This is a genomic window from Isoptericola halotolerans (assembly GCF_003003075.1).
GTDB classification, from domain to species: domain Bacteria; phylum Actinomycetota; class Actinomycetes; order Actinomycetales; family Cellulomonadaceae; genus Isoptericola; species Isoptericola halotolerans_A.
In genome coordinates, this window is sequence record NZ_PVTX01000003.1 from 1 (window position 1) to 57465 (window position 57465).

Sequence of the window (57465 nt, forward strand, 5' to 3'; positions counted from 1 at the left end):
CTCACCTGGGACCAGGGCTGCGAGATGGCCACGCACAAGCAGTTCACGATCGCCACGAACGTGCCGGTCTACTTCTGCGACCCCCACTCACCCTGGCAGCGCGGGTCGAACGAGAACACCAACGGCCTGTTGCGCCAGTACTTCCCCAAGGGCATCGACCTCAAGGCCTACGGGCCCGAAGACCTTGAGCACGTCGCCCACGAGCTCAACGGCCGACCACGCAAGACGCTCGACTGGGATACCCCAGCCGAGCGTCTGCGTGATCTACTGACGGCCACATAGACCATCAGGTGTTGCGAGGACCCCTAGAAACCGCCACTGCGCGACGGGGCCTCGGTCGGTACGAGGTGGCGTCAGCCCACGCGGATGAACGTGGGGTTCGACTGCCAGATGCTGCGGAACTGGATCGTCTTGCCCGGACGCGGGGCGTCGATCTGCGTGTTGCCGCCGGCGTAGATGGCGATGTGGCCCGGGGACCAGATGAGGTCGCCCGGCTGCGCGGCGGACCGCGAGACGACGGTGCCCGAGTAGCGCTGGTCCGACGAGCTGCGCGGCAGCGAGACGCCGGCCTGCGCGAACACGTACTGCGTGAAGCCCGAGCAGTCGAAGCCGGACGGCGAGGTCCCACCGGAGACGTACGGGACGCCCACGTAGCGGGAGGCGATCGAGATGATCGTCGAGCCGTTGGCCGAGGCCGGGGCGGCCGACGTGGACGAGGACGAGGACGAGGAGGACGACGTCTCGCTGCTGGTGCTGGTGTCGACGGCGGTGCGCTCGGCCGAACGGGACGGCGCGACCTCGCGGACGGGCTCCGGCTCGGGCTCGGGGGCCGCCTTGATCTCGGCCGCCTCGGCGATCTTGGCCGTGACCTTCTCGACGGTGATCTTGGCGTCGGCGTCGACGGTGACCACGGGGGCCGCCTCGAGCGCCGTGCGCGCCTGGTCGGTCAGCGCGCCGAGGTCGACGGTGCTGAGCTTGTTGGCCGCGTCGTGGTCGACCGGGGCAGCCTGGGCAGCGGTGGCGCCACCGATGGTCGACACGAGCAGACCACCAGCGGTGGCCACGACGGCGGCCCGGCGGCCGGCAGCCGCGGACGGCGCGGCCAGCATGGGACGGCGTGCGGCACGGTGCTTGGCACGCGTGGTGCGAGCAGTCACGTTCAACCTCTCCTGTCGCCTACGAGGTCAGCTGTCGGGTTCGGGTGGGAGAAATCACCCGGCCCCCCAGGACTCTCGTCCTGGGCGACTTCACCCCAAGGACACCGTGTCGGTGCCCGAAAGTGGGTCCCCCGCTCCTGCCGGCGGTCATCCGTGGAAACCGAGGCGGCGGCAGGGTTAGGCGTCCGTCCCGGTACTCACCGGAGGATTCTCCCGCGAGCGTGTCCGACCGTACCCGAACCGGCGAGGGATGTCACGTTCCGATCACGGCATCGCGCGCGCCGCCCGGGAGCGCCCCGCAGAGCGCCCGCGAAGGCGCTCAGCGCGCCGCGACGAACAGGTGCTTGGCCAGGTCCTCGGGCAGCTCGAGCCCCTCGTCGGCACCCGACGCCTGCACGGCGTAGTAGTCGCCCAGCGACCGCGCCTCGATCCGCGCACCGGGGACGATCCCGACCTTGGCCAGCCGGGCGAGGAACTCGTCGTCGACCTGGACGGGCTCGGCGATGCGCTGCAGCACGATCGCCACCTCCTCGGAGCCACCGCGCAGGAACGCCGGCAGGGACTGCACACCCTCGAGGAACGGCACGTCCTCGTACTGCTCGCCCAGCTCCGACAGCCCGGGGATCGGGTTGCCGTAGGGGTCGTGGTGCGGGTGGTCGAGGAGCGTGACGAGGCGCCTCTCGACGAGGTCGCTCATCACGTGCTCCCAGCGGCACGCCTCGTTGTGGACGTGCTCCCAGTCCAGCTTGATGACGTCGGTGAGCAGCCGCTCGGCCAGCCGGTGCTTGCGCATGACCCGCGTCGCCTTCGACCGGCCGTCGTCGGTGAGCTCGAGGTGACGGTCGCCCGTGACGACCACGAGCCCGTCGCGCTCCATCCGCGCGATGGTCTGCGAGACCGTCGGTCCCGAGTGCCCGAGGCGCTCCGCGATCCGCGCGCGGAGCGGCGTGATGCCCTCCTCGCCCAGCTCGTAGATCGTCTTCAGGTACATCTCGGTGGTGTCGATCAGGTCGGTCACGTCCACTCCCGTCTTGAGGCCCGGGCCTAGTCTATTCGCACACGTCACCGATCCGACCTCCGCCCCCGTGCGGCCGGACACACCACGCGATCCACGGAGCCCCCATGACCCTGCAGATCCCCTCGTCGCTGCTGCCGTCGGACGGCCGGTTCGGCTCCGGCCCCTCGAAGGTCCGCACCGCGCAGGTCATGGCCCTCGGGACGGCCGGGGACCCGACCCGGCCGCTGCTGGGCACCTCGCACCGCCAGGCGGGGGTCAAGGACGTGGTCCGGCGCGTGCGCACGGGGCTCGCCGACCTCTTCGACCTCCCCGACGGTTACGAGGTGGTGCTCGGCAACGGTGGTTCGACGGCGTTCTGGGAGGTCGCGACGGCGTCCCTCGTCCGCGAGCGGGCCCAGCACGCGACGTTCGGCGAGTTCGGGGCGAAGTTCGCCGCGGCGACACGTCGTGCACCGTTCCTGGCGGACCCGGAGGTCGTCGAGGCCGCACCCGGGAGCGTCGCGTACCTGTCGCCGTCGGACGCCGTGGACGTCTATGCCACGCCGCACAACGAGACGTCCACGGGGGCGATGGCGCCGGTGCGCCGGCCTGCCGGCCGCGACCAGCTCCTCCTGACGGACGCGACGTCGGGCGCGGGCGCCCTGCCCGTCGACGTCCGCGAGACGGACGTGTACTACTTCGGCCCGCAGAAGGTCTTCGGGGCCGACGGCGGCCTGTGGCTCGCGCTGTGCAGCCCGGCCGCGCTCGAGCGCGCCGCGGAGGTGGAGTCGTCCGGGGGCGACCGGTGGGTGCCGGAGTTCCTGTCGTTGACGACGGCGCTGGAGAACTCGCGGCAGGACCAGACGCTGAACACCCCGGCGATCGGCACGCTGGTGATGCTCGCCGACCAGGTGGAGTGGATCCTCGGGCAGGGCGGGCTGGAGTGGTCGAGCGGGCGCTGCGCGGGGTCGGCGGCGACCCTCTACGGCTGGGCGGAGTCGCGCGAGTGGGCGACGCCGTTCGTCGCGGACCCGGCGGAACGGTCCACCGTGGTGGGGACGATCGACCTGGACCCCGCGATCGACGCGAGCGCCGTCGTCGGCCACCTGCGGGAGAACGGGGTGCTCGACGTGTTCCCCTACCGCAAGCTCGGACGCAACCAGATCCGGGTCGGGATGTTCCCCGCGGTCGAGCCCGCGGACGTGGCCGCTCTCACGGCGTGCGTAGATTACCTGGTCAACACCCTCGACTGACGCAGGACCGCCGATTTTTCACCCGCTCGCTGCTACGATTTCACCCGCTCCCTGCTAGCCTCCCCGGACAAACGTCACAAAACCGACGCCTGTCAGAGCAAAGGGGCTGCCATGCCGGAGATGGACCACTTCACGTACGGGATGCTCACGCCGTTGGCGGGCTACATCGCCTCCTTCATCGGCTGCCTGACGGGGCTGTCGGCCACATCCCGGGCGCGCGCCGCCACGGGCGCCGTCGCGAAGAGCATCTGGCTCGCCATCGGGGCCGTGTCGATCGGTGGCACCGGCGTGTGGGTCATGCACTTCATCGCCATGCTCGGGTTCACCGTGGACGGCATGCCGATCAGGTACGACGTGCCGTTGACCATCGTGTCCGCCCTGCTGGCGATGCTGGTCGTGGCGGTCGGCCTGTTCGTCGTCGGGTTCCTCGGCGACCGGCTCGTCTTCCTGCTCGGCGGCGGCCTGATCGTCGGCCTCGGCGTCGCGAGCATGCACTACATGGGCATGGCGGCGATGGTGATGAGCGGCGAGACCCACTACGACACCCTGCTGGTCGGGGTCTCGCTCGTGATCGCCGTCGTCGCCGGCACGGCTGCGCTGTGGCTGTGCGTCCACGTCAAGGGCTGGCTCCTGTCGACCGCGGCCGCGCTGGTGATGGCCGCGGCGGTGGCCGGCATGCACTACACGGGCATGGCCGCCATGCACATGACGGGCCCGATGGGCGAGGCGCCCGGGGGCACCTCGGCGATGGAGCTGCTCGGGCCGCTCATCGCGGGCGTGTTCCTCACGACGGTCGCGCTGATCTTCGTGGTCCTCATGTGGCCCACGGAGGACGAGATGCGCGAGCGCCAGGAGCTTGCCGAGCGCCTGCCGCTCCCCCAGGCCTGACCGGCGACCACCCGGCACCACGCCCGCCGGCACCCCGGCGCCCCGGCGCCGGGGGCCGACGCCGGCTCAGGCGGCGCGGGCGTGCTCCTGGTCCGCGGCGGGCGCATCGAGGTACACGACCTCGAGGTGCGGTCGGCGCAGCAGCCGGTAGCGCACCCTGAGCCGCCAGTTGCGCACGGCCCACACCGTGGCGCCGAGCGCGACGACGAGCGTGGCGATCGACCCGATGAGGATCGACCAGCGGGGCCCGAACACCTCGCCGACCCATCCGACGATCGGCGACCCGATCGGCGTCGCGCCGAGGAACACCATCATGTAGAGCGACATGACGCGCCCGCGCATCGCCGGGTCCGTCGAGGTCTGGATGGTGGAGTTGGCCGCCGTCATCATGGTCAGCGACGCGAGCCCGACGGGGATGCAGGCCACCACGAACGACGGGAACGTCGGCATGAGGGCCATCACCGCCGTCGCGACGGCGAACGCGAACGCCGCACCGATGACGAGCCGCACGCGCGGGCGGTCGCGCCGGGCCGCGAGCAGCGCACCCGTCAGCGACCCGATCGCCAGCACGGAGCCGAGCAGCCCGAACTCACCGGCGCCGCGCTCGAACTCGACACGCGCCATCATGGCCGAGGTGAGCTGGAAGTTGAGGCCGAACGTGGACACGACGGCCATCACCACCATGATCACCACGATGTCGCTGCGCCCGCGCACGTAGCGCAGACCCTCGCGGATCTGGCCCTTGCCGCGCGGGGCGGGCTCGCGGGCCCAGGTCGCCTCCGGTCGCATGAGCGCGACGGCGGCGATCGTGGCGGCGAAGGTGAGCCCGTTGATGACGAACACCCAGCCGGACCCGACGGCAGCGATCAGCAGCCCGGCCACGCCCGGCCCCACGAGCCGCGCCGCGTTGAAGGAGGCGGAGTTCAGCCCGACGGCGTTCGCGAGACGCTCGGGCGGCACCAGCTCGGCGACGAAGGTCTGCCGCACGGGGTTGTCGAACGCGGTGACGACGCCGAGCCCGAGCGCGAACGCGTACACCTGCCAGAGCTGGGCGTGCCCGGACAGGACGAGCACGCCGAGGCCGAGCGCGAGCACGCCCATCGCACCCTGGGTGACCATCAGGAGCCGACGGCGGGGCAACCGGTCGGCGAGCAGGCCCGCCCACGGCCCGAGCAGCAGCATCGGCAGGAACTGCAGGGCGGTGGTGATGCCGAGCGCGACGCCGGAGTCGTCGGTGAGGTCGGTGAGGACCAACCAGTCCTGGGCGACGCGCTGCATCCAGGTGCCGACGTTGGCGACCAGGGCGGCGCCGAACCAAAGGCGGTAGTTGGGGTAGCGCAGGGAGGAGAAGGTCGCGCTCATCCGGCCGCCACCCGCACGAGGATCTCGGTGGCGGCGGCGAGAGTGGCGCGCTCGTCGGCATCGAGCTCTTCCAGCCGGCAGGTGAGCCAGGCGTCCCGGCGACGGCGGGTCTCGGCGATCTCGTGGCGTCCGGCGTCGGTCAGGCGGACCACGACCTGGCGCTTGTCGGTGGGGTGGTCGATCTTGGCGACGAGGCCGAGCTCGGCGAGCGCCGTCACGGCCCGGGTCATGGCGGGCGGCCGGACGCGCTCGTGCTCGGCCAGGGCGCCGGGGCTCATCTCGCCGTGCCGGTCGAGGACGGCGAGAACGCCGAACTGCCCCTCGGGCAGGTCGGCCTCCCCACGCTGCGTGCGCAGGCGGCGGGCAGCGCGGGTGAGAGCGACGCGCAGGTCGCTGCTGAGCCGGGCGGGATCGTCGTTCACTGTTCTTACCTTAGGTCATTACCTGGCGACATCTTCTGTGAGATCCACCACGGCCAGAGGCCGGAAGAGGTGTCTGACCTCGGCCGGGGCCTACTACTGTGTGCGCCGTGCGCACCGAACTCACACTCGCAGACACCCTGAACACCCTCGGACTCCTCGGCGGCTCGACGCTGCCCCGCTTCGTCACCGACGTCGGCGGCCAGGGGGACGTCCTCGAAGTCGTCGCCGACGCCCGCTCCGTCAAGGGCCTTCCCGGTCCGCTCAAGCTGGCGACGAAGCTCGTCCCGGCCGTCCGCTCCAAGCTCCGCGTCGAGCAGTTCGACGGCGGCGTCGCCGTCCTCAGCGTCGATGCGTCGGCCGGCGGGCTGCCCGCCCACAAGATGCTCGGTCTGGCGAAGAACCGGATCGAGTCCGTCCTGGAGTCCAAGGGGCTCCCGGCCGGCTCCGTGGAGATCCGTCCCGACGCCCGCATCGCGCTGGACGTCCAGCGGCTGCTGGCCGCCCGCCACCCCGGCACGGTCGTCACGGGCATGACCTTCACCGACGGCCAGGTCGCCCTCGACACGGCCGCCTGACCCGCACCACCCCGCTCACGCGTTGTGGGCGCGATTTCTGGGTCCGAAACTCCGCCATAGCGGACAGAACGGACCAGAAATCGCGCCCACAACGTTTCGCACGGCCGCGGCGACCGGCGCTACTTCACCGTCGCGGGGAGGAGCTCCAGCTCCTCGCCGTGCTTCGCCAGGAACTCCTGCGCCTCGCCCTTCGAGATCGCCTTCGTCAGCTTGCCGAAGGGCTCCTCGTCCAGCACCACGATCGACTGCCCGTCGGCGGAGCGGCCGGTGCCCTCGTACGGCGCGGTCATGAACACCACGTCGTTCGTGGAGATCTCCCGCGCCTCGTCGAAGATCTCCCGCATCCGCGTGATCGACAGGGCGTCGTCGGTGGCGACGGAGTGGCTCACCTCGTCGAAGAACCGGGTCATCATCACCGGGTCGCGGCGGTTGTTGTTGATCTTGCCCAGGATGGCGCGCATCCAGTTCTGCTGGCGCTGCACCCGCCCGAAGTCGCCGTTGGACAGCCCGTAGCGCTGGCGGGTGTACGACAGCGCCTCCTCGCCGCTCATCATGTGCTTGCCGGCCTCGAAGAACACGTCGTCACCGTCGCCGATGTCCTCCGGCACGGTGATCTGCACGCCCTCCAGGGCGTCCGTCAGCCCGACGAACTGCTCGAACCCGGTCACCACGAAGTGGTGGATGCGCACGTCGGTGAGCTTCTCGACCGTGTCGATCATGAGGCTCGGCCCGCCGTAGGCGTAGGCGGCGTTGATCTTGGCGTGGCCGTGCCCGGGGATCTCCACCCACGAGTCACGCGGGATCGAGACCACCACGGCGGACGACCGGTCGGCCGGCAGGTGGACGAGCATGATGGCGTCGGGCCGCTGACCGGACTCGGTCAGGCTGGCGAGGCCGTCGGCCGACCCGCGCGAGTCCGACCCGAGCACGAGGAAGTTGATGTCGGTGAGCTCGGTGCCCTCCTCCGACGGCGCCGGCTCGGGGCGGTCCGTGAGCTCGGCGAAGGGGTCGCCCAGCTTCTCGACGTTCGCGTCCAGCCGCTGCTGGAACCACCAGATCCCCCCGAAGGCCGCACCGGCCAGGACCGCCACCAGCGTCACCACGACGACGAGCGCGCGAGCGGTGTTGCTCAGGCGGCGGGTGCCGCGGGCGTGACGGCGCGGCGGGGGCTCGTCGGGCATCCCGGGCACGAGCGGGCCGGACGAAGAGGGAGGAGTCACGGGGGAATCCTAGGTGCTCGGACCTGCTGATTCTCGTTCCGATGCGAAGGAGATGTGCCGAACTGGTGCCGATTGCCCCTAACATCTATGGGAGCGCGCCCGCCGGCGGCTTGCCGGACGGCGCGCCCACGATCCACTCGGGGGGCACGGGACATGCGCACGACGTCGGCCGCGCGACGACGGTTGCTGCTGGTCACCCACCACTACTACCCCGAGCGCGGTGCCCCCCAGCGCCGGTGGGACGCCCTGACGCCCCGGCTGATCGACGCCGGCGTGGACGTCTCGGTGCTCGCCCCGCCCCCGCACTATCCGGCAGGACGGCTCTTCGAGGACCGTGCGGAGTACCAGCCCGGGCGCCTGAGCCGCGGCCGCCACGGCGAGCGGATCGTGCGGACCACGTTCCGCGAGCACTCCTCGCGGCTGCGGTCCCGGTCGCTCGACCAGGCGGTCGTGGCGTGGAGCTCGATCTGCCTGGGTCTGCGCATCTTCCGTCATCCGAGCCTGCGGCCCGACGTCGTGGTGGGCACCGTGCCCGGCATCCCGTCCATGTTCGCCGCGTGGGTGCTGGCACGGGCGACGCGGGCCAAGTTCGTCGTCGAGATGCGCGACGCCTGGCCCGACCTCATCGAGCCGGCCGGACTCTTCCGCGCGGGCCGGACGACGAAGGCCCGGGTCCTGGGCCTCGCCCGCACGTTCGTGCACCGCGCCGTCAGCCGGCTGCAGGCGCGCGCCGACTCGGTGGTGACCACCACGGAGACGTTCGCCGAGGTGCTCCAGGGCCGCGGCGTCGACGACGTCGCGGTGGTGCGCAACGGCACCTCCTACACACCGGACGCGGCAGACCTGGCGTCCTCCGGCCTGGCGGTCCCCACGAGCCCCGCGGACCCGACAGGCCCCGCGCCCGACGGCGGCCCCCACCTCCTGCGGGACCGCCCGCTCCGCGTGGCGTACGCCGGGACGGTGGGCCGCGCGCAGGACCTCGGGACCGTGGTGCGGGCCGCGGCCGAGATGCGTCGCCGCGGCCGCGCGGTCGACGTGCGGATCGTGGGACCGGGCGCGGAGGTGGAGTCCCTGCAGCGGCTGGCCGCGGAACTCGGCGCACCGGTCACGTTCGGAGGACCGGTACCTGCCGAGGAGGTCCACGCCCTGTACCGGTGGGCGGACACCGTGCTGGTGTCGCTGCGTGACTGGCAGCCGCTGGAGTGGACCGTCCCGTCCAAGCTGTACGAGGTGATGGCCTCCGGCCGCCTCGTCACGGCCTGCGTCGCGGGCGAGGCCGCGGAGATCGTCGCCTCGACCGGCGCCGGCACGGTGGTGCTGCCGGGCGACGCCGCGATGCTCGCGGACGTCTGGAGCGGCTGGGTGCGCGACGGCGCCCTCCCCGAGGTGTCGCCCGCTGCGGCGGCGTGGGTCGCGGCGAACGCGGACGACGACGAGCTGGGCCGGCGGTACGTCCAGCTCGTCGACCACCTGATGGAGCCCGAGCAGCACGCCGCGAGCGCCGGGCACCTGGCCGCCGCGGCGGACGGCACGGGTTGTCCCACGTGCGAGATCAAGGCGGTGCCCGAGCCGCCCGAGCGGGCCGCGCCCTCGATCGGCGCCGTGCGCCCGTCCGGGGAGTCGGTCGCGTGACGCGGGTGTCCGAGCTCGCGCACAACGTCCGGTTCACCGCCTCCTACGTGGTCCACGCCCTGGCCACCGACCCCGCGTGGCTGGTGCTGCAGGCGTCGCGTCGGCTGCCCGCTCGGGTGAGTGCCGTCGTCGTCCCCGGGGTGGAGCGCCTGGTCGGGGACGGCACCGGCGGTGCGGCGGGGCGCCTGCGGGCGGCCTGGGCGGCCGGCGACGTGACGACGGTGCGCGATGCCGCGCCCCGGGGGCGCACGGGCCGCCGCGTGCGGGCGGCCCTGCTGGGGCAGGTCGCCACGCTGGAGCCCACGGGCACGGACCGGCCCACGAGCCCGGACCGCTCCGCGCGCCGCGCCGCGCCGAGCGCGCCCGTCGCGGTGCACCACCACCTGACCAACTCCCTGCCGCACACCCAGAGCGGGTACACGCTGCGCTCGCACGCGATCCTCACCGCGCAGCGGGCGGCGGGCCACCGCGTCACGGCGACCACCCGGGTGGGCTATCCCCTGACGATCGGCGCGCTCGGGGCGCGCCGCACCGACGTCGTCGACGGCGTGGGGTACGCGCGGCTGGTCCCCCGCTCGCTGCCGGCGGACCACGCCCGGCGGGCCGAGGACGGCACCGCGCTGCTGGCGGCCGAGCTGGAGCGGCACCGTCCCGACGTCGTGCACGCCACGACCCCGTGGACCACGGGTGCGGCCGCCCGGGCCGCCGCCGAGCGCGCCGGGCTGCCCTGGGTCTACGAGGTGCGGGGCCTGCCCGAGGAGACGTGGGCGGCCTCGCACGCCACCGCCGCGGCGCGCGAGGCCGCGACGCGCTCGGAGCGGTACGCGCTGGTGCGCGCCAAGGAGACGGAGCTCGCCCTGGCGGCCGACCACGTGGTGACGCTCAGCGCGACGATGCGCGACGAGCTCGTCGGGCGCGGCGTGCCCGCCGGCCGCATCACCGTGGTGCCGAACGCCGTCGACTCCGCGCTGCTCGACGCCACGGCCCCGACACCCGCCGAGGCCCGCGCCGCGCTGGGCCTGCGCACGGCGCCCCAGGTGGTCGGCACCGTCAGCTCGCTGGTCGGGTACGAGGGTCTCGACACGATCCTGCGCACGGTCGCCACCCTGCGCGACGGCGGCACGGACGTCTCGGCGCTGGTGGTCGGCGACGGCGTCGCCCGGCCCGGGCTGCTGCGGCTCGCCGCCGAGCTGGGGATCGCCGAGCACGTGCACCTGCCCGGCCGGGTCCCCCGCGACGTGGCCCGCACCTACCTCGCGGCGCTCGACGTCGTGCTGGTGCCCCGCCGCCCGGACCGGGTCACCGGGCTGGTGACGCCCCTGAAGCCGGTCGAGGCGATGGCCACGGGCCGGCCGGTGGTGGCGAGCGACCTGCCCGCGCTGCGCGAGGTGTGCTCCCCGCTCGACGGCGGCGCCCCGGCGGCGCTGCTCGTGCCGGCGGACGACCAGGTGGCCTGGGTCGACGCCGTCGGCGGCCTGCTGGGCGACGCCGCCCGGCAGGAGGCCCTCGTCGCGGCCGGCCGGGACGTGGCGGCCGAGCGGACCTGGTCGCGGCTCGTGGCACGTTACGACGACGCCTACGCGGCGGCGACCGGCACGCCCCTGACCGACGAGAACCGGAAGGACCGACGATGACCCGGACCCGACCCCGCGGGGCGCGCGTCGCTGCGCTCGTGGCCGCGGCCGCGCTGGCGCTGGGCGCCTGCTCGCCGAGCGCCGAGCCCGCTCCCGAGGCCGCGTCGACGCAGACCACGACGGAGGCGGTGGAACCGGCGGAGAAGTCGGCCGCGCCGTCCCCGTCGGCGTCGCCGGAGGTGGAGGACCCGCTCGGCGAGGGCACCCGCAACATGCTGCTCATCGGCACGGACTCGCGCGACGCCTCCTCGATGGGCGGCAACGCGGACATCATCATGCTCGCGCACGTGCCGGCGGACCGGGAGCAGCTCTACCTGGTCTCGTTCACGCGGGACATGCACGTGCCGATCCCGGGGATCGGCGAGGGGAAGATCAACTCGGCGTTCTCACGCGGGGGGACCCAGACGCTGGTCGACACGGTCTCGGAGCTGGTGGGCGGCCTCGAGATCGACTACACGATGCAGACGAACTTCAACGGGTTCATCAACCTCACGCGGGCCCTCGAGGGGTTCGAGGTGGACAACAAGCACCACTCGACGGTGACGGTGAACTCCACCGGGCGGGTCGTGGACTTCCCCGAGGGCCGCGTCACGCTGGAGAACACCGACGGGCTCATCTACGTGCGCGAGCGCAAACGGCTGCCCCTGGGCGACCTGGACCGCACCGAGCGCCAGCGCGCCGCGGTGATCGGGATGATGGACCGCATCGCGGAGCGCAGCGACGACCCGGCGTTCGTCGCCGAGCTGATCGCCCTGCTGTTCAACAACGTCAAGGTCACCGGCGACCTGGCCGTGGAGGACTTCGTGGACCTGGCGCCGATGGCCTCCGAGCTCGAGCGGGACGACGTGGTGAGCCTCATGTCGCCGATCACCGGGTTCGGCACCGTGGGCGGGGCGTCGGTGAACCTGGTGGACGAGGCGCAGACGGCGGACCTCGGCGAGGCGCTGCGCACGGACACGATGGACGAGTACGTCGAGGAGTACGGCACCGACTACGCGCCCTGAGCGCGCCCGCCCGTCGTCCCACACGAAGCGTTGTGGGTGCACGTTGGCACTCAAAATGCCCGATATGGGCGTTTATGCCTGTGCCCTCGAGCACCCACAACGCCCGGGTGTGGCGGGCGGGGTCAGGCGGCGGGGCGGGTACCCCACGCGACGAGCGCCGGTCCGCGCTGCGGCAGCGCCCGCTGGACCACGCGGAACGGCCACGTCGCCGCCGCGGTCGCCACGCCCTGGAGCGCCGACGACGGCTGGAACAGCCGCCCGGAGCGCGCGGTGCGCTCAGCCGTCGTCGTCCGGTCGTCCAGCCGACGGCGGGCCACCTGGTTGCGTACCGCCTCGAGTGCGTAGCCGAGCGGCGCGCCGTAGAGCCGCCCACCGACGTCGGCGAGCCCGGCCCCGGCGAGCAGCGCGCGCATCTGGGCGGGCTCGTAGCGCCGGTGGTGGCCGACGGCGGCGTCCATGGGGCCGTAGCGCGCCCGCCAGGCGGGGGTCGAGACGAGCACCAGGCCGCCCGGGCGCAGCAGCTCGACCCAGGAGGCGAGCGCGCCGGCGTCGTCCTCGAGGTGTTCGAGCACCTCGAACGCGCACACGACGTCGTACCCGCGGTCGGTGGGGCCCGGCCCGGCCGCGGAGCGGTCCAGCTCGTCGACCGATCCGTGCACGACCCGGCCTGGCAGGCCGGCGTCGGTCAGCCGTGCGGCGGCGACGTCCGCGCTGGCGCCGTCGAGCTCGACGCCGGTGTAGTCGTGCCCGGCGGCGGCGAGCCGGACGCCCACGGCGCCCTGCCCGCAGCCGACCTCGAGGACGCGGCGGGGCGCGGGCGGGAACTCACGCCGGACGACGTCCCAGCGCAGGGAGCCGAACAGGGTCAGGGGTGGGGCGGTGGTCACGCGTCCTCCGAGTGTCCGTGGTGCGGGTGCGGGTGCCGAGCATCAAGGTTCTGCCCGTTTTGACGAGCCATTCCGGGCTGAACCTCGACACTCGGCGCCCCGGGGGGCAGTGCCCCGGGCTGCGGCGGCCCGGGGGGCCGGCGCCCGTGGGCCACGATGCCCGTCCCGTGGCGGGGAAAGGCCCGCTGCAGCAGGCAGAACGGCCAGACCACCGCCGCGACCAGAGCACCCACGGCCCACGAGGTGGGCTGCAGGACCCGGCCGCTGCCCGCAGTCTGCCCGGCCAGGTCCACAGTGGCGCGCTCCCCCGCCCGACGGCGCGCCATCCGGTTGCGCACGGCCTCCAGCAGGTAGCCGATCGGGGCGTCGTAGAGGCGCACCTCGACATCGGTGAGCCCGGCGTCGACCAGGAGCTCGTGCAGCCGCTCCGGCTCGTAGCGGCGGTAGTGCCCGGCGAGGACGTCCCAGGGTCCGAACCGGTCCGGCCAGGCCGGCGTGGACAGCAGCAGCGTGCCGCCGGGCCGCACCCGGGCGACCCACGCGGCGAGCGCCGCGGCGTCGTCGTCGACGTGCTCGATCACCTCGAACGCGCACACGACGTCGAACCGCTCGTCCGCGTCGAGCACGGTGGTGTCCCCGTGCAGCACGCGGGCCCGGGGGGCGGCCTCGCGCAGGCACTCGACCGCCAGGGCCCAGGTGGTCTCGTCGAGCTCGACGGCGGTGTAGTCGTGCCGCTCGGCGATGCGGGCACCGACGGCGCCCCGGCCGCAGCCGACCTCGAGCACGGTCGCCCGCCGCCGCGGCAGCGCCCGGCGCACGACGTCCCAGCGCAGCCGTCCGCGCGGGGCGAGCGGCGGGAAGGGCGCGCGCCGCACGAGGACACCGACACCGGCGAACGCGAGGTCGGCCAGGGTCACCAGGACGCGGCTGACGAGGACGACGAGGAGCAGCTCGGCGTGGGGGACGGTGCCGGCCATGACCGCGAGCAGGACGAGCTCGCGCGCGCCGGCGCCGGCGGGGACCACCACGAGCAGGAACCCGACCACCCAGGCCAGCGCGTAGCCGCCGACGGCGAGGGCGAGAGTCCGCACGCCCGTCGCCATGCCGAGCCCGGTGGCGAGCAGCCACACCTGCACACCGGCGAGCACCCAGCCGAGCACCGCCCACGCGGCGGCGGCACCGAGGCCGGTCCACGAGAGCGGGCGGTCGAGGGGTGCCCGGCGGGCGAGCCGCAGGGCGACGCCGAGCAGCCGGTTGAGCACGGGCGGCAGCAGCAGGACGACGACGGCGGGCAGCAGCCAGAGGGTCCAGGCCCACGGCCCGAGGGCGTCGGCGGCGAGGAAGGGCAGCGCGACGACGCCGACCACCGCCCCGGAGACCACCCCGACGCCGGTCGCGACGGCGGTGGCGGTCATCGTGCGGCGGCGCGGCACCCCGTGGTCGGCACCGACCTCGGCGGCGGCGACGATGTTCCACACCCCGCCGGGCACGTACTTGCCGAGCTGGCTGATGCCGAACACGGAGACGGCGGAGCGCGCGTCGAGCCGCGAGCCGAGGTCGGCGAGCACGGCCCGCCAGGACAGCAGCGTGGCGCCCACGAAGAGCACGGAGAGCACGAGCGCCGCGCCCAGGCGTGCCGCGGACAGCGCGCGGGCGGCGTCCACCAGGTCGGCGCGCACGGCGACCACGGCGTAGACCGCCAGGCCGAGCGCCAGCACGAGGAACCCCCACCGCACCCAGCGTGAGCGCAGCACCGCGAGCAGCCGGGCGGTGCTCACGGCCGCACCCCGCGGGCGGTGAGCGCCGCGTCCAGGGGGCCGACGACGGCGCCCGGCCGGACGGCGTCGCGCGCGGCGGCCGCTCGGGCCCGGGCGGCGGCGAGCCGGTCGCGGTCGGTGAGCGCCAGGAGGCGGTCGGCGAGCGCGGCCGGGTCGGCGGGCGGCACGAGCTCGAGGTGCTCACCGAGCTGCCGGCGTTGCGGTGCGGTGTCGGAGGTGACGACGACGCAGCCGGCGGCGAGTCCCTGGAAGACCTTGTTGGGCACCACGCGCAGGCCTTTGGGGGTGTCGGAGAAGATGCCGAGGCAGACGTCGTGGCCGGCCACGAGGGCGGGCAGCGCCTCGGGCTCCACCCAGTCGAGCCAGCGGACCCCCGCGACGCCGTCGAGCACGGCGCGTGCGGCGGCGTAGTCCTGGCCGTGCCCCACCAGGGTGGCCTCGATCGGCCGGCCGGTCGCGGCGGCCCGGGGCAGGGCGTCGGCGAGCGCCTCGGCCATCACCGTGGCGCCCTGCAGCGGCGTGAAGAGGCCGTAGAACACGACGCGTAAGGGGCCCTGCCCGGCCGGGGTGCCGCCGTCGGGTACGGGGTGCGCGCGGAACCAGGCGTCCGGGGCGCCGACGGGGACGACGACGCCGCGGCTCGGGTCGGGCAGCATGGCGCGGTGCTCGTCGGTGTCGAGGACGACGACGTCGGCGCAGGCCAGCGCGAGCCGGTCCAGGCCCCGCAGCAGGGTCACGCGCAGGCCGGCGGCGCCGCGGTCCGTGGCGGTGTCGGCCGCGAAGACGAGATGGTCGAGCACCACGGTGGTGCGCGGGTGCAGCAGGCGGGCAAGGACCACGTCGAAGTGGCCGAGGTAGCCGACCAGCAGCGCGTCGGGGGCGCCGTGGGCGCGGCGGTGGGCGACGTCGTCGCGCACGAGCAGCGCCCAGCAGGCGAGCAGCCGCAGGAGCAGGAGCGGCAGGCGCCACGGCTGGCGGAGCATGCGGACCCGTTCGGCGGTGCTGAACCCCAGGGGGTGGTTGAGCTCAGCCACGGTGTGCCTGTGGGCGCGCAGCCCGGCGACGAGGATCCCGGCGCGCGGGTGGCGGGCGGCGTCGTAGGTGCCGAACGCGACGATCACTCGCTCCGCCCCCCGTCAGACGACTGGCCGGCACGCACCCGGCGGTAGGTGATGTTCGGACTGCGAGGACCTCCTCCCACGGCCTCGACGTCCCCCGCCTCCCGGAGTCGGCGAAGCCAGCGGGTCACGATCCCCGACGACAGCCCTGTGCGCTCCGTGATCTGGGCTCGAGACAGCTGTTCGGCACCGATGGCACGCAGGATCTCGGCACTTCTGTCGGCGCGCTGGCGCGGAGCATGTGAGGGCAGCGAGTGTCTTGCTGGTTGATCGACGAGGCTGCCGAGCGTCACGGTGAAGGTGGAGATCCGGTCGATCAGCTCCGGAGGGCGCATCCCGGCGTTCCGCAGGGCGGTGCGCATGTCACGGATGCCGGACCCTCGGTTCTCGCACACCGTGCCGAGGCCAGGCATCTCCACGTCTTCGAGGATCTTCATCAGTCGCGCGTTCCGTGCTGAGGACACGAGATCGTCCCCGCCAAGACGGTCGAGCCGGACCGGGCCGAACAGACCACCGGGATTTCTGACGACGATCCGGTCGGGGTACATCTCGACCTGCACCTGGGTCCCCCGGCTGGCGGGTGAGAGGTCACGGTGGGCAAGCGCGTTCGTGATCGCCTCGCGAAGCGCGATCTCCGGGTACTCCCACACATCGGTCCGGCCGGCCCCGGTGACGACTGCCCGCCGCGCCATGTTGGAACGGATCGCCGCCAGAGCGTCGCGCACCATCAGCGGGACAGGCCCTTCGACATGGGCGTTGTCCAGGAACCGGATGCCGTCGGCACCCGGGCCGTCCACCGAGGGGTACCGGACGAACGTGAGGGAGAGCTGGGGGAAGTGCTGCTGCGGGTAGGTCCCCAGCGCGAGCAGTCCAGCGAGCGTGGGACGGAGCCCGGTCTCCGTCGGGCCGACCACACCCGTTCGTCGCAGGACGGTCTCGTCGCTCGTGTCACCGAAGATGCGCGGTCGGTCCCGGCGGATCCTTGCGACGTACGCCCCGACGAGCTCGGGATCCAGGTCGTCGAGATCGGCCGACACGACCGGCTGCTCATCGTCGACCGGTTGGCCGCGCGCGGCCAGCATCAGCTGGACCTCGTAGCTCGTCAGGTGCTGATCACCGTCGCTCACCCGGACGAAGCTCCCTCGATTCATCCCCGCGCCCTTGTAGTACGACGGGCGCTGTGCGGCGTCCAGCTCCGGGATCTCGGCGACGACGAGCTGCTGGCCCTCGAACGTGTGGGTCGCGACGAGGGGGCGGACCGGGGGTTCCATCTCCTGCGCACACAGCGAGGCGAGATCGGCGCGGATCTTTGCTGGTTCGTCGACCCCGGTCGCCTCGAAACCGCCCTTCTCGTCCAGGCCCAGGACGAGCACCCCACCGTGGGCGTTCTGGAAGGCCGACACCGTCTCCCGAACGCTCTTCGGCAGTGCGGTGCGCGCAGCCTTCGCCTCGACGTCGGCGGTGTCGTCACCGACGGCGCGAAGTCGCGCGACGATGCCCTCGAGCTCATCGCCGGTCACGACACCGACCTGACCCGCATCATCGTCAACATCGTCATCAACATCTTCATTAGCATAGTCGTTAACTTCGTCGTTGTGGCGCCAACGATGATGCTGTCTCAGCGGCCGTCATCGCCCCGCCCGTACTGCAACGTCTTGAGCCGCTCGAGCGAGTCCTCGAGCAGCGTGCGGTTGGTGCGCAGCAGGTCGGCGAGGACCAGCAGGGCCAGGCAGAGCAGCGTGCCGACGAGCATCGCGCCGGCGAACACCAGCGACTGCACGTGCCCCTCGCCCTCACCCTGGGCGAAGAACACGAGGAACCGCACGGCGGGGATCGCGGACGCCAGGAAGAACAGCCCCGCGAGGGTAAGGAACACCAGGTGCGGGCGGAACATGATCCAGCTGCGCACGATGGCGCGCGCCGAGCGCCCCATGTGCTGCCAGATGTTGCGGAACAGCCGCGACTCGCGCGTCTTGGGGTTGGTGGTCACCGGCACGGAGACGATGCGCAGGCCCTTGTTGCCCGCCTGGATGATGGTCTCCATCGTGTAGCTGAACTGGGTGACCACGTTGAGCCGCAGCAGCGCGTGGCGCGAGTAGGCGCGGAACCCGCTCGCGGCGTCGGGCAGCCGGGCTCTGGCGGCGGCGCTGACCACGCGGCTGCCGACGCGCTGCATGCGCTTCTTGAACGGGGAGAAGTGCTCGATGGTGGCGGTCTGGCGGTCCCCGACCACCACGTCGGCGTCACCGGTGACGATCGGCGCGACGAGGTCGGCGATGCGCTCGGACGGGTACTGGTTGTCGCCGTCGGTGTTGACCACCACGTCGGCGCCGTGGGCGAGCGCGTGGTCGACGCCGTCCCGGAACGAGCGCGCCAGCCCCATGGTGCGGTTGTGGCGGATCACGTGCTCGACGCCGAGGTTCCGGGCGACCTCCGCGGTGCCGTCCGTGGAGCCGTCGTCGATCACCAGGACCTCGACCTGGTCGAACCCGGGCACCTCGCGCGGGATGGTGGCCAGCACGAGCGGCAGGGTCGTGGCCTCGTCGAGGCACGGGATCTGGACGACGAGCTTCATCGAGGCCCTTCGGTGGGAACGACGGCGGCGCTGGCGGTCGGCGCGGAGGCGCTGACCTGCGCGAGTCTAGCCACGGGAGGCCGCACCGGGCGGGACCCAGCCGGGCCTGTTCTGCGACGCCGTCGACCCCTGGCTACCCGTCACACGTTCCCGCGCCAGTTGGAACGCGCGGCGCACCCGCTCGACGCCGTCGTCGGCGCCGGGAACGGACGCCACGATGTCGGGCCGGCCGCGGAGCGCACCTAGCGCATGCCCCAGGTAGTCAAGGTCGCGCTTCGTCGCGTTCCGCACCCCGTCCGCGGCGCGAGCGATGACAGCAAGAGTCGCGAAGTCGATCAGGTGGCGGTCCCGGCCCACGTCCAGTGCCACGGTGCTGGCCGCCGCCTTGGCGACCAGGGCGCCGAGCATGCTCGGCCGGTTGACGACCCCCTGGTGGTCGCCCGCACGCATCTCGACGGCCTCGCTGCGGTCGAGCGCCTGTTGGGCGGCCGGGGTCTCGAGCGTCGTCGCGTTGGTGATCCCGGTGCGGCTCGCAGCGCGGGCGCCGACATGCCGCGGGATCATCACGTCGATGGTCGCATCACCCGCCTTCCACCGGTGCTGGTGCCCTTGCGGCGAGGTGCCGGTGGGCCGGAAGCCCCGCTGGTACAGCTGTGCGGTGAAGTCGCGCAGGACCTGGCCGTTGGCGCGGACGTCCAGCACGGCGTCCAGGTCGTCGGTCGCTCGCGTCGGGAAAGCCCCTCGTTCGGCACAGTGCAGCAGCACCATCTGACCGCCGACGATCGTCCAGTCGTCCGGCATGGCCATCTGGAGGTCGAAGAGCAGTCCCCATGCGCGTTCGAGCTCAGCGCTGGACCGGGGCAGCACGATCACGGGAGAGCACCTCCTCCATGAGCTGTTGCGCCACGGCGTACTCCCGACCTGGACCGTGCTCGACGAGGTCGGCGACGGTGGCGAGCAACGGCAGGGGCGGTTCAGGCATCAGCGGGGCCTCGTGAAGGACGACGTTGCCCGGTCGCGAGCCTGCCTCGACGAGCTCGTGATCGGCCATCACCTCGTCGAGCTCGTCAGCGTGCACATATCCCTCGAAGAAGCCCGGTGCCGAGATCTTGGCGCGCGGATCGCTGACCCCTGACGGCACGAGACGGCGGTCGTCGAGCGGCAGCTGCACGGCGGTGCGCAGCTCGAGACGTTCAGCTCGCCGGGAGAGCCATGACGCGGCGAGCCGCGCGGACTCCGGGTCGTCAGCCAGGCGCGAGAGCTGCTTGCGCAGGCGGTGACGGTCATGAGCGTCGAGCCATCCGGGCGAGCGGCCCGCCGAGAGCTCGAGCAGCCCCCAGGCGGTCCGTCGAGCCATGGGGCGAGTCACCGGCGGGACCCGACGTACCGAACGAGGCTCCACGAGCCACTGGTTGCCGACCTTCCGCGCCGAGATCGCTCCCGACGCGGCCAGCTGGCGCACCCGCACGGGACTGACACCCATGAGGTCCGCGGCCTGCGCCACGCTGATCTCCGACATGACACAAGCCTATCGCCATCGAAAGACTAGTTTCCATAGTTGAGCAAGAGAAGCCCAGCCGACGTCGCGGAAAGTCAGGCATCAGGCCGTGATGCGTGAGGTTTCACGACGTCGCCCCGACCCGCGCCCGCCGCAGCCGGCCACCGCGCCGCGGCCACCACCGCGCTCACCATCCCGACACCCGCGACGACCAGCACGAGCGCGATCACCGGCCCGGTCAGCGGGCTCCACGCCGCCCAGCGCTCCCACGCGGCACCCACCGGCTCCCCCGGCCCGCGGTACATGGCCACGAACGCCCACACCAGGCCCGAGACCGCCGCCAGCACGGCCAGCACGGTGACGACCGGAACGGCCACGGCCACCGCCCGCTCCCGACGGCGGCACACCTGCCACACGGCCACGGCCAGCAGCGCCGCGAGCGCCGTCAGCCCGCCGAACACGTACCGGCCCTGCAGGGCGACGAGCACTCCCGTCTCCGACCAGCTCCGGACCGCGTTGACGATCACCGCGCCGGCCAGCCCGACGGGCAGCAGCGCGATCACCAGCGAGCCGCGGCGCGCCCCGGGCACGACGACGGCGATCAGCGTGGCGCCGATCAGCAGCGCCGAGCCGGCCGCCACCAGGTCACCGGGCAGCCGCACCTCCAGCCAGGACAGGTTGCCGAAGAACGCCTGGGCGGTGCGGCCGACCGCGTCGGAGAGCACGTCCTCGCGGGGCACCGGCGTCATCCCCGAGTAGTCGCGCGGCAGCCCGACCGGCTGCACGGCCCCGTAGACGATCCAGTTGCGCGCCCACCACCAGCCGCCGACGACGAAGGCGAGCGCCAGGGCGGCGAGCCCGCGCACGCTCCGGGCCGCCGTCGTCGGCCCCGCTCGTGGGCTGCGCGGGCCGGGGGCGAGCAGGTAGGCGAGCGCCACCGTGGGGATGGCGAACGCGAGCATCACCTTGGTGAGCAGGCCGATGCCCAGGGCGAGGCCGATGGCCGCGGCGACGCGCCAGCGCAGGTCCCCGGTGACCACGCGGGCGGCGAGGTAGGTGACCACGGCGCCGGTGAGCACCACGAGGGCGTCGTTGTTCGCCGAGCCGAGGATGTGCCCCACCTGCGGGATCAGCATCGGGAACGGCGCGGCGACCAGGCCCGCCGCGCGGGAGCCGGTGAGACGGCGCGCGGTGGCGGCGGCGAGCGGGACGGTGGCGGCGAACAGGGCGACGTCGAGCAGCCGCAGGGTCAGCAGCGCCACGTCCCAGCGGGCGTCGGCCGTGCCGGTGGCGTGCAGCACCGCCGCGCCCAGGGCGTAGTAGGCGGGCGGGTGCTGCGTCATCTGGTCCACGGTGGCGCTGGTGCCCGGGGCGGGCAGGGCGTTGTCCGTGCTGATGCGCACGCGCTCGTCCGCGGGCACGGGTGTGAGCTCGACGAACTGCGTCGCGTGCTCCCGGTACCGCCAGCGGCCGGGCAGGTCTGCGGGGTAGGCGGCCTCGGCGACGGCCTGGTCCGTGACGGGCGCGAAGTGCGCTGCCCCCGGCTCGGGCCAGCCGCCGCCGTAGGCGATCCGGACCACGCTGTTGAGGTGGTTCTGCTCGTCCGGCGAGCGGAACCCGGGGGTCAGCACGGCCCAGGCCACGGCCCACAGGGCCACGGCGATCGTCAGGACGGCGAGGGTGCGGCGGTAGGCACGCTCGCACGGCGGCGTGTCACGCGTCACAGGGACAGTGTGCCAGTGACGGGCGTGCGCAGCCGCCAGGGCCCCCGGATGCGACGAGACGGCCTCCGGGCCACGGTCGGAAGAACAGCAGCACCACGAGGGAGGAGAGCTCAGATGACGGACTTCGCGGGACCTGAGGGACCGATCCGGCACGTGACGGAGGGCATGCGCGTCGTGGACGTCGAGGGCGAGACGGTCGGCAAGGTCGAGGCCGTGCGCATGGGCGACGCCGGCGCCACCACCTCGAGCGGCCAGGGCATGGACTCCGGCGCAGACGACCCGCTGTCCCTGCTGGCTGACGCCTTCGGCGCGGGCACCCAGCTCGACGAGCACACACAGGAGCGCCTGCTGCGGATCGGGTTCCTCCGCGTCGACGCCAAGGGCGTGTTCACCGGCGACCGGTACGTCGAGGCCGACCAGATCGCCGACGTCGTCGACGACGAGGTCCGCCTGTCCGTGCCGAAGGACCGGCTGGCGGGCTGAGTCTCGTCATCGCCGCACCGCGGTGCGGGCAGCCGCTCGGGCGGCGGCGATCGTCGCGGCTCGCGGCGGGTGCGCTGCCGCCGCCGCGGCGTCGGCGAGGAGTTGGCGCTGCACGGGCGAGGGGCCCGGCGTGCGCCGCGGGGGCGGCGCCGTCTTCCTCCGCCAGGAGGGGAAGGGCCGCCGTCCTGTCAGGTTGGGAGCGCCGCCCGGCCGGGATGCCCGACGGCGGGTGCGAGCGTCCTTGGCGCGTCGCGCGGCAGGCAGCAGGGCCACCAACGCGCGCTTGGTGACCGCGAGGAGCGACGCGACCCCGCGCAGCCCCTGCCGTGCACCGCGGCGGACCATCACGACGAGGCCGGCGTCCTGCAGCCACGTGCGTGCCCGGATGATGGTGCGGACGGACAGCCCGGCCCGCTCGGCCGCTTGGGCGTCGGTGACCTCGGCGATGCCGGAGCGGGCGTCGGCGATCCGGGCGAGCGCCAGGAGGTAGGAGCGCACGCTCTGCGGGGCGTCGCGCAGGTCGCCCCAGCCCGCGGCGGCGAGGGCGTCGATGAGGCGCCACAGGGGCGCACGGGAGTTGAGTCGCACCGGCGGCGGGGGTGCCGGGGGCGCGCTGATATCGTCGGCGCTAGCCATCTGGAGAGCTCCACTCTCTCTAGGTGGTCAGGCCTCGTCTGGTGTTGGTAGCACCTGGCGGGGCCGTTTTCGGTTGTGGTGGCCGTCACCGTAGCGCACGGCTGCTTTGGCGTGGCAAGTCGACGAGTCGTACGTCAAGGACGCGTTCTTCTGTTTGGGCGCGCTGCTCGTCGACACTGACGCCGCTTGCTCCATCGAGAAGGGCCTGGACGAGCTGGTCACGACGTACGCGTCGCAGTCCGGCCTCTCGAGCGAAGCAGAACTTCACGGGTACGAGCTCTTCCATGGGAAGGGCGACTGGGCAAAGCTCGCGATGCGGCAACAGATCAACGTGTACGACCGCGCGCTCCGGATCATCGGCGGATCAGGAGCCAAGATCCTGTTCCGAGGCATGGACGTCAAGGCTCAGATCGCACGCTACGTAGATCCGTTCCCGCCCCACGACATCACTCTCGGGCACCTGCTGGAGAGCATCAACGAAGCCTGCCGGGCGGACAACGAGTACGCGGTCGTGGTCGCCGACGAGGTCCACGCTCAGGACCGTCATCGGACGAATTTCCGGGACTACCGGCGAACAGGAACACCCGGATATCAGAGCAGCACTCTGCCGAATGTGATCGACACGATCCACTTCGGCCCTTCCGCCCACAGTCGCCTGCTCCAGGCGATCGATCTAGCAACCTTCGTCTACCGGCGCCGCTGCACTGTCCGGGAGACGAACCCGAAGGCCCGTTTCGCGTTGGACCGAATGTGGGGGCACATCGAAGCCGCAGTCCGGGTTCAGTGGGTCTGGCGGCCGTAGCCAGAAGCACGAAGACCCCGCACGTGGCGGGGTCTAAGGCGGTGCGGGAGGCCTTTCGGCGTCCTGCGTCATTCAGGTTACACCGACGGGCCCACCGCTACTACCCCAGCGACACCGACACTCGGATCACGTTGCACCCCGTTGCCCGGCGATGATCGCCGAGCTGGTCGGCGACGAGACGTGACATCATCCCGTCTATGCGCGGCATCATCCTGGCCGGCGGTTCCGGCACACGGTTGCACCCGATCACGCTCGGTGTGAGCAAGCAGCTCGTGCCGGTCTTCGACAAGCCGATGATCTACTACCCGCTGTCGACGCTGATGCTGGCGGGCCTGCGCGACATCCTGGTAATCACCACGCCGCACGACGCGGAGCAGTTCCGGCGCCTGCTCGGTGACGGCTCCCAGTTCGGCATCTCGATCGAGTACGCGGTCCAGGTCGAGCCGAACGGGCTGGCGCAGGCGTTCGTGCTGGGCGAGGAATTCATCGGGGACGACTCGGCCGCGCTCGTGCTGGGCGACAACATCTTCTACGGCCAGGGCCTGGGTGACCAGCTCCAACGCTTCTCGGACGTGGACGGCGGTTCGATCTTCGCCTACCGGGTGGCGGAGCCCTCGGCGTACGGCGTGGTCGAGTTCGACGACGCCGGGCACGCCATCTCGCTCGAGGAGAAGCCTCTCGTGCCGAAGTCCAACTACGCGGTGCCCGGCCTCTACTTCTACGACAACGACGTCGTCGAGATCGCCAAGAACATCCGGCCCTCGGCCCGCGGCGAGTACGAGATCACCGACGTCAACCGTGCCTACCTGGCCGAGGGCAAGCTGCACGTCGAGGTGCTGCCCCGCGGGACGGCGTGGCTGGACACCGGCACGTTCGACTCGCTCCTCGAGGCGGGTGACTTCGTGCGGACCATCGAGCAGCGGCAGGGCCTGAAGATCGGCTCGCCGGAGGAGGTCGCCTGGCGGCGGGGCTTCCTGTCCGACGACGACCTCCGCGTGCGCGCCGAGAAGCTCGTGAAGTCCGGCTACGGCAGCTACCTGCTCGGCCTGCTCGACGACTGACCTACGCGAGCACCTCGGACGCCGCAACGCCCCACCGCTCGGCCCAGTCCCCGATCGGCTCCACGCCGGCCGCACGCAGGGCGTCGTGCCCCAGCACCGAGTAGGCAGGCCGCGGAGCGGGGCGCGGGAACGCGTCGCTCGTCGTCGGCTCGACCGGCGTCGACAGTCCCGCCGAGGCGACGACCCGCTGCGCGAACTCGTACCAGGACGTCTGGCCGGTCGAGGTCCCGTGATAGATCCCGGCCGGCGCCCCGGCGGCCACGAGCCGGACGACGAGCTCGGCGAGGTCGCGCGTCCACGTGGGTTGGCCCACCTGGTCGTCGACGACGGCGAGCTGGTCGCGCTCGGCCGCGAGCCGGGCCATGGTCTTCGGGAAGCAGCCACCGTGCGCCCCGTAGAGCCACGCCGTCCGGACGATCAGGTGGTCGGCCGCCTCGGCACGTGCTGCCCACTCCCCTGCCGCCTTGGTGCGTCCGTAGGCGGACCGCGGGGCGACGGGCGACTTCTCGGCGTACGGCTCGGTGGCGCCGCCGTCGAAGACGTAGTCCGTGGAGACATGCACCAGCCTTGCTCCCGCCAGGCGCGCCGCCCGCGCGACGTGGGCCGCTCCCGTCGCATTGACGGCGAACGCTTCTGCCTCGCAGGTCTCGGCGCCGTCCACGTCGGTCCAGGCGGCAGCGTTGACGACGACGTCGGCATCGGCCAGCGCTCGACGCGCGGCCTCGGGGTCCGTCACGTCGAGATCGGCGTGCCGCAGACCGACCACGTCGACGCTGGCCCTCTCGAGCACGGCGATCAGATCGCGGCCCAGCATCCCGCCGGCGCCGACGACCATCCAGCGCTGCGACTGCGAGACGGAAGGCACGCGTAGCATCCTAGGGGCCACGGAGTATCGACGCCGGGAGGTCTACCAGTGCAGTTGCGAGAGCTCGCCGTCCCTGGCGCGCTGGAGATCACGCCGCAGCAGTTCGGCGACCCGCGTGGGGTGTTCCTCGAGTGGTTCAAGGCGGGACCGTTCGCCGAGGCCGTCGGCCACCCGCTCGACCTGCAGCAGGCCAACTGCTCCGTCTCGGCCGCCGGGGTGCTCCGCGGAATCCACTTCGCCGACGTCCCGCCAGGACAGGCCAAGTACGTCACGTGCGCCAAGGGTGCGGTGCTGGACGTCGTGGTCGACGTCCGCGTGGGCTCTCCCACCTTCGGCCGTTGGGACTCGGTGCTGCTCGACGACACCGACCGGCGGGCGATCTATCTCCCCGAGGGCCTCGGGCATGCGTTCATGGCTCTGGAGGACGACTCGACGGTGCTGTACCTGTGCTCGTCGGGCTACGCGCCCGAGCGGGAGCACGGCATCCACCCGCTGGACGCGACCGTGGGCATCGAGTGGCCGACGACGGCGCGTGACGGGTCAGCGCTGACGCCGCAGCTCTCGGACAAGGACACCGCGGCGCCGAGCCTGGACGAGGCCGAACAGCAGGGCCTGCTGCCGTCGTTCGACGCGGTGAACGACTACCTGGCGACCCTGCGGGCCTGAGATCTCACTGGCCGGTCCGGGCGTACTTCGCCTCGACCGCGGCCTTGACGGGCCGCCACCACGCCTCGTGCGAGCGGTACCAGTCGACCGTCGCCTCCAGACCGGCGCGGAAGTCGGTGTAGCGCGGGGTCCAGCCGAGCTCGTCGCGCAGCTTGCTGGCATCGATCGCGTAGCGCATGTCGTGCCCCGGACGGTCGTTGACGTGCTCGAAGTCGTCGGGATCGCGGCCGAACACCTCGAGGAGCGTGCGCACCACCTGGAGGTTGTTCGTCTCACCGTCCGCGCCGATGAGGTAGGTCTCCCCGACCTTCCCGCGGTCGAGGATGGCCCAGACCGCGGCGTTGTGGTCCTCGACGTGGATCCAGTCGCGCACGTTGAGACCGGCCCCATACAGCTTGGGGCGCACGCCGTCGATCAGGTTGGTGATCTGGCGCGGGATGAACTTCTCGACGTGCTGGTAGGGCCCGTAGTTGTTCGAGCAGTTGGAGATGGTGGCCTGCACCCCGAACGAGCGCACCCAGGCCCGGACCAGCAGGTCGGAGCCCGCCTTCGTGGACGAGTACGGGCTCGACGGGTTGTAGGGCGTCTCGGGGGTGAACCTTGACGGATCGTCCAGCTCCAGGTCGCCGTAGACCTCGTCGGTGGAGATGTGGTGGAACCGCACGCCGTGCTTCCGGACGGCCTCCAGGAGCGTGTACGTCCCGACGAGGTTTGTCTGGACGAACGGCGACGGGTCGTCGAGCGAGTTGTCGTTGTGAGATTCCGCGGCGAAGTGCACGACGGCGTCCGACTCGGCCACGAGGCGGTCCACGAGGTCGGCGTCGGCCACGGAGCCCTCGGCGAAGCTGATGGCGCGGGCGACGGACGCGAGAGAAGAACGGTCGCCGGCGTAAGTGAGGGCGTCCAGCACCGTGACCTGCACGTCCGGGTGCTCACGCACCGTCTGGTGGACGAAGTTGGCGCCGATGAATCCGGCGCCGCCGGTGATGAGTACGCGCATGAGACCCGACTTCCATCGACACGAGGTGGCACCAGGCTACCGACCCGGATGCGGGCCCGGGAGCCGCTTCCTTGCCCGATATGCGACACGAAGCGGACCGAAAGCATGCCGAGGCATCTAAGATGCTCGCGATGAGCAACCCGGTTCCCGCGCAACATCCGACGTCGAGCGCGACGTCGGCCGACGTGGCGGACCTGTACACCGAGATCTTCCGCCAGCAGGCGACCTCGCTCGAGGTGGTGTCCACGGGGCGCCTCAAGCAGGTCGGTGCGCGGCCACCGATCCGACAGTACATCGGCCAGTTGTGGAGCCGGCGGCACTTCCTCTGGGCCGAGGCCCGCGCCAAGGTCACCAGCGGCACGCGCGAGACGGTGCTGGGCCAGGCGTGGATGATCATCAACCCGATCCTCAACGGGTTGGCGTACTACCTGATCTTCGGGCTGATCCTGGACACGAGCCGTGGTATCGACAACTTTCTCGGATACCTGGTGATCGGCGTCTTTCTCTTCCAGTTCACCACGCAGTGCGTGACGGGCGGCGCGAAGTCGATCCAGAGCGGACGCAACCTGATCCGCGCTTTCACTTTCCCCCGCGCGTCCCTGCCCATCTCCGTCGTGCTGCGAGGCTTGCTCAATCTGGCACCCACGATCGCAGCGATGCTGCTCCTGATCGTGCTCCTGCCCGAGGACGAGACGTGGACCACTGCCGCGCTGCTGTTCCCGCTGGTGCTCGCCCTCCAGACCTTGCTCGCCACGGGAATCACGCTGTTCTTTGCGCGGCTCACCACCGTGCTCCCCGACCTCTCGCAGCTCATCAGCGTGGGGATGCGTCTCTGGCTGTACGCCTCGGCGGTCTTCTTCTCGATCGACCGCTTCGAGCAGTACCCGTGGATCACCGGTCTCATGGAGGCCAACCCGATGTACATGGTGCTGGACGCCGCACGCGACTGCCTGCTGTACGCCACCGTTCCCGACGTGGCGACCTGGGTCGGGCTGGCGTCGTGGTCCGTCGGTGCTCTGGTGGTCGGGTTCCTCTTCTTCTGGCAGGGGGAGGAGTCCTATGGCCGAGCTTGATCAGGTCGACCCGTTCGCGCACGCGACCGTCGCGGTCCAGGACGTCCATGTGCGGTATCGGGTGCCCTCGACCGACGCCGCCGAACGCCGGCGACACACCAACCCGATCTCGCGCGCTGCACGCGCCGTGCTGGGAAACGATCCGAAGGTCCTCGTCCGGGCGCTGTCCGGCATCTCCTTCGTCGCCCGCTCCGGGGAGCAGATCGGCCTGGTAGGGCAGAACGGCTCCGGCAAGAGCACCCTGCTGCGCATCATCGCGGGACTCGAGAACCCCGCGAAGGGCAAGGTGCTCGCGGAGAGTACGCCCGTCCTCATCGGGGTCAACGCCGCACTCGTGCCCGACCTGTCGGGCGAGGAGAACATCCGACTGGGCTGCCTCGCCATGGGTCTGTCGCCTGAACAGGCGGAGGCCGCGATACCCGAGGTCAAGGAGCTGGCGGGGCTCGGCAAGTCCATCTTCCTCCCGATGAAGACCTACTCGTCCGGCATGGGAGCGCGGCTACGCTTCGCGATCGCTACCGCCGCCAACCCCCACATCCTGCTGATCGACGAGGCCCTCGCGACCGGCGACGCCGCGTTCAGGGAGCGCAGCGAAGCCCGCATGCAGGGACTCCGAGACGGTGCCGGCACCGTCTTCCTCGTGAGCCATGCGGCTCAGACCATCGAAGAGACCTGCACACGGGCCATCTGGTTGAACCACGGCCGCCTCGTCCTCGACGGCCCTGCGGAGGACGTCGCCCTGCGCTACCGCAAGTGGGCGTGGGCCGTGGCCAAGGACAAGCCGGACGAGGCCCGAACCATCATCGAGCGCGCCTTCGCCGAGCGCGAGCAGACCTACGTGCACGTCGAGGAGCCCAAGGCGCCCCGGCAGTACAACGCCCGGCACGTGCGACCGCAGAGTGCCGCCAGGCGCCAGGACAAAGGAAAGAGCTAAGACAGTGGAGTCGACGCGCCCGCGCATCATGACCGTCTACGGCACACGGCCCGAGGCGATCAAGGTAGCGCCCGTCATCAAGGCCCTGGAGGAGAGCGACTCACTTGACTCGGTCACCGTCGTGACCGGACAGCACCGCGAGATGCTCGACCAGGTGAACGAGCTGTTCGGCATCGAACCGGACCACGACCTCGACATCTTCCAGCACGGAGCGTCCCTCTCGACGATCGTCGCGCGCGTTCTTGAGCGTCTTGACCCGGTGCTGGAGAGCGAGAAGCCCGCTGCTGTGGTGGTCCAGGGCGACACCTCGACGTCCACGGCAGCTGCCCTCGCTGCCTTCCACCGCGGGATCCCGGTGGTGCACGTCGAGGCCGGCCTCCGCTCCGGCAACATCAACTCGCCCTTCCCGGAGGAGGCCAACCGCAAGATCACCTCGCAGATCGCGGCTCTCCACCTCGCGCCGACATCCACCAGCAAGGAGAACCTGGTGCGTGAGGGCGTCGCCGCGGACGACATCGTGGTGACCGGCAACACCGTCATCGACGCACTGCTGATGACCGTCGAGAAGAAGGCACCGTTCACCGACACGAACCTGGAAGACCTGGCCGACTCCGGCTGCAGGATCCTCCTCGTTACCACCCACCGCCGTGAGAACTGGGGCGGTGCGATGGAAGGTGTCGGGCGTGCGCTCGCCCGCCTGGCTCGGACGTTCCCGGATGTCGAGATCGTCCTGCCGGCCCATCGCAACCCGGTGGTCCGGCGGGCGGTCTTGCCTCACCTGGACGGCCTGTCCAACGTCACCGTGACGGAACCCCTCGCCTACGGTGAGTTCACGCGCATGCTCTCTCTCGCCACCGTGGTCCTCACCGACTCCGGCGGTGTGCAGGAAGAGGCGCCCAGCCTCGGCAAACCGGTGCTCGTTATGCGCGAGAACACGGAGCGACCGGAAGCCGTCGATGCGGGCACCGTCAAGCTCATCGGCACCGACGAGGAGCGCATCGTCGACGAGGTGACCACCTTGCTCTCGGACGCCGCCGCCTACGAGGCAATGGCGCAGGCCGTCAACCCTTACGGCGACGGCCGGAGCGCCGCGCGCTCAGAAACGTCGATCGGCCACCTGCTGGGGTCCGGCGAGCGCGCAGAAGACTGGGAAATGGAGTTCGCCCGATGAGCAAGCACCGCGTCTTCATCTACGGTTCGTGCGTTTCGCGTGACACCTTCGAGCACTTCGATCCTGAGCAGTTTGAACTGGTCCAGTATGTGGCTCGGCAGTCAGCCCTCAGTGCCTATACCCGGCCAGTCACGATGATCCAGCCACCGACGCTGGATTCACCTTTCAAACAACGCATGGTTTCCGGCGACTACGCCTCCAATCTGCAGTCACTGATTCCCGAGGCGGCTGCACAGACAGACCTAGTGCTGGTTGACCTGACCGACGAACGGCTTGGGGCCTATGTGCTGCCAGACGGATCCGTAGTGACACGTTCAACGGAGCTTATCGAGTCCGGGGCAGAGGCACGCCTGCCTGCGGGGACCCAGCATCTCCCATTCGGGAGCGATCAACACTTTCAGTACTGGTCCCAGGGCATGGATACGGTCGGGGAGCTTTTCCGGCAACACATGCCTCGCGCCGCAGTTGTCCTGCTCGACGTGCCCTGGGCAGAGTTCAGCGAAGGCGGCCATCCAACCCCAAGCAGTTTTGGAGTTTCGGCAAGCACCGCCAATCCGATCTTAAGAGCCTACATCCAGGCGGCCTCTCAGGCGCTTGGCGCGGAGGTCATCTCCCTATCTCAGGACGACGTCCTCTCGAATCCTACCCACCCGTGGGGCGACGCCCCATTCCACTACACCGAAGACGTCTATATGCGAATCGTCTGGGCGATCGCGGGCGCCGAAGGGCGGAGAATCTGGGAACAGTCCGATACCACTAGTGCAGGAGGCGAGGCCTCCTCTGCAGAACTCATGACAGGTGTCGCCAAGCCGCAGAATTCGGCCAACGCAGCGCCATCCGATCATGGCATGCCGAACCTTGTGATTGCCGGTACGCAGCAGGCTGGCGCCGAATGGATCGCCCGGCAACTAGACACCCATCCCGACTTCTTTGTCGCCAAAGGCAAGGGCAAGTCCTACTTCAACAAGCCCAACCGCCTCAAGAGCGAAAAGGAGGAGGCAGCATACCGGGGCTCATTTCAGGCCGGACAGCAGGCGGCATGGCGCGTCGACTGCACATCGGACTATTTTTGGCATTCAGAAGGAAGCCCGTTCGGACCCAAAAAACCCAATACGCCACAGAATATCAACCGGCAATGCCCGCCGGACACGAGAGTTCTCCTCGTTCTCAGAGAACCAGTGGCGCGCGCAATAGCGGCGTACTGGCACTATTTCTCGGTAGGAAAGTTGGACCCAAATAGGGGGATACTTCGCGCCTCGCCGAACTTCGGCCTTGTCGATCTCGGCTTCTACCGGCGCCACTTCGAACATTGGGCTTCGATACTGGGCGAGGATCGAATCGACGTGATCCTGTACGACGATCTTGCTAACGGGCCGCAATCGTGCATTTCGAGCATTCTGAACAGGCTTGGGGCCTCGCCACATGGGCAGCCCGACTCCGGTTCCGAATCCGCTCCACTCATACCGCAAAAGCCCTGGCTCGAGGCATTCAAGGAGCGTTCGCCCATTAGCCCTCAAGAAATCATCGCCCTCCACGAACTATATCGTCGCGATGTGGAGTTTGTTCAGAGGCTCATGGGTCGCGATCTGCCCGAATGGTCTGATCTCGATTCACTGATACGCGAAGCTCAATAGTCCATGGCATACTCGAGCCGAGTAGCGTGCTTCACGGCGCGGTCAATACCGCAGGTCAACGCCCGAGTGCCAACCGACAAGTAGACGACTGAGAGCGGGTCGTGCTCGCCACCGAAGAGCACGTCAAAGGCCACGGGATCCGGAAGATTTACCAGCGTATGACGCACGCCTGCGTAATCCCGGCACACACACCAGGGCCGCACGCTGACAGCCGCAGCCATCGACTCCCTCACCCGTGTCGTCCCTATAGCCCTCGGCGAGCTCCCCAACCTCGGCCACATCGTGAGAGCCTCGCTGCTGTCGCGCTGGCCTACTTCGATCTCCCGGCACAGGCAACGTGCGATCAATCAGCGGTTCGAACGCCTGCGCGGCTCGACCCCTCGGCTCACCACGTAGTGACCCCACATGGCGCCCGTTCATTATTGCTCGACTGGTCATTCGACAGGGTGTGGGATCGACTGAAGGAAAGTCTCCGGTGCACCTCGCGAAAGAGCGCGGCGACACGACTAGCTGATACCAAGCTTGTGCGCCCACTCCTCCACATACGCGTCTGCCGTGACCGAGAAAAAGTGCTGCATGACGCGCGACTCTGCCATCTCTCGAAGATCACGTCCTGACCATGGGACTGTACGCGCGAACTCGTCGTATACACTCCGAAGTTCACCACCGTCTTGAGTAGCCGTGGACATCTGACCAACCTCGACCCGAGAACCGAGAAAGGACGTCAGTGCATTGCTCTTGCTGGCGTTGTCAAGATCGGACCGGAGTACGATCAACTCGGAGCGGCCGTGAGTGAACGTCGCCGATCCATCGAACTCCCCTTGGAAAACGTCGATGCCGAACTGGCTACCAATCTCATGATCGAACCAAGACAGAGGCGCGCGGAAATCCACGTTACGCCATATTCGCGACGTGAGAGAACTGTCACGACACAGTGCCCGCAACTCATCCGGGCCGTCCCCCAGGCGCCTCAAACGGGCGAAACCGACCGAGAGATTTCGGGCCACCACATCACGTACCAAGCTGATGATCTTCACCGGCCTATCCGGCTCGGCCTCGAGAATTTCTCGCACCATCAATCCGTCCTGGACATGTCGCGCTGACTGACCGTCCGGCCGGCGCAACGCATTCAACGAGTCGCGCGCGATGTGGTGAATATGGAATGCCTTGGCATCCGATAACTCGGCCAATGCCCGGTGAGTCGCAGACGAACCAACCCTACCCATAGTCAGTACCAGCACAATCATGCAAGTACTCTACCTACTCAACGTCAGAATGTGAAGAGTCGGTACGGTCCTGCCTTGGATCCTCGAACGCTACGGGATGGGGCTGTCCGCCCTATACCAGTCGACGGCTTGCGAGAACAGGCTCCGAAACTCTCTGGGCGCGGGCGCAGCGTGGCCGTCTCTCTCCGAATCGTATAGATGGAACCTGATCTGCCCGTCTGCCGATGTGCCGTCCGCGCCGATGACGGACATCGCTCGCTTGAACGGAAGATAGTGGTTCCGAATATGGAAGGCGTCCGAAATATTCTGTGAGTAGAAGACCTTGGGCCGCGAGTTCGCGTCACGGTAAGCGTGAACCATATCGGTGCGCGCAGGATCGGCCTCGAAAGCATTCTCAGCGTTCCCGCCGTGTGCAATGCGGACGTAGTTTTCGACCGCGCGAGGGTGATACGCAGAGACGTCAATTTGCGGATTGAAGCAGAACACTCTCGCATCTTTGAAATGTAGAGCAGTCCTCAGCGCTGCGAAACCGCCTCCCGAGCCGCCAACAAAAATCAGCGACTTCGCGCCACTCACCTCAAGAGCTCTCTGAACAACGCTAACCATCGAGTGAATCGGATCCCAACCGGATGCCCCCAGATACCATCCGAGCCGGAGCTCAGGGCTCAGTGCCAAAGTGGGATCAGCAAACGAGACGAAGGAGTCGCCGGTACCCGTCGACGAGCCGATTCGATCAAAACGGGGATATGTGTCGGTCGGCCGCACGGCTCCATGCAGGTTGACACGGAGTACATCTGATTCTCGGAGGTCGGCGAAGTAGAACAAATCTATGTCATCGCGAATCGACGAACTGCTGACGAACCTACCCGGTGCCGCGTCGTCTCGAGCCCAGTGCGGCCTTTGCTCAGCCTCGTATCGACCTAGATCAGGTACTACCCGAGGCATCGATGCTGTAGTCAAGCGAATCATCTCCTTTGAAACCTTGATATAGACGACGCAGGAATCACAGCAGTTGATGCAACTTGACAGCAATTCGAGACCCCGCATTGCCATCCCACAGAGGCGGAACGGATCTTGGCTGAGGTACCGCTGCGAGCACCTCACCAACCGCCCGTCCGAGAGATTCTCGAGATACAAGTCGGTTTGTTCCGTGAGAAATTGTCACGGGGCGCTCTGTGTTCTCTCTGAGTGTGAGACAAGGGATGCCGAAGATCGTCGTCTCCTCCTGTACGCCGCCAGAATCGGTAATCGTTACGTTAGAACCGCGCACGAGGCTCATGAAGTCGACATAGCCTAGCGGATCAACCACGCGCACGTTAGCGTGATCATCTAGGCCGGCGCCTAGCAATCTGGCACGACCCCTCGGATGCAGAGGTAGGACGATCTCAATCACATCAGCGACCGAGTGTAGCGCGCCGACGATATTCCTGGCATCATCACTGGAATCGACGTTTGAGGGACGATGCAGCGTGGCAACCGCATATGGTTCTTCTAGGCCGAACTTCCGTTTGATCGCCGATACGTCGAAACGGTCGTGATTTCGGAGCAGCGTGTCAATCATGGGGTTGCCAACAAAGTGGATGCCCGCCTCGAGCACACCTTCGTTCAACAGATGCTCGACGGCATCCTGGCTCGTAGCGAAATGTTGGTCGCAGATCTGGTCCGTGACGATACGGTTGATCTCTTCAGGCATGCGCCGATCGAAACTGCGCAGACCAGCCTCAACGTGCGCTACAGGTATCCCCATACGTGCACCCACCAGGGCGGATGCGACGGTCGAATTGACATCGCCGTAAACAACGATCCACTTTGGCTGCAGTTCAGTGAGCAAGTATTCAAGTTCGGTCATTGCTCGGGCAATTTGCTGAATCCCGCTTCCGCCACCCGCGCCCAGATTGATGTCTGGCTCAGGGAGTTCCAACTCGCGGAAGAATACACCTGACATCTGCTCGTCGAAGTGCTGGCCCGTATGAACCAACTTTTGACTCACGTCAAGATTGGCCAGCGCACGATGAACTGGTGCGAGCTTCGGAAAGTTTGGGCGTGCACCCGCTACGTGGACCAGGTCGGTGCGCTCTGTCATTTAAATCTCTCCTAAGCGGGGTAATGATAGCGGCGCACACCTATCTCCATGCACTGAGTGGCGAACGTACCAGCGATACGAACCACGTCCTCCCAGCTGACCTCGTACCAACGGTCGGCAGCAGACGCAAGATGTCTCTCGTACACGGGACGCATAAGCGCAGTGCTTTTCCCCACAGCCACGACGAAGTCAAAGGATCTGGCGAATTGTGTGACCGAGTCTGACTCGTCATGCACAAAGAGTATTCGAGTGACGCCGTGCGGCACGGTCGACGCTGCTACGCGGGAAGCGAGCACCTGGGATTCCCATCCGCCCCAGAGTTTCCTCAACTCTAGGACATTCCATCGCGCCCGACGCGCGAGCCCAGTCAGTACCGCGGGGACATCGAAGTCAGCTTCGAGCAAGAAGACAGCAGACACCTCACCCAATCGATCGGTCGCCACAACGCTGTGTTCAGACGTGCTCGTCCTGACGTAAGACTCGCCAAGTCCATCGCCGTGCGCCGCCCAAGCACGCCAGGAAGGCCACACCGCACCGTCCGGATCGCTAGTCGAGTCCGCGCTCGTCCTCGGGACATTCGAAGCGGCTAGTCCGTGCCGGACGAGATCTGGGACCAGCGATCCCTGCTCATCACGTAGCAGCAGACCAGCGGCGCCATAACGCTCAAGCACCCACGCTAAAGACTCTAGTACGTAGTCTTCCCAATCGACCTTACCCTCAAGGATCCAGTTCGCCTCCGAGACTACACTTTCGACCGGGAACCCGTAAGGCCGGACAGCTTTGTAGATGTCCGAGTCTGTGAATAGAAGCACGCGAAACTTGTCGAGCATGGATTGAGCCCGGTATAGCTCGCGCAGCGATTCGACAACCTCCGAGCTCTTCAGGTCGAAGAACGGGACCACGTAGATTGGTAGTTCGGCAACCGACGGATCATGTGCTGCGTCAATCTGAATACGCGTACTGCGCATGACGTCATATCGCTGGCGATTCTTCTGAATCAGATTAGCAACAGGTTGAAAGTCATGGTACAAGGGTTGCTTCGCTTTGCTCATCGATATCGCCTCAACAGCTCGACTATTGCGTCCGCCGCGGTATGGGATCCATTGCGGACGACGATGTCATCCGCGCGCTCACTCATTGAGCTTCGTACATGACTGCTTGACATCGCAAGTACACTCTCTCTGATCGCCAATTCGGTGGGATCTTGAAGCGTAATTCCAAGGCCACTCTCACCTGCAAATTCACCGCGCGCAGCTTGGTCATCGGTGATTGTATGTTGGTTTGGAACCCAGATCGTCGGCAAGCCAGCAGTTATCCACTCATGGAAAGAATTGTAACCAGTGGCGGAGACGGCAAAATCGAAGGCGTTCGCGTACCTCGCCAGAGGAAAGACCGATACAGAGAATCCAGTATCTCTACCCTGTTTCTCCGAAATTGGAGCGCTAGTGGTGACCGCTTTCCATTCGGGGCCAAGGGCTTCGATTTCACTCACAAAGGTGCGCTGCACATCGGCGATATCGTTGATGTTTCCTGCGCCGAGCGTCACAAGAGCTAGTCGACCGTGGGCGGGCAGCTCTAGTTCCGCGCGCGCCTCATCGCGGCCAAGAATTTCATTCTTGGATATAACGGTGATCGGCGCCACCTTTACGGCACCATCGACCTTGGTCGTTGCGCCGCGGTCCTTCTCCGCCGCATAGTCTCCGGGCTCGATGACCAAGTCAAACGGATGCGCTTTTTCAAGTTGCTCCGGAGTGATGTGTGGCTTCCACATGCCGCGGCGTACCCATACTGAGCGGACCCCGGCACGTCGTATGGCGCGGACCAGTCCTCCATATGGCCACACTCCATCGAACACGACAACTTCTGGTTGGTGGGTCTCGATTGCGCGGCTTATCCGCTCGTCGCAATAGTCGTTCCACTCACCCGGGGGGTTCCGCAGTGCACTGCGGAACGGAACATACTCGTAGCTAAACCCGAACTGGCTGACCACAGGGACGCCCTGCGACAGAGACACGAATACTGGTTCGGCACGATCGGCGATTGCACGTGCGATCCCCAGCTCGCGAGTCAAATGGCCCATGCCCGCGCCGTTACTGGTCATGAACATCACCACGGGCCGTCGTGCTAATTCGTCTCGGCTTACGTCGGCCCCGTCCGCCGATGTCGCCGGCTTCGCGCTCACACCGAGGCGTCGCGCCAACGCAGTTCGGTAGAATGAATCGCGGAGGGTCGCGACCTCTTTCGACTTCTCGAACGCTCCGTCCGGCTTGCCGTAATCCTGCAGTACCTTCGCGAGGTTGCCGTCGTCGAAAGTCAGACCGTCCCAATGGATCCTGTCTGCGGCACTCGAAGGTAGGACGACATCCGTGCCATTCTGCAACGCCCCAAGGATCACCGTCTCCCAATCCGGCTGAGTGGTGATGTCCGGGGATGCGACCCAAAGACGGACACTACTTTCTTGTCTGGCTGCAGATGCGCTCGCCAAGTCTTCAAGTTCACTGCGAAACCCGAGCACAGTCATGCCGAGCCAATCGACGGCGGAATCGTGGGGAGGAACCTGTCTTATTGAGTAGTCGAGCCAGTTGTAATCAAATACACGCCCTTCAAGGGTTGTCAAAGATTCTACTTCGCTACGGATCGTAGTGTCGATTGGGTGCCAGATCGGCGCGACTCCTGTCGCGCGCTGAAGAAGTTGATCAACATCTTCGGCCCGATATGGCGATACAGGATTGTCCTGGCTTTGATTTGCGACAACGTGGACGCGGTGGGCGTTGATCAGGCTCTGCATCCTGATCGTCTCAGGAATGAGCCCCGGTTGCCGCAATACGAGCGATTGGGTCGTGGCCGGTTCGTCAGGCGCAAGGACGTGGATTCGGTGGCTCGTGACCACGTCTAAAATTTTCTCGTTCCAAGGAGTAGACCGACGAAATCGACTGGTCCTCATGGGATAGATCGCTACTTGCATCCCTGCTCTAGCAGCCTGGTCGATTTCCTCTGCCAATCTCCTACCGGCACCGCCGGCGAAACGCATCTCGCCAGCGAAAACAATATCAAAAGACTTCAACCTGCTCGCCCTCCAGGACCTTCGGCCACGTTTGTTCCGTGCGAGCTCAGTAGTTTACTTCTAATCGCATCGCGCGTGGAAGCTGCGCGCTCGGATTCTTCATCAACCCAGAGCGCAACTCGTTCGATCGTCGCGGCAGATTCGCCAGCGTTCTTGTCGAGCTCCTTGAGCCTGCTGACGACCTGTTCGTAGTCTGCAAGTTCCTGCGCATGGGCAGAATGCAACTGCCTGAGGAGAGACACGTCTGCTCTCCTGGCTGCTTCGGCTGCTTCTTTTGCAAGGTCGCGCATACGGCGGTCTCGTCTAGCGAACGACCGTGCGTCTCGATCGCTCATGACCAACTGGAAACTACTTGTTGCGACGACCAGACCGATGAGGAGCCCTTCCACCTCGACACGGGACCCATTCGTCACAAGGATGGCAGCTAGAACGATCAGAGCGATAGCGGCCATGAAGGTTCGGATTCCGACAAAGGGTCGGACTCTCGACGCCAGGATTTCTGTCCTCAAATGGTTCACTTGCAGATTCCCCGAGTGTCGATGATTATTCCGCGGGTCGATACCTGGCCGTTCGCCACTCGCTCCTTGAACTCCGTGTGGTCGACGAGCACCACGGTCACATCGGCGACCTCAGATGCGTGGGCGAGCGGGGCCAGCCGGACGTTGCGCCGGTTCGCGAGCTCTGCAGGCAACGCGTCGATGTGCGGCTCGACGACTACCACCGCCGCGTTCGGCAGCCGGTCCGCCAGGTCGGCGACGATCTTGCGGGCGGGCGACTCGCGAAGGTCGTCAATGTCGGCCTTGAACGCCAGACCGAGCGCCGCGATCGTCGGCGATTCGATGCCCGCAGCAGCCTTCTCGACCTGCTCGATGACCCACTGCGGCTTGCTGTCGTTCACCTCACGCGCAGTCCGGATGAGCTTCGCCTGCTCCGGGTCCGCGTCCACGATGAACCAGGGGTCGACGGCGATGCAGTGCCCACCGACGCCAGGTCCGGGCTGGAGGATGTTGACCCGAGGGTGGTGGTTCGCGAGCCGGATCAGTTCCCACACGTCGATGCCGAGCTTGTCCGCGATGAGCGAGAGTTCGTTGGCGAACGCGATGTTGACGTCTCGGAACGAGTTCTCGACGAGCTTCGCCATCTCGGCAGTCACATCATCGGTCAGCAGGATCTCGCCCTGGCAGAAGATGGCGTAGAGGTCCTTGGCCATCTGAGCGGCCTCAGCCGTGAGACCCCCGACGATCCGGTCGTTCGTGACGAGCTCGATCATGACCCGACCGGGCAGCACGCGCTCAGGGCAGTGCGCCACGTGAATCTGAGCCGTGCCGGGCGCACCGTCCAGGCTCAGATCGGGCCGCGCGGCGATAACCCACTCGGCCATCTTGCGGGTGGCGCCGGGAGGGGAGGTGGACTCGAGGATGAGCAGCTCGCCGCCGCTCAGCTGGGGGGCGACGGCTGCCACGGCCGCCTTGATGTAGGAGAGATCGGGCTCGTAGCCGTCCTGGAATGGTGTCGGCACGGCGATGATGAACGCGTCCGCCGGCTCCGGTGTGTTGGTCGCCCGCAGCGTGCCGTGCTGCACCGCCCCGCCGACGTAGGTGGCGAGGTCCGGCTCCACGAACGGCACGTCGCCGCGGTTGATCGCCTCGATCGTGCGCTCGTTGATATCGACACCCACCACCTTGACGTCCTTCGACGCCAAGATGGCGGCGGTCGGCAGGCCGATGTAGCCCAGGCCGACCACACCGACGGTGTTGATCTCCATCAGAAAACCCCGCTCAGATGAGGACGTGCCGCTCGGCATGTCCATAGAAGGTGACCTCACCGCTCGCCAGCAGCTCGGCATCGGATACCGTCCAGGTATGCCGGCCGGAGCCAGCACGCATCTGGACGAAGTTGAAGCGGTCGGCGGAGTAGATCCGCACTCCCGACTCCCCTGCCCCCTGCAGGAACCCGGTGTCTTCGCCCGTCCTCGTCTCGGCGAACCGCACCGCAGCCGCGACATCACGCCGCGCCACGATGGTCGGGCCCATGACGAAGTCGGTCAACCGATGCTCACGCTCCGAGAACCGGAGCAGCGTCGCGTCGTGCGCCTCGAGGTACATGTAGTGGGCCTGCTTGCCCACCACCTCGGCGCCCGAGTAATCCATGGCATAGAGCTGGTCGCTCAGGTACTGCGGCCCATACACGTCGTCGTCGTCCATCTTGGCGACCACGTCACCGTCTGCGGCGTCGACCAGGCGGTTCAGGCAAGCGCCCAGCGGCACCTCGGCATCGGCATGCAGGAGGACCAGATCCTCGACGCCGGCCTTCTTGGCCTGCAGCCGCAGCTCCGCCTCGCTCGGCAGCTCGAAGCCGTGGGCGAGCAGCGCGAGCTGCACATCCACTCCGGTCTGAGAGCCGACGGACGCCAGCACGTGGTCGAGCTGGTGCGGGCGGTTCGTCGAGACGAGCGCGGTCACGCGCGGTCGCGGCACCACCGAGGACTGTGCCAGGCCGACGTCGTGCAGCATGCGCTGCGCGCGTGTGCCGTAGGTGTGCTCACGCCAGATGCGGCGCTGGCCCAGGTGGACCGCGCGGTCGCGCAGCTCGCGGGAGCGGACCAGGGCGCGGGCGGTGCTCGCAGACTCGTCACGGGTGCTGACGGCGAACACCTCGTCGCCGGGGAAGAACTCGGCGGTAGCGGCACTCGGAGTGGTCACCACCGGGGTGCCGCAGGCGGTGATCTCGAAGATCCGCCGGGCGCACATGCTCGGGGAGTCCACCACCGAGTTCACGTTGAGGAACACCTTGTAGTCGCGGTAGGCGGCGAGCATCTGCTCGTACGGGAGCGATCCCACCACCCGGGACGCGAACGGCTGGGGGAACTCGTACTGGTCACCCTTGCCCTGGAACCGGGAGTAGATCTCCAGCCCGTGCTCCATACGCCCCGAGACGTCGAGAGCGCCGCCGAGCAGCAGCTCCATCTGCTCGCGACGTTCCGGGTACTTGTGGGCGAACCACGTGCCCGCGAAAGCGATGTCGCGTTCCGGGCCGGCACCGTGGGTGCGCATCGGGTTGTGGATCGCGGGCTGCGCACCGAAGGCCAGCACGTCCACGCGATCGTGGCCCAGCACCTCGCGGTAGGCCTCGATCCGGTTGACGTCCGTGGTGTACACCCGGTCGAAGAGCGACGCCGTCTCGAGAAAGTCTTCGAAGTGGGCCGGGTCCTCCTTGTTCCAGAAGACCGTGGGGATCCCTCGCTCGCGGCACGCGGCGAGCATCTCCACCACGGCCGGGCGTGGCGCTGTCGGCCCCGTGAGGTGGTACTGCCACGCCCCGCCGTTGCCGTTCCAGGCGGACTCGACGAACACGAGGTCTAGTCCGTCGAGCTGCTCCGACCAGGAAGTCGGCTTGAGGAGCACCTGCTCCCACTCGTAGCCGAACGCCAGGCGGGAGAAGTCGTCGAGGATCACGCCGACCCGCAGCGACCGCGCGGGGTCGCGCCGGGGAGCCGCCCACGGCTCGTAGATCAGACCGTCCCGGGTGGTCCGAGCGCCGGCCGCGGACTGGACGCCCATCATGCGTCGCCGGCGGATGAACTGACGGACCTGGGCAGGTCCCCCGTGGCGGAGGTGCCAGAACGCTGCACGTGCGGTGTGCAGACGTCGGCGAACTGCCACGCGCATAGATCTCCCCATAGTCCTGCTGATCGTTGGCCCGGGAAATCGTAACGGCAACGCCCGGAGAAATGAACCGTCTTGGCCACAACTTGGCAACGATCCGGTGCGTATTTCACCCGCAAACGGGGCGTACCTCGCAGTCTCGGCACGCCCCGCCCACGGTTCAGCCGCCGATCAACGACTCCAGCGGCTCCAGCAGGAAGTAGACGACGAACATCGCCGCGGCCACCCACATGAGCCAGTGGATCTGGCGGATCTTGCCCAGCGCGAGCTTGATGACGACGAACGCGATGAAGCCCGCGCCGATGCCGTCCGCGATCGAGTAGGTGAACGGCATGACCACGATCGTGAGGAACGCCGGGATGGCGATCTCGACGTTCTTCCAGGAGATCGAGGCCACCTGCATCATCATCAGGTAGCCCACGAACACGAGTGCCGGGGCCGCCGCCTCGTACGGCACGAGGCCCACGAGCGGGGACAGGAACGTCGCGGCGAGGAACGCCAGACCCGTCACCACGGAGGCCAGGCCGGTGCGGGCGCCGTCGCCCACGCCCGACGTCGACTCGACGTAGGCCGTGTTGGAGGACACCGAGCCCACGCCACCGGCGACGGCGGCCAGGGAGTCGACCACCAGGATCGCGCGGGTCTTGGGCGGGTTGCCCTTGGCGTCGAGCAGGCCCGCCTCCGAACCGACCGCAACCATCGTCCCCATCGTGTCGAAGAAGTCGGCGATGAGCAGCGAGAACACCAGCAGGATCACGGTGACGAAGGCGATCGACTCGAACGAGCCGAGCAGGGAGAACTGCCCGAGGAGGCCGAAGTCGGGGACCGTCGCCACGCCGTCGTAGGTGGGGGCGTTGAGGTTGAAGCCGTTCGGGTTGGAGCCGTCAGGCTGCTTGGCCCCGATGTTCAGCGTGTTCTCGAGGATGACGGCGAGCACCGTCGCCGTGGCGATGGCGATGAACATCGCACCGCGCACCTTGCGGACGAACAGGATGATGACCAGCAGGAGCCCGACGACGAAGACGAGGATCGGCCAGGTGCCGAGGTAGCCCAGTGCGAGCGGCGTGCCCTCGCCCGGCACCACGAAGCCCGCGTTGACGAACCCGATCAGCGCGATGAACAGGCCGATGCCCACGCTGATCGCCGTCTTGAGCTCGAGCGGCACCGCGTTGAACACCGCCTCGCGGAACCCGGTGAGCACCAGGACCAGGATGATCACGCCCTCGATGACCACCAGGCCCATCGCGTCGGCCCACGTGACGTCCGGCAGGCTCGCGATCGAGTAGGCCACCACGGCGTTCAGGCCGAGACCCGCCGCCAGGGCGAGGGGGAAGTTGGCGAACACACCCATCGCGATCGTCACCACACCGGCGACCAGCGCCGTCGCCGCCGCGACCATCCCCAGGTTCGGCGCGTCTCCCCCGCCGAGGAACGCTCCCGTGCCGTCCGGGACGGTGCCGATGATCAGCGGGTTCAGCACGATGATGTAGCTCATCGCGAAGAACGTCACGAGGCCGCCCCGGACCTCCCTGCCGACGGTCGAGCCACGCTCGGTGATCTTGAAGAACCGGTCGATCGCGCTGGACCCCTGGACGGGCGCGCTGGTCTGGTTGGCCATGGGCACCTATGTTGCCAGAGTTGTGAAGGTTCTCAGGAGAGGATCCTTCACGCTTTGTGTAGGTTCGTCCAGACAAGGAGGTCCGATGACTGACCAGAACGAGACCGACGCCTCACCGACACCGCTGGATGACGTGCCGTGGGCTGACGTCGCCGCGCTACGTGCCGAGGTCGCCGAGCTGACGGCAGTCGTGGGCGATGTGAGTAAGCGAGTTCGCCAGATGCAGCGCGTGCTCACCATCGTGAACCGGCAGACGCGGGAGATGCCCGCCGATTTCCAAGCCATCCAAGAATTTCTCGCCCGCTTTCCACCGCGTGCGGCCTTGCCTGCGGTCGGCGGCTGGGCGATGGAACCGAGTGCACTGCTGTGGATGGTCGAGCACATTGCGCGGCAGCGCACCGGACTGGTGGTGGAGTGCGGATCTGGCACCTCCACCGTGTGGCTCGCCCGTGCGTTGCAGGAGACAGGTGGTCGCCTCGTCACCTTCGAGCACTCGGAGGAGTTCCTCGCAGTCACCCAGGCGCAGCTCGAGGCCCACGCCGTGGCAGACGTGGTCGACCTCCGACATGCACCGCTGGTCCCAACACAGACGGAGCGCGGCGAGTTCTCCTGGTACGACGTCGACACCGCTGGCCTCGATGAGATCGGCCTGCTGCTGGTCGACGGACCGCCCGGAAACACTGGTCCTCTCGCCCGCTATCCCGCTGTCCCAACGTTTGCCGGACACCTGGCGGAAGGCGCCGTCGTCGTCGTCGACGACACGTCGCGGCGCGACGAGCGCGACATGGTCGACCACTGGTTGTCCGAGCAGCCCCGGCTCCGGCGAGACCGGCAGCTAGGGCTCAACACGGAGGTCCTCCGCGTCGAGTGAACAGGCTCAGGCCTTCGAGGCCAGGCCAGCCTTGATCTGTGTGGTCGAGATCTCCGGCGTCCGCTCGAGGTACACGACCTCGCAGTGCTCCTTGAGCTCGTCGAACTTCCCGGTCCAGTCGTCACCGATGACGAACGTGTCCACGTGGTACAGCTTGATGTCCTCGGACTTCTGCTCCCACGTGTTCTCGGGGATCACCAGGTCCACGTGCCGGATCGCCTCGAGCATGCGGCGGCGCTCCTCGAACGAGAAGTAGGACTTCTTGCCCTTGCCCTCGTTGAACTCGTCGGTGGACAGCGCGACGATCAGGTAGTCACCCAGAGCGCGTGCACGGCGGAGCAGCTCGATGTGCCCGTAGTGCAGCAGGTCGTAGGTGCCGTAGGTGATGACTCGCTTCATGCCTCGTCCCTCGTCGTAACCGTCGCGCAGCGCCGCGTTAGCCAGTCGTTCATACTACGCCGCGGGCCGCCAGGCCCGGGGCACCCCGCCGACGTACGATCGACCCGTGCCCACCGTGATGTCCCTGCTGCTCCACCCGGAGCGCCGACGCCCCACGCCGCCGCCGGAGCGCGTCGACCTGCGGCGCGTCATCCTGCTGGGGATCATCGTCTGGTCGGTCGCGCTCGTCGTCCTGAGCATCCTCGCCCTGGCCGGCCAGCCGACGGGTGGTGCCGTGGCGGTCTGCCTCGCCGGCATCGCCCTCGGCGGTATCGGGCTGCTGTGGGCACGCCGGCACCGCGACGACCCCACGAACTAGCTCGAGGCCTGGCCCAGCAAGCTGATGCGCATCAGCCGGCTCTGCGCCCAGTCCTCGAGTCGGGTGGGCCGGATGGTGCCGGGGTCGTGGAGCTGGTTGAGGTCCGCGACGATCTCCGCCAGCACGGACTGACGTTCAGCCGGGTCGGTGACCGGCGTGGCCCGCGCGGGCAGATCTGCACGGAGCCCGTGCTTGAGGTGGAAGGTGAAGCGCGGGTCGGCGAGCAGGTTCGCGTGCCAGTCGGTCGCAGCCCCGCCGGCGCCGCTGCACAGGTAGGTGGCGCCCGCGGCTCGGTAGAAGAAGATCTCGATCCGGCGCGCTCGGCCGGTCCGGCGTCCCCGCGTCGTGATGTCGATGACCCGTTCACTGGTGCCCGCGGCGGGCGTGATCTCGATGGCCCGTCGGATGTGGTCGGGCAGGTGGGACAAGGACGTCGAGCCTGGAGTACTCATGCGGCCTCTTCCTGGAGGGCGGGGCCGAGCAGAAGCCCGCCGTCGACGACGTACTCCGAGCCCGTGACGAACGACGCGTCCGATGACGTGAGGAACAGGAGGAGCCGGGTGACGTCGGCCGGCTCCCCGAGCCGGGGGATCGCGAACGGCTCGGGTGAGTAGAAGTCGGCGATCGCTGCGGTGGCGCCGGCTGCTGGTTCACGGATGAACGGGGTCGCGATCACGCCGGGGTGGATGCTGTTCACACGGATGTTGTCGCGGCCGAGCTCGAGTGCCGCCGTCCGCGTGAGCCCTCGCACCGCCCACTTGCTGGCGACGTAGGGGGCGTAGTGGGCCGTGCCGCCCAGGGCCATGGTCGAGGCGATGTTGACGATGGCTCCACCTGCCGCGCGGCGCAGAGCGGGAGCGGCGGCCTTGATCCCGAGGAAGGTCCCGCTGACGTTGACGTCGAGGATGCGCGCCCACGTCGCTTGGTCCGTGTGCTCGATCAGTGCCGGTGGGTTCTGGACGCCGGCATTGTTCACGAGCACGTTCAGGGCGCCGAAGGCGCTCTCGGCATCCTCCACGGCTGCAGACCACGAGCTTTCGTCCCTGACGTCGAGGCGGGTGAAGCGCGCGCGGGTTCCGAGCTCGTCGGCGAGAGCGGCGCCACGTTCGGCGTCGATGCCTCCGATCACCACGTTCGCCCCCTCCGCGTGGAAGGCGCGGACATGGCTCGATCCCTGACCGCCGGCCCCGCCGGTCACGAGCACGGTCTGCTTGTCGAAGCGGCCCATCAGACGTTCCTCCCTCGGTGGGCGACCGACCGGGTTCACAGGGTCGGCCGCGGCCGGTGGTGAGCCGACCGACTCACCACCATCGCGACACTAGATCCAAGCTGGAGGTGAGTCAAGCCACTCACCTCATAGGCTGCGACCATGAGCAGCGTTCTGTCGGAGTACCACCAGCGCGTCGCCCAGGAGAAGCGCGCACTGATCGTGCGGGCCGCGACCGACCTCTTCCTCGAGCTGGGCTACGACCGGACGTCGCTGGCGCGGATCGCGGAGCGATCAGGCGTCTCCCGGGCCACCTTGTTCAAGCAGTTCCGGACCAAGGCCGCGCTGTTCGACGCCATCGTCACCGAGTCCTGGTCGACCGCGACCGAGGAGGCGCCCCCGCCGGCGGGCGACGTCGTCGACGGCCTCACCACCATCGGTCGCCGGTACGCCGCGCTGCTGAGCCGCCCGCAGATGACCGACCTCTTCCGGATCGTCATCGCCGAGCTGCCGCGCTTCCCCGAGCTCGCCCAGGCGCAGTTCTCGCAGGGCAAGATGCCCTACTTCGAGTCCGTACGGAGCTACCTGCTGGCAGAGCACGAGGCCGGAACGGTGCAGGTCCATGACGCCGATCTGGCCGCCACCCAGTTCCTGGGCATGATCTCCAACTACGTCTTCTGGCCGGCACTCCTGGTGCCAGGCTGGGAGGTGAGCGCCGAACGCGTCGCCGAGGTGGTCGACGAGGCCGTCCGCACCACCGCCGCGCGCTACGCCGCGAGGTGACCACGGCGCCGAAGAGGGTGGCCACCCTTTGCCTGCGCGACGTTTCGTAGAATGCGCCGTTTCCCGCCATGGGAAGCAGTTCGATGCAGGAAACACCTGCAGTCCACGAGGCGGTTGGTCGGGGCGCGGGGCTACCCCCAGGCGGTCGTCACCCAGAGCGCCACCGCGCGCTCCGGGTCCGCGAGCACCGCACCCAGCAGCACCGTGCGGTCCGGGCGTCCCAGCACGTCCGCGATGCCCGCGGCGAGCCCCGCCGCCGACGTCGCGTGCACCCGCCCGGTCGCGTCGACCCACCACGGCACGGGCCGCCCGGCCACGGAGAGCCGCTCGTGCTCGAACCAGGACGTCGGCATGCGGTGGTCCAGGACGGCCAGACGCGGGTCCAGCTCCCGCTCGGTGCCGGGCATGTCCGGGGCGGGCAGCCCGTCCTCCCCCGCCAGCGGCAGGTCGAGCAGGTCGGCCAGCGCCTCGGCGTCGGCGGCCGGCGCGGGCAGGACCGCCCCGAGCGCGGCCCAGCGCGCGGTCCCGGCCACCTCGACGTCGTCGGCCCGCTGCACGACGACGTCGCTCCCATCGAGCGCGGGCAGCCGGTCGGGCAACGGGTCCAGCGCGGACGACCGGTCGGACGGGTCGAGCCGCGCCGAGAGCCGCGCCAGGCCCCGCCACACCACGAGGGCGTCGCGCAGCGGCAGGCTCGCACCGACGGCGGGCAGCCGGTCGAGCGCGGCGGGCCAGTCGGCGGCGTCGAGGTCCGTCAGCGCCTCCACGCCGCCGAGCGCACGCCGGGTCGCGACGTCGAGCCCGGCCAGGTCGCGAGGCGCCGGCGGCAGGAGGGGGACGCCGTCGTGCAGCGCGAAGGGCGCCCCGAAGCGTTCCCGCAGCCACCACGCGGTGTACGACGGCGCGGAGGCGCGGCCGGTGCGCACCGGTGCCAGCAGGGCGTGGCGGGCGTCCGGGTCGGAGGAGAGCCGGGACAGGACGCTCGGCCAGGCCTCGTCACCGACGGCGTCGAGGTCGGCGACGGCCACGAGGTCACCCACGGCGACGCCGGCACCGCACCGGCCGGCCAGCATCCGCAGGTAGTCCGACCAGCCGGCGAGCCAGCCGGAGGGGTCGTCGGGGTCCTGGTCGGCGTCGCTCCCGGCGTCCGGGCCCTCGAGCCCCGAGCCGTCGGAGCCGTCGGCCTCCGGGGTGACGACGTCCCGCACCGTGTAGACGGCGGGCTCCGTCCGCGCGCCGGCCGCGGCGAGCACCGGGGCGCTGTACCGGGCCACGAACTCGGGCGCGATGGGCGCCAGGCCCGTGAACAGCTCGGCCGCCCACGTGCCCGGCAGCACGGTCTCGCGCAGCGACACCGTCTCGCCGTCGACGGTCGGCACGGGCAGCTCGCCGGTCCAGAACGGCACGTCGGTGCCGCCGGCCAGCCGCACGAGCGCGAGCGCGTGGCTCACCAGCTCCAACGCACCGTCGTCGGTGCCGCCCTCGAGCACGGCCTCGGCCGCGGCCAGGGAGACGTCCCGCACCTCCGGGTCGTGGAGCAACCGGCGGGGGTCGGTCGCCACGGCGCCGGCCCGCAGCAGCAGCGGGTGCGCGGCGTCCGGGTGCACCACGCGCAGACCGAGGGCCCGCGCCGTCGCCGCGAGGGAGGCCTCGTCGCCGTCGTCCGCGGACTCGGGCAGGACGACGGCGCCCCGGACGCCGGCGACACGGCCGTCGGCGAGCGGGATGCGCGTCCCGGCGAGGGCCTCGAGCACCCCCGGCTCCGCGGCGTGCGGCTCGAGCGCGGTGAGCAGGGCGTGCCACCGGGCGGGCGACAGACCGGCGGGCAGGTCGTCGACGAGGTCGGCGAGCGAGGCGACCGTGGCACCCAGCGACCGCACCACCGCCTGGTGCCCCGTGGGCACCGCGACGATGCCCGGCAGCACGGGGGCCAGGGCCGCGACGAGCTCGGGGTCCTCACCGGGCGCGCCGGTGATCACCAGGGCGTCGACCGGCGCGACGCCGCCGTCCAGGAGGGGCGTGGTGCGCAGCGCGTCGACCGCCGCCGAGCGGATCGCCGCGTCGAGCTCGGACGCCGGCAGCCCCGTCGGCACGAGGCCGAGCACGCCGGCCGCGCCGTCCGTCCCGGGAGCGCCGGCCGGATCGCCGGCGAGGTCGCCCAGCAGGGCCGCGTACTCCCGGCCGGCCGCCGCGGCGAGCCGTTCCGTCGCCGCGCAGGGCAGCACGTGGCGCCGCCCGGCATCCACGGGGAACGTGGCCAGCAGCACCGCCGGGAGGTCCAGACCGACGTCCGTGGGGGTGGGTGCGTGCAGCACGCGACGCCGCGGCGCGTCCGGTGTGCCGCCGTCGGGCAGGAGCGCCCAGGTGAGCGACCAGTCGAGGCGCCGGTGCTCGCGCGGCAGGTCGGCGACCTCGGCCTCCTCGAACCGCCCCGTCGCCGTCCGTTGTGGGCGCGAACTCTGGCCCGAAATGCGCCGTGTGTCCTGATCTGCGTCAACAGAATTCGCGCCCACAACGCTCACGGTGACGGCGTCGAAGGCGGGGAACGCGAGGAGCAGGACGTCATCGACGTCGGCGAGCTGGGCGCGCACCGACGCCACCGCCGCGTCGTCGCGCAGCGCCACCTCGACCACCGTGTCGTGCTCGGCGTCGGCGGGCAGCGCGGGCGCCTCCACCGGCAGGCGCAGCACCGGCAGGTCGTGCCCCCGGTCCGCGAAGTCCGCCGCGAGCCGCTCCGCACCCGGGCGATCCTCCGCGGTCAGCTTCGCGAGGACCTCGGACGTCGCCGCCGCCGAGAAGCGCACCCCGCCCGAGCGCGAGCGCACCGTGACGTCGTCCGACACCGAGCGCACCGCGGCGAACCCCACACCGAAGCGGCCCACCAGGCCTGCGCCGGACTTCGCCGAGGCGCGCAGCGAGGCGAGCGACGCCACGCCGTCGGCATCCAGGGCAGCACCGGTGTTGGCCACCACGAGGCGGCGCTCGGCGAGGTCGAGGCGGACGAGGGCGTGGCCCCGCGCACCAGCACGAGCCGCGGCGTCGGCCGCGTTCTGCAGCAGCTCGACGACGACACGATCGCGGTAGTGGCCGCGGGCGTGGTCCTCCTCCGAGTTCGCGTCCTCACGGAAGCGGGTGGCGGACCCGAGCCACGCCTCCGCGACCGCGTGCCGCAGCGCGGCGGTCCCGAAGACGTCTTCCGTCACGCGATCCCGGTACCTTCCGTCACGTCCTGCGCCCCCTGGTCCGACGACGGCTCGCCCGGCGCGGACGCGGCGCCCGGAACCTCGACCCGCTCGATCGACGACTCGTCGATCAACGGCGCCGGTGCCGGCCAGTCGCTGCCGCGGCGGCTCACGTCCGTCTCCGAGTGCGCACCGCAGCCGTGGTCCAGCGAGACCACCTTGCCGTCGTCCGGCGACCACTCGTTGGCGCACACCCCGAACAGCTGGCCCAGAGCACCCTGCAACGGCACGAGGAACCCGCAGGAGGTGCACTCCTTCGCCGACGCGACCGCACCCGGCGCCGTCGGGCCGCGCGAGCCGCGGTACCAGCGCTCCGCCGCCTCGTCCCGGCCCTGCGGGGAGAGCACCCGCTGGCGAGCCAGGGCGAGCTCGTCGATCGCGACCTCGTCGAGCTCCTCGTCCCCCGTCGGCGTCCAGCCCGGCTCCAGGCGGGGGTCGTCCGCACGGAAGGGGAGGGTGTCCCCCGGCCGCACGTCCCCCGGCCGCAGCCGCTCCGACCACGGCACCCACTCCGGGGCGAGGATCGCCTCGTCACCCGGCAGCAGCTCCACCTCGCACACCGTGGCGACGCGGCCGCGCGGCACGCGGGCCAGCGTCACCGTCCAGTGCCAGCCGCGGTAGCCCTTCATGCCCGCCGCGAAGCGGTGCGACATGAGCCGCTCGCCCTCGGCAGACGTGCCGAGGTGCTCACCGACGTCGTCCGGTGAGGAGGCGACGTCCAGCGCCGCGGCGCGCGCCAGCTCGACGGCGCCCAGCAGGACGGCGTCGTTCTTGGCCCGCGAGCTCACGCGGCGAGCCCGCACGGGCGCGTCGGCGGTTGCCATGATCGTCTCGCTCTCAGGAATCGAGGTTGTCGGCGACGGCACGGAGCATCGTGGCGACCCGCTTGCCGGCCTCGCCCTCCGGGTACTTGCCGCGCTTGAGCTGGTCGCCCGTGCGGTCGAGCACCCGGATGAGGTCCTCCACGATGCCCGCCAGCTCCGACGGCGGCCGACGCTTGGCCTTGACCACCGACGGCTGCGGGTCCAGCAGCGTCACGGACAGGGCGGAGGGGCCACGTCGCCCGTCCGCCACGCCGAAGTCCACCCGCGTGCCGGGCTTGGGGCTCTGCGCGTCGTCGGGCAGCGCGGAGGCGTGCAGGAACACCTCACCGCCGTCGTCGTTGGCGATGAAGCCGAATCCACGCTCTGCGTCGTACCACTTGACCTTGCCGGTAGGCACCTGGACCTCTTCGTGCTCGTCGTTCTTCACAGCTGCCCGGCCAGACGGCCGAAGCAGTGTCCCAGAGTACCGGGAACTTGAGCGACGGTCCGTCGCAGGACCTCTCGAGATCGTCAGTAGGCGCCCTTGGCACCCAGCACGACCTTGGCCGTCCGGGCCAGGATCAGCAGGTCGCCGAACGGGGTCCAGTTCTCCGCGTAGTACACGTCCAGGCGCACGGTCTCCTCCCACGGGAGGTCGGAGCGCCCACCCACCTGCCACAGGCCGGTGATGCCGGGCTTGACCAGCAGCCGACGGCGCATGCGCGCCTCGTAGCGCGAGACCTCCTGCGGCAGCGGCGGGCGCGGCCCCACGAGCGACATCTGGCCGACCAGCACGTTGAAGAGCTGCGGCAGCTCGTCCAGGGAGTAGCGGCGCAGCATGCGCCCGGCGGGGGTGATGCGCGGGTCGTCCTTGCGCTTGAAGAGCACGCCCGCCCCGTCGTGATCCGACGCCAGGACCTCGTCCTCACGGTCCGCGCCGACGCGCATGGTGCGGAACTTCAGCATCCGGAACGTCTGGCCGCCGCGGCCCACGCGGTCCTGGCTGTAGAAGACCGGCCCGCGGCTGGTCGTCGCCACGGCCACGGCGACGGCCACCAGCACGGGCAGGACGAGCAGCGTGATGAGGGCCGCCCCGATCCAGTCCATGATCGTCTTGGCCACGTACTTGGGGCCCTGGAACCGCGGGGCGTCCACGTGCAGCAGGGAGACGGACTGCTCGGGGGTCACGGTGATCCGCGGGCCGGCGACGTCGGCCAGCTCCGCCATGAGCATGAGGTCCACACCCACCGGTTCGAGCTCCCAGCCCAGGCGACGCACCGCCTCGGCGGTCATCCGGTCCGAGCCGGCCACGGCCACGCAGTCCGCGCCCACCTGCGCCGCGATCGTCGCCGACCCGTCGAGGTCGGCCAGCACCGGCACCCCGAGCACCTCCTCGCCCGGTCGCGCCTCGCTGGGCGGGGTGCACACCCCGACCACCCGGTACCCCGACGGGCGCTCGTTCAGCTCACGGATGAGTCGCTCGGTCTGGTCGCGCAGACCGACGGCGAGGACCGACGTCGTCGACTCCCCCCGGGCGCGACGGCGGCGCAGCCAGCCACGCCACTGCCAGCGGCCCAGCAGCAGGAAGACCAGACCCAGCGGGAAGGCGACGAGCAGGTAGGTGCGCAGCCCCGGCCACGACAGGAGGAACCCGCCGAGCGCCAGGACGGCGAAGAAGCGGAGCGTGGCGTTGAAGATCCGCTCGAACTCCTGCGGGCCCGACGCGAAGAGCCGCACGTCGTACCCGCGGCTCAGCGCGATCGACACCGGCCACACCGCGGTGACGACCACGATGAAGACGAGCTGGTCGCCCCGGAACCCCTGCGCCGGCGGCCAGGCGCCGTCGAGGTTGTTGGCCAGGACCGCGAGGAACGTCGCCAGCGCCACCAGCACGGCGTCGGTCAGCATCAGCCGACGCCGGTACGCCGACTGCCAGCTCCCGGCGCGGAACGCCGCCCGCACCTCCCGGAGCCGTGCAGCACGCACACCGGCGAGCGCTCTGCGCGTTCGCTGCTGGACGTCGGTGATGGACACGGTGGTTGCTCCTCGAGATGACTTGTTCTGTCATGACTCTAGGAGTGCGGAATCCCGTTGTGGTGCCTTTTCGGGGGCCTTTCACCCCGTGTTTCACCCCCTGCCGAGGGGCAGCGTTTTCCCCGGTCAAGCGCAATTTCACCCGGGTGATGACGGCGGCTACAGGCCGATGCCGAGGTCCGCGGCCAGCCGCAGGGCGACGACGTCGAACCACGCCTCCGGATCGCTCACCGTGTTGGCCAGGTGACCGAACATCTCGAACGAGACGGTGCCCAGCACGGTGGTCCAGGCCATGAGGGTGCGCACCACCAGCTCGGGCGGCGCGTCCTCGATCAGGCCGCGCGCGGCCACGAAGTCGCGAGCGCCCGCCACGAGCTCGGTGAGGTCGCCCTGCGCCGTCGGGCTCAGCGGGGGGACGGCGCCGTCGTCGTGCGCGTCGGCCACCACGGCGACCAGGACCAGGACGAGGCGGGTCGCCGGGTCGATCGTGTCCGGCGGGGCGGCGTACCCAGGCACGGGGGTGCCGTAGAGCAGCCGGAACTCGCCGGGGTGCGTCACGGACCACGTGCGCACGGCGCGGCACGCGGCCAGCCAGCGCGAGGTGACGTCGGCGCGGTCGGCGACGGCCGCCTCGGCGTCCTCGACGGCGGCGCCGAGCTCGTCGTAGCACTCGACGATGAGCGCGGTGAGCAGAGCGTCGCGGTTCTCGACGTAGCGGTAGACGGCCGAGGACACCATGCCGACGTCCCGGGCGACGGCGCGCAGCGAGAGGGCCGCCGGGCCGTCCTCCGCGAGACGGGCACGGGCGGCCGCGAGGATCTCGTGGGTGATGGCCTCGCGGGCGAGCGCTCGGGCCGTGCGCGGCGTGCTGGCGGGTGGGCTGGTCACGTCTCGCATCCTCGCACGGATCGCCGCTCTCTTCCGTGAGCAGTGCTCTTGCTTTGCGCTCGAGCGCAGCGCATACTCGAAATGAGAGCACTGTTCACTACAAGGAGCACTGATCATGGATCGTCATCTCGTCGTCGGCGCCGGCCCCGTGGGCCGGCAGGTCGCCGCCCTGCTCGCCGCCCGTGGCTCGCACGTCACGGTCGCGACCCGCTCGGGGCGCAGCACCGGGATCGACGGCGTGGAGCACCTCACGCTCGACGCCGCCGACCCCGACGCCCTCGCCCGCGCGGCCGAGCACGCCGCCGTCCTCTACAACTGCGCCAACCCCACCGACTACACGCAGTGGGACGCCGTGTGGCCGCCGCTGGCCGCGTCGCTCCTGGCGGCCGCCGAGCGCACCGGTGCCGTCTACGCCATCACCGGCAACCTGTACCCGTACGGCCCCGTCGACGGCCCCCTGACCGAGGACCTCCCCGACGCCGCGACCGACCACAAGGGCCGGCTGCGCGCCCGGATGTGGGCCGAGGCCCGCGCCGCCCACGAGGCCGGCCGGCTCCGCGCCGTCGAGGTGCGCGGCTCCGACTACATGGGCCCCGGCGTCGGGCAGAACGGCCACATCTCCCGCGTGGTCCCGGCTGCCCTGCGCGGCCGGCGGGCCCACATGATGGGCCGCACCGACCTGCCGCACACCTTTACCGACGTCCGCGACGTCGCCCGCACCCTGGTCGCCGCCGCCGAGGACCCCGAGGCCCACGGCCGCACCTGGCACGTACCCAGCAACCCGCCCGTCACCCAGCGGCAGGCGCTGACCGACGTCCTCGCCACCGTCGGACGGCCCCCGGTGCCCGTCTCCTCGTTGCGCGGCCCCGCGTGGGCCGCCGCCGCGGCCGTCTCGCCGATGCTGCGCGAGCTGCGCCAGCTCAGCTACCAGTGGGAGGCGCCCTACGTGCTGGACTCCCGGGCGGCGCAGGAACGGTTCGGGATCGCCCCGACACCGTGGGAGGAGGTCTGCCGCGGGACCGCGGAGGTCTGACCCGCTCGCTCGGCCCGTTCCGGTCGCGGCGCGCCCAGGGACCCGGCGTAGCATCGTGCAGATGGCCGGCAGCTTCACCGAATGGGTGCGCAACCGCTCGGACGACGAGCTGCTCGAGCTGCTCGCCGCCCGGCCAGACCTCGGCACCCCCGCCCCTTCCACCCTCCGCTCGCTCGCCGCCCGCGCCGCGAGCCGGACCAGCCTCGACCGCGCCCTGAGCCACCTCGACGCGGGCACGCTGCAGGTCCTCGAGTCGCTGCTCGCGCTGTCCGACGACGGCACCCCGGCCCGGCCCGAGCAGGTCGCGGCCGCGATCGGCGCGCCCGAGGCGGGCGCCGCCGTCGGGCACGTGCTGGACGATGCCCGCAGGGCCGCGCTGGTGTGGGACGACGCGGACGGGGTGCGCCCCACGCCCGGCCTGGAGGACGTGCTCGGCCCGTACCCGGCGGGCCTCGGGCCCGTGCGCGAGGGCGAGCCGCCCGCACCGGCAGAGCTCCCGCCCGGCGCGCAGCCCATCCTGGACGCGCTGGCGTGGGGCCCGCCCGTGGGCGTCGTGCCGGCACCCGGCACCGGACCACGTCGCGCCGTCGACGCCCTGGTCGAGGCCGGGCTGCTGATCCGCTCCGACGCCCGGCACGTGCTGCTCCCGCGCGACGTCGGTCTCTCCCTGCGCGCGGGACGCACCCACCGCACGCCCGACCTGGACCCGCCCCGCCCCGAGGGCCGCACCGTGCCGACCGCGGGCGCCGACGCCGAGGCCGCGACCGCCGCGCTGGAGATCGTGCGCCAGGTGGCCCGGCTCATCACCTCCTGGGACGACGCCCCGCCGTCGGTGCTGCGCGCCGGCGGCCTCGGCGTGCGCGACGTCCGCCGCACCGCCCTGCTGCTCGACACCGACGAGCCCACGGCGGCGTTCGTCGTGGAGCTCGCCGCGAGCGCCGGGCTCGTCGCCGACGACGGCGAGGCGCCGGCGTCGTACGTGCCGACCGTCCGCGCCGACACGTGGGAGCAGGCCGACGACGCCGACCGGTGGGCGGAGCTCGTGGCGGCCTGGACGGCGTCGCGTCGCACCCCGTGGCAGGTGGGCTCGCGCGACGAGAAGGGGACGCTGCGCGCGCCGCTGTCCCCCGACCTGCACCGGCCGTGGGTGGTCAGGCTGCGCGCGGCGGTGCTCGACGTGCTGGCGGCCCAGCCGGGCACGGCGCTCGGGCCGGACGAGGTGATGACGGTCCTGCGGTGGCGCTCCCCGCGGGCCGTGCCGTCGGAGGCGGCGCTGGTCGGGCTGCTGCGCGAGGCGGCCCTGCTCGGGGTGACCGGTGCGGGCGCGCTGTCCTCCCCGGGGCACCTGGTCGCCGCGGGCGACGGTACCCGGGCGACGATCGCGGCCGCGCTGCGGCAGGTGCTCCCCGCCGAGGTGGACGAGGTGCTCCTGCAGGGCGACCTCACCGGCATCGTGCCCGGCCGTCCCTCCCCGGGGCTGTCGCGCCTGCTGGACCAGTCGGCCGACATCGAGTCGCGCGGCGCCGCCACCACCGTCCGCTTCTCCACCGGCTCGGTCACGCGCGCCCTCGACCACGGCCGCACCGGCGAGGAGCTGCTCGCCGAGCTCGCCGGCCGCTCCCCCGTGCCCGTCCCCCAGCCCCTGGAGTACCTGGTCAAGGACACCGCCCGCCGGCACGAGGCGGTACGGGTCGGGTCGGCCACGTCCTACGTGCGCGCCGCCGACCCGACGGCCCTCGCCGGGCTGGCCGAGGACCCGCGGCTCGCCGGACTCGGCCTGCTGCCGCTCGCACCGACCGTGCTGGCCTCCTCCGTCCCCGCGGCCGAGCTGCACGACACCCTGCGCCGGCACGGCCTCCTCTCGGGTCTGGAGGGCCCCGACGGTCGGCCGCTCGGCCACGTCCGTCGCACCGTGCGGCTCGACCGCGCCGCCTGGTCGCGCCGACCCGCCACACCCGTCCGCGACACCTCCGCGGACGCCCGCGCCGCCGTCGTCGCCCGCCTGCGCCGGGCCACGCCCGGCAGCGACGGGCCGGGCACGGGCACCGGCGCACCCCTCGGGGCCGCAGAGCCGAGCACCGTGCCCGACGGCGGCACCCCGGACCGGGCGAGCGCTGCGGACCGCGACGGGCCGCCCCTGGC

53 protein-coding genes and 1 riboswitch (1 of these 54 only partly in view) are annotated in these 57465 nt (G+C 70.0%); of the genes, 20 read left to right on the forward strand and 33 right to left on the reverse strand.

Translation table 11 applies throughout. From position 1 onward, the window contains the following. A partial coding sequence (locus BCL65_RS05460; protein WP_146137213.1) for an IS30 family transposase occupies positions 1-282 on the forward strand: 282 nt, incomplete at its 5' end. A gap of 71 nt (positions 283-353) precedes the next feature. Here BCL65_RS05460 and BCL65_RS05465 read toward each other — a convergent pair. Together BCL65_RS05465 and BCL65_RS05470 are read right to left on the reverse strand one after the other, a co-directional pair. Beyond that, positions 354-1157 carry a C40 family peptidase gene (locus BCL65_RS05465; protein ID WP_106265992.1) on the reverse strand — a complete coding sequence of 268 codons (804 nt, stop codon included), beginning with the start codon at positions 1155-1157 and terminating at the stop codon, positions 354-356. Positions 1158-1159: 2 nt separating this feature from the next. Continuing rightward, a riboswitch (cyclic di-AMP (ydaO/yuaA leader) is annotated at positions 1160-1313 on the reverse strand. Between the two features lie 163 nt (positions 1314-1476). Beyond that, positions 1477-2175: a metal-dependent transcriptional regulator gene (locus BCL65_RS05470; RefSeq protein WP_106266432.1), complete on the reverse strand. Its 699-nt coding sequence runs from the start codon at positions 2173-2175 to the stop codon at positions 1477-1479. A 104-nt stretch (positions 2176-2279) separates the two neighbouring features. On the opposite strand from BCL65_RS05470, the gene serC reads away from it, so the two are divergent. After that, positions 2280-3407 carry a phosphoserine transaminase gene (gene serC / locus BCL65_RS05475; protein WP_106265994.1) on the forward strand — a complete coding sequence of 376 codons (1128 nt, stop codon included), beginning with the start codon at positions 2280-2282 and terminating at the stop codon, positions 3405-3407. Between the two features lie 111 nt (positions 3408-3518). Continuing rightward, the gene (locus tag BCL65_RS05480; RefSeq protein WP_106265996.1) at positions 3519-4295 is read left to right on the forward strand and encodes an MHYT domain-containing protein; all 777 of its coding nucleotides are present in this window, start codon (positions 3519-3521) and stop codon (positions 4293-4295) included. Positions 4296-4361: 66 nt separating this feature from the next. Here the strand turns inward: BCL65_RS05480 and BCL65_RS05485 are convergent, their stop codons facing one another. Together BCL65_RS05485 and BCL65_RS05490 are read right to left on the reverse strand one after the other, a co-directional pair. Beyond that, a complete protein-coding gene (locus BCL65_RS05485; protein WP_106265998.1) occupies positions 4362-5657 on the reverse strand; it encodes an MFS transporter in 1296 nt (431 codons plus the stop codon). Next, on the reverse strand, positions 5654-6079 hold the full coding sequence (locus tag BCL65_RS05490) for a MarR family winged helix-turn-helix transcriptional regulator (RefSeq protein WP_106266000.1): 426 nt from the start codon (positions 6077-6079) through the stop codon (positions 5654-5656). Before BCL65_RS05490 ends, BCL65_RS05485 begins: the two co-directional genes overlap by 4 nt. 107 nt (positions 6080-6186) lie before the next feature. On the opposite strand from BCL65_RS05490, the gene BCL65_RS05495 reads away from it, so the two are divergent. Beyond that, entirely contained in the window at positions 6187-6654 is a 468-nt protein-coding gene (locus BCL65_RS05495; protein WP_125206485.1) for a hypothetical protein, read from the forward strand. Positions 6655-6773: 119 nt separating this feature from the next. On the opposite strand, the gene BCL65_RS05500 is transcribed toward BCL65_RS05495, so the two are convergent. Further along, positions 6774-7874, reverse strand: coding sequence for an LCP family protein (locus BCL65_RS05500; RefSeq protein WP_243400821.1), 1101 nt, complete (start codon positions 7872-7874; stop codon positions 6774-6776). Between the two features lie 153 nt (positions 7875-8027). On the opposite strand from BCL65_RS05500, the gene BCL65_RS05505 reads away from it, so the two are divergent. Genes BCL65_RS05505 through BCL65_RS05515 form a run of 3 tightly spaced genes read left to right on the forward strand, consistent with a single transcriptional unit; the run spans position 8028 to position 12144 of the window. Further along, a complete protein-coding gene (locus tag BCL65_RS05505) occupies positions 8028-9506 on the forward strand; it encodes a glycosyltransferase family 4 protein (protein ID WP_165799950.1) in 1479 nt (492 codons plus the stop codon). Further along, on the forward strand, positions 9503-11140 hold the full coding sequence (locus BCL65_RS05510) for a glycosyltransferase (protein ID WP_125206486.1): 1638 nt from the start codon (positions 9503-9505) through the stop codon (positions 11138-11140). Before BCL65_RS05505 ends, BCL65_RS05510 begins: the two co-directional genes overlap by 4 nt. Further along, entirely contained in the window at positions 11137-12144 is a 1008-nt protein-coding gene (locus tag BCL65_RS05515) for an LCP family protein (protein ID WP_106266007.1), read from the forward strand. The genes BCL65_RS05510 and BCL65_RS05515 overlap by 4 nt, the downstream gene beginning before the upstream one ends. A 122-nt stretch (positions 12145-12266) precedes the next feature. Here BCL65_RS05515 and BCL65_RS05520 read toward each other — a convergent pair whose 3' ends face one another. The 8 genes from BCL65_RS05520 to BCL65_RS05555 all read right to left on the reverse strand — a co-directional run bounded on the left by BCL65_RS05520 (position 12267) and on the right by BCL65_RS05555 (position 21724). After that, positions 12267-13031 (reverse strand): class I SAM-dependent methyltransferase, encoded by a 765-nt coding sequence (locus tag BCL65_RS05520; RefSeq protein ID WP_106266009.1) that lies wholly within the window; start codon positions 13029-13031, stop codon positions 12267-12269. Next, positions 13028-14809 carry a methyltransferase domain-containing protein gene (locus tag BCL65_RS18280; protein ID WP_243400822.1) on the reverse strand — a complete coding sequence of 594 codons (1782 nt, stop codon included), beginning with the start codon at positions 14807-14809 and terminating at the stop codon, positions 13028-13030. Before BCL65_RS18280 ends, BCL65_RS05520 begins: the two co-directional genes overlap by 4 nt. Beyond that, the gene (locus tag BCL65_RS05530) at positions 14806-15930 is read right to left on the reverse strand and encodes a glycosyltransferase (RefSeq protein ID WP_106266010.1); all 1125 of its coding nucleotides are present in this window, start codon (positions 15928-15930) and stop codon (positions 14806-14808) included. The genes BCL65_RS18280 and BCL65_RS05530 overlap by 4 nt, the downstream gene beginning before the upstream one ends. Continuing rightward, entirely contained in the window at positions 15927-17447 is a 1521-nt protein-coding gene (locus BCL65_RS05535) for an ATP-binding protein (protein ID WP_106266012.1), read from the reverse strand. The genes BCL65_RS05530 and BCL65_RS05535 overlap by 4 nt, the downstream gene beginning before the upstream one ends. Before the next feature lie 98 nt (positions 17448-17545). Continuing rightward, entirely contained in the window at positions 17546-18502 is a 957-nt protein-coding gene (locus BCL65_RS05540; protein ID WP_106266014.1) for a glycosyltransferase family 2 protein, read from the reverse strand. A 66-nt stretch (positions 18503-18568) separates the two neighbouring features. After that, positions 18569-19375 (reverse strand): hypothetical protein, encoded by an 807-nt coding sequence (locus BCL65_RS05545; RefSeq protein WP_106266015.1) that lies wholly within the window; start codon positions 19373-19375, stop codon positions 18569-18571. After that, positions 19347-20021 (reverse strand): helix-turn-helix domain-containing protein, encoded by a 675-nt coding sequence (locus BCL65_RS05550; RefSeq protein WP_106266017.1) that lies wholly within the window; start codon positions 20019-20021, stop codon positions 19347-19349. Before BCL65_RS05550 ends, BCL65_RS05545 begins: the two co-directional genes overlap by 29 nt. A gap of 74 nt (positions 20022-20095) precedes the next feature. Beyond that, positions 20096-21724, reverse strand: coding sequence for a DUF2142 domain-containing protein (locus tag BCL65_RS05555; RefSeq protein WP_106266019.1), 1629 nt, complete (start codon positions 21722-21724; stop codon positions 20096-20098). A 114-nt stretch (positions 21725-21838) separates the two neighbouring features. Between BCL65_RS05555 and BCL65_RS05560 the strand changes: the two genes are divergently transcribed. Next, positions 21839-22207: a hypothetical protein gene (locus tag BCL65_RS05560; protein WP_106266021.1), complete on the forward strand. Its 369-nt coding sequence runs from the start codon at positions 21839-21841 to the stop codon at positions 22205-22207. 6 nt (positions 22208-22213) lie between these two features. Here BCL65_RS05560 and BCL65_RS05565 read toward each other — a convergent pair whose 3' ends face one another. Then, entirely contained in the window at positions 22214-22843 is a 630-nt protein-coding gene (locus BCL65_RS05565; RefSeq protein ID WP_125206487.1) for a hypothetical protein, read from the reverse strand. Between the two features lie 106 nt (positions 22844-22949). Between BCL65_RS05565 and BCL65_RS05570 the strand changes: the two genes are divergently transcribed. Continuing rightward, entirely contained in the window at positions 22950-23645 is a 696-nt protein-coding gene (locus tag BCL65_RS05570) for a DUF3800 domain-containing protein (protein ID WP_106266024.1), read from the forward strand. Between the two features lie 197 nt (positions 23646-23842). Continuing rightward, on the forward strand, positions 23843-24706 hold the full coding sequence (gene rfbA, locus BCL65_RS05575; RefSeq protein ID WP_106266026.1) for a glucose-1-phosphate thymidylyltransferase RfbA: 864 nt from the start codon (positions 23843-23845) through the stop codon (positions 24704-24706). Position 24707: 1 nt separating this feature from the next. On the opposite strand, the gene rfbD is transcribed toward rfbA, so the two are convergent. Beyond that, the gene (gene rfbD, locus BCL65_RS05580) at positions 24708-25580 is read right to left on the reverse strand and encodes a dTDP-4-dehydrorhamnose reductase (RefSeq protein ID WP_106266027.1); all 873 of its coding nucleotides are present in this window, start codon (positions 25578-25580) and stop codon (positions 24708-24710) included. A gap of 39 nt (positions 25581-25619) precedes the next feature. On the opposite strand from rfbD, the gene rfbC reads away from it, so the two are divergent. Continuing rightward, positions 25620-26237, forward strand: a complete 618-nt coding sequence (gene rfbC, locus BCL65_RS05585; RefSeq protein WP_106266029.1) for a dTDP-4-dehydrorhamnose 3,5-epimerase — start codon at positions 25620-25622, stop codon at positions 26235-26237. Between the two features lie 4 nt (positions 26238-26241). Here the strand turns inward: rfbC and rfbB are convergent, their stop codons facing one another. Next, entirely contained in the window at positions 26242-27237 is a 996-nt protein-coding gene (gene rfbB / locus BCL65_RS05590) for a dTDP-glucose 4,6-dehydratase (protein ID WP_106266030.1), read from the reverse strand. 131 nt (positions 27238-27368) lie between these two features. Between rfbB and BCL65_RS05595 the strand changes: the two genes are divergently transcribed. Genes BCL65_RS05595 through BCL65_RS17755 form a run of 4 tightly spaced genes read left to right on the forward strand, consistent with a single transcriptional unit; the run spans position 27369 to position 32049 of the window. Beyond that, positions 27369-28310, forward strand: a complete 942-nt coding sequence (locus tag BCL65_RS05595) for an ABC transporter permease (RefSeq protein WP_106266438.1) — start codon at positions 27369-27371, stop codon at positions 28308-28310. After that, on the forward strand, positions 28297-29244 hold the full coding sequence (locus BCL65_RS05600) for an ABC transporter ATP-binding protein (protein ID WP_106266032.1): 948 nt from the start codon (positions 28297-28299) through the stop codon (positions 29242-29244). The genes BCL65_RS05595 and BCL65_RS05600 overlap by 14 nt, the downstream gene beginning before the upstream one ends. 28 nt (positions 29245-29272) lie before the next feature. Beyond that, the gene (gene wecB / locus BCL65_RS05605; protein WP_106266440.1) at positions 29273-30415 is read left to right on the forward strand and encodes a non-hydrolyzing UDP-N-acetylglucosamine 2-epimerase; all 1143 of its coding nucleotides are present in this window, start codon (positions 29273-29275) and stop codon (positions 30413-30415) included. Then, a complete protein-coding gene (locus BCL65_RS17755) occupies positions 30412-32049 on the forward strand; it encodes a DUF6270 domain-containing protein (protein ID WP_125206488.1) in 1638 nt (545 codons plus the stop codon). The genes wecB (BCL65_RS05605) and BCL65_RS17755 overlap by 4 nt, the downstream gene beginning before the upstream one ends. Positions 32050-32555: 506 nt before the next feature. Here the strand turns inward: BCL65_RS17755 and BCL65_RS05610 are convergent. The 9 genes from BCL65_RS05610 to BCL65_RS05635 form a co-directional block, all read right to left on the reverse strand. Further along, positions 32556-33296: a putative capsular polysaccharide synthesis family protein gene (locus tag BCL65_RS05610; RefSeq protein ID WP_106266034.1), complete on the reverse strand. Its 741-nt coding sequence runs from the start codon at positions 33294-33296 to the stop codon at positions 32556-32558. A 69-nt stretch (positions 33297-33365) separates the two neighbouring features. Next, positions 33366-34040 carry a hypothetical protein gene (locus BCL65_RS17760; RefSeq protein WP_125206489.1) on the reverse strand — a complete coding sequence of 225 codons (675 nt, stop codon included), beginning with the start codon at positions 34038-34040 and terminating at the stop codon, positions 33366-33368. 238 nt (positions 34041-34278) lie between these two features. Then, the gene (gene wecB / locus BCL65_RS05620; protein ID WP_106266037.1) at positions 34279-35358 is read right to left on the reverse strand and encodes a non-hydrolyzing UDP-N-acetylglucosamine 2-epimerase; all 1080 of its coding nucleotides are present in this window, start codon (positions 35356-35358) and stop codon (positions 34279-34281) included. Positions 35359-35369: 11 nt separating this feature from the next. Beyond that, complete coding sequence (locus tag BCL65_RS17765; RefSeq protein WP_125206490.1) at positions 35370-36410, reverse strand: hypothetical protein; 1041 nt, start codon at positions 36408-36410, stop codon at positions 35370-35372. Next, positions 36407-38146 (reverse strand): hypothetical protein, encoded by a 1740-nt coding sequence (locus BCL65_RS17770; RefSeq protein ID WP_125206491.1) that lies wholly within the window; start codon positions 38144-38146, stop codon positions 36407-36409. The genes BCL65_RS17765 and BCL65_RS17770 overlap by 4 nt, the downstream gene beginning before the upstream one ends. 272 nt (positions 38147-38418) lie before the next feature. Further along, the gene (locus tag BCL65_RS17775; protein ID WP_125206492.1) at positions 38419-38811 is read right to left on the reverse strand and encodes a hypothetical protein; all 393 of its coding nucleotides are present in this window, start codon (positions 38809-38811) and stop codon (positions 38419-38421) included. Positions 38812-38936: 125 nt separating this feature from the next. Further along, complete coding sequence (wecC, locus tag BCL65_RS05625) at positions 38937-40187, reverse strand: UDP-N-acetyl-D-mannosamine dehydrogenase (RefSeq protein ID WP_181340717.1); 1251 nt, start codon at positions 40185-40187, stop codon at positions 38937-38939. Between the two features lie 13 nt (positions 40188-40200). Beyond that, entirely contained in the window at positions 40201-41982 is a 1782-nt protein-coding gene (locus BCL65_RS05630; RefSeq protein ID WP_243400823.1) for a glycosyltransferase family protein, read from the reverse strand. 265 nt (positions 41983-42247) lie between these two features. Further along, positions 42248-43705 carry an NCS2 family permease gene (locus BCL65_RS05635; RefSeq protein WP_106266041.1) on the reverse strand — a complete coding sequence of 486 codons (1458 nt, stop codon included), beginning with the start codon at positions 43703-43705 and terminating at the stop codon, positions 42248-42250. 85 nt (positions 43706-43790) lie between these two features. On the opposite strand from BCL65_RS05635, the gene BCL65_RS05640 reads away from it, so the two are divergent. Then, positions 43791-44576, forward strand: a complete 786-nt coding sequence (locus tag BCL65_RS05640; protein ID WP_165799951.1) for a class I SAM-dependent methyltransferase — start codon at positions 43791-43793, stop codon at positions 44574-44576. A gap of 6 nt (positions 44577-44582) precedes the next feature. Here BCL65_RS05640 and tagD read toward each other — a convergent pair whose 3' ends face one another. After that, positions 44583-44975, reverse strand: coding sequence for a glycerol-3-phosphate cytidylyltransferase (gene tagD / locus BCL65_RS05645; protein ID WP_106266044.1), 393 nt, complete (start codon positions 44973-44975; stop codon positions 44583-44585). A 106-nt stretch (positions 44976-45081) separates the two neighbouring features. Between tagD and BCL65_RS05650 the strand changes: the two genes are divergently transcribed. Continuing rightward, on the forward strand, positions 45082-45333 hold the full coding sequence (locus tag BCL65_RS05650; protein ID WP_106266045.1) for a DUF2530 domain-containing protein: 252 nt from the start codon (positions 45082-45084) through the stop codon (positions 45331-45333). Here the strand turns inward: BCL65_RS05650 and BCL65_RS05655 are convergent. Next, on the reverse strand, positions 45330-45785 hold the full coding sequence (locus BCL65_RS05655) for a nitroreductase/quinone reductase family protein (RefSeq protein WP_106266047.1): 456 nt from the start codon (positions 45783-45785) through the stop codon (positions 45330-45332). The genes BCL65_RS05650 and BCL65_RS05655 overlap by 4 nt on opposite strands. After that, on the reverse strand, positions 45782-46561 hold the full coding sequence (locus tag BCL65_RS05660) for an SDR family NAD(P)-dependent oxidoreductase (protein ID WP_106266049.1): 780 nt from the start codon (positions 46559-46561) through the stop codon (positions 45782-45784). Before BCL65_RS05660 ends, BCL65_RS05655 begins: the two co-directional genes overlap by 4 nt. Before the next feature lie 141 nt (positions 46562-46702). Here BCL65_RS05660 and BCL65_RS05665 point away from each other — a divergent pair, with 141 nt between their 5' ends. Next, positions 46703-47323, forward strand: a complete 621-nt coding sequence (locus BCL65_RS05665) for a TetR/AcrR family transcriptional regulator (RefSeq protein WP_106266050.1) — start codon at positions 46703-46705, stop codon at positions 47321-47323. A 131-nt stretch (positions 47324-47454) separates the two neighbouring features. On the opposite strand, the gene BCL65_RS05670 is transcribed toward BCL65_RS05665, so the two are convergent. The 5 genes from BCL65_RS05670 to BCL65_RS05690 all read right to left on the reverse strand — a co-directional run bounded on the left by BCL65_RS05670 (position 47455) and on the right by BCL65_RS05690 (position 54290). After that, positions 47455-50526, reverse strand: coding sequence for a sacsin N-terminal ATP-binding-like domain-containing protein (locus BCL65_RS05670; RefSeq protein ID WP_106266052.1), 3072 nt, complete (start codon positions 50524-50526; stop codon positions 47455-47457). Further along, complete coding sequence (locus BCL65_RS05675; RefSeq protein WP_106266053.1) at positions 50523-51389, reverse strand: DUF3027 domain-containing protein; 867 nt, start codon at positions 51387-51389, stop codon at positions 50523-50525. The genes BCL65_RS05670 and BCL65_RS05675 overlap by 4 nt, the downstream gene beginning before the upstream one ends. A 13-nt stretch (positions 51390-51402) precedes the next feature. Further along, positions 51403-51786: a cold-shock protein gene (locus BCL65_RS05680; RefSeq protein ID WP_106266444.1), complete on the reverse strand. Its 384-nt coding sequence runs from the start codon at positions 51784-51786 to the stop codon at positions 51403-51405. 113 nt (positions 51787-51899) lie between these two features. Then, a complete protein-coding gene (locus BCL65_RS05685; protein ID WP_243400824.1) occupies positions 51900-53402 on the reverse strand; it encodes a sugar transferase in 1503 nt (500 codons plus the stop codon). Between the two features lie 159 nt (positions 53403-53561). Then, the gene (locus tag BCL65_RS05690; protein WP_243400825.1) at positions 53562-54290 is read right to left on the reverse strand and encodes a TetR-like C-terminal domain-containing protein; all 729 of its coding nucleotides are present in this window, start codon (positions 54288-54290) and stop codon (positions 53562-53564) included. A gap of 115 nt (positions 54291-54405) precedes the next feature. Here BCL65_RS05690 and BCL65_RS05695 point away from each other — a divergent pair, with 115 nt between their 5' ends. Both BCL65_RS05695 and BCL65_RS05700 read left to right on the forward strand, forming a co-directional pair. Next, entirely contained in the window at positions 54406-55323 is a 918-nt protein-coding gene (locus BCL65_RS05695; RefSeq protein ID WP_165799952.1) for an NAD-dependent epimerase/dehydratase family protein, read from the forward strand. Between the two features lie 61 nt (positions 55324-55384). Continuing rightward, positions 55385-57465: the 5' portion of a helicase-associated domain-containing protein gene (locus BCL65_RS05700; protein WP_106266059.1), read on the forward strand. 241 nt of this gene lie beyond the right edge of the window; the window shows 2081 of its 2322 coding nt (coding positions 1-2081); it begins with the start codon at positions 55385-55387; its stop codon lies off the right edge, out of view.

Excerpts from the sequence above, each read along its gene's own strand:
- serC (WP_106265994.1), top strand. The coding sequence starts at position 2,280 with ATGACCCTGCAGATCCCCTCGTCGCTGCTGCCGTCGGACGGCCGGTTC.
- BCL65_RS05480 (WP_106265996.1), top strand. The coding sequence starts at position 3,519 with ATGCCGGAGATGGACCACTTCACGTACGGGATGCTCACGCCGTTGGCG.
- BCL65_RS05485 (WP_106265998.1), bottom strand. The coding sequence starts at position 5,657 with ATGAGCGCGACCTTCTCCTCCCTGCGCTACCCCAACTACCGCCTTTGG.
- BCL65_RS05505 (WP_165799950.1), top strand. The coding sequence starts at position 8,028 with ATGCGCACGACGTCGGCCGCGCGACGACGGTTGCTGCTGGTCACCCAC.
- BCL65_RS05515 (WP_106266007.1), top strand. The coding sequence starts at position 11,137 with ATGACCCGGACCCGACCCCGCGGGGCGCGCGTCGCTGCGCTCGTGGCC.
- BCL65_RS05540 (WP_106266014.1), bottom strand. The coding sequence starts at position 18,502 with ATGAAGCTCGTCGTCCAGATCCCGTGCCTCGACGAGGCCACGACCCTG.
- BCL65_RS05550 (WP_106266017.1), bottom strand. The coding sequence starts at position 20,021 with ATGTCGGAGATCAGCGTGGCGCAGGCCGCGGACCTCATGGGTGTCAGT.
- BCL65_RS05560 (WP_106266021.1), top strand. The coding sequence starts at position 21,839 with ATGACGGACTTCGCGGGACCTGAGGGACCGATCCGGCACGTGACGGAG.
- BCL65_RS05565 (WP_125206487.1), bottom strand. The coding sequence starts at position 22,843 with ATGGCTAGCGCCGACGATATCAGCGCGCCCCCGGCACCCCCGCCGCCG.
- rfbA (WP_106266026.1), top strand. The coding sequence starts at position 23,843 with ATGCGCGGCATCATCCTGGCCGGCGGTTCCGGCACACGGTTGCACCCG.
- rfbD (WP_106266027.1), bottom strand. The coding sequence starts at position 25,580 with ATGCTACGCGTGCCTTCCGTCTCGCAGTCGCAGCGCTGGATGGTCGTC.
- rfbB (WP_106266030.1), bottom strand. The coding sequence starts at position 27,237 with ATGCGCGTACTCATCACCGGCGGCGCCGGATTCATCGGCGCCAACTTC.
- BCL65_RS05595 (WP_106266438.1), top strand. The coding sequence starts at position 27,369 with ATGAGCAACCCGGTTCCCGCGCAACATCCGACGTCGAGCGCGACGTCG.
- BCL65_RS05600 (WP_106266032.1), top strand. The coding sequence starts at position 28,297 with ATGGCCGAGCTTGATCAGGTCGACCCGTTCGCGCACGCGACCGTCGCG.
- wecB (WP_106266440.1), top strand. The coding sequence starts at position 29,273 with ATGACCGTCTACGGCACACGGCCCGAGGCGATCAAGGTAGCGCCCGTC.
- BCL65_RS17755 (WP_125206488.1), top strand. The coding sequence starts at position 30,412 with ATGAGCAAGCACCGCGTCTTCATCTACGGTTCGTGCGTTTCGCGTGAC.
- BCL65_RS05610 (WP_106266034.1), bottom strand. The coding sequence starts at position 33,296 with ATGATTGTGCTGGTACTGACTATGGGTAGGGTTGGTTCGTCTGCGACT.
- wecB (WP_106266037.1), bottom strand. The coding sequence starts at position 35,358 with ATGACAGAGCGCACCGACCTGGTCCACGTAGCGGGTGCACGCCCAAAC.
- BCL65_RS17765 (WP_125206490.1), bottom strand. The coding sequence starts at position 36,410 with ATGAGCAAAGCGAAGCAACCCTTGTACCATGACTTTCAACCTGTTGCT.
- BCL65_RS17770 (WP_125206491.1), bottom strand. The coding sequence starts at position 38,146 with ATGCAGAGCCTGATCAACGCCCACCGCGTCCACGTTGTCGCAAATCAA.
- wecC (WP_181340717.1), bottom strand. The coding sequence starts at position 40,187 with ATGGAGATCAACACCGTCGGTGTGGTCGGCCTGGGCTACATCGGCCTG.
- BCL65_RS05630 (WP_243400823.1), bottom strand. The coding sequence starts at position 41,982 with ATGGGCGTCCAGTCCGCGGCCGGCGCTCGGACCACCCGGGACGGTCTG.
- BCL65_RS05635 (WP_106266041.1), bottom strand. The coding sequence starts at position 43,705 with ATGGCCAACCAGACCAGCGCGCCCGTCCAGGGGTCCAGCGCGATCGAC.
- BCL65_RS05640 (WP_165799951.1), top strand. The coding sequence starts at position 43,791 with ATGACTGACCAGAACGAGACCGACGCCTCACCGACACCGCTGGATGAC.
- tagD (WP_106266044.1), bottom strand. The coding sequence starts at position 44,975 with ATGAAGCGAGTCATCACCTACGGCACCTACGACCTGCTGCACTACGGG.
- BCL65_RS05655 (WP_106266047.1), bottom strand. The coding sequence starts at position 45,785 with ATGAGTACTCCAGGCTCGACGTCCTTGTCCCACCTGCCCGACCACATC.
- BCL65_RS05660 (WP_106266049.1), bottom strand. The coding sequence starts at position 46,561 with ATGGGCCGCTTCGACAAGCAGACCGTGCTCGTGACCGGCGGGGCCGGC.
- BCL65_RS05665 (WP_106266050.1), top strand. The coding sequence starts at position 46,703 with ATGAGCAGCGTTCTGTCGGAGTACCACCAGCGCGTCGCCCAGGAGAAG.
- BCL65_RS05675 (WP_106266053.1), bottom strand. The coding sequence starts at position 51,389 with ATGGCAACCGCCGACGCGCCCGTGCGGGCTCGCCGCGTGAGCTCGCGG.
- BCL65_RS05695 (WP_165799952.1), top strand. The coding sequence starts at position 54,406 with ATGGATCGTCATCTCGTCGTCGGCGCCGGCCCCGTGGGCCGGCAGGTC.